The 57,671-nt window shown below is 44.3% G+C and carries 46 protein-coding genes (1 of these 46 running past the window's edge); 15 read left to right on the top strand and 31 right to left on the bottom strand.

Going from position 1 to position 57,671, the window contains the following annotated elements:
• Window positions 1-66 carry the 3' end of a sigma 54-interacting transcriptional regulator gene (locus NT178_07620; GenBank protein MCX5812398.1) on the top strand. It extends 1,452 nt beyond the left edge of the window, so only the last 66 of its 1,518 coding nucleotides appear in the window; its start codon lies beyond the left edge, outside the window; it ends in the stop codon at window positions 64-66.
• A 26-nt stretch (window positions 67-92) separates the two neighbouring features.
• On the opposite strand, the gene NT178_07615 is transcribed toward NT178_07620, so the two are convergent.
• The 11 genes from NT178_07615 to NT178_07565 form a co-directional block, all read right to left on the bottom strand.
• On the bottom strand, window positions 93-2,678 hold the full coding sequence (locus NT178_07615) for a PEP/pyruvate-binding domain-containing protein (protein MCX5812397.1): 2,586 nt from the start codon (window positions 2,676-2,678) through the stop codon (window positions 93-95).
• A gap of 22 nt (window positions 2,679-2,700) precedes the next feature.
• Window positions 2,701-5,319: a glutamate synthase gene (locus NT178_07610; GenBank protein ID MCX5812396.1), complete on the bottom strand. Its 2,619-nt coding sequence runs from the start codon at window positions 5,317-5,319 to the stop codon at window positions 2,701-2,703.
• Between the two features lie 15 nt (window positions 5,320-5,334).
• The gene (locus tag NT178_07605; protein MCX5812395.1) at window positions 5,335-6,816 is read right to left on the bottom strand and encodes a glutamate synthase-related protein; all 1,482 of its coding nucleotides are present in this window, start codon (window positions 6,814-6,816) and stop codon (window positions 5,335-5,337) included.
• Window positions 6,813-8,222: a glutamate synthase-related protein gene (locus NT178_07600; GenBank protein ID MCX5812394.1), complete on the bottom strand. Its 1,410-nt coding sequence runs from the start codon at window positions 8,220-8,222 to the stop codon at window positions 6,813-6,815. The genes NT178_07605 and NT178_07600 overlap by 4 nt, the downstream gene beginning before the upstream one ends.
• Window positions 8,223-8,252: 30 nt before the next feature.
• Complete coding sequence (locus tag NT178_07595; protein ID MCX5812393.1) at window positions 8,253-10,103, bottom strand: FAD-binding protein; 1,851 nt, start codon at window positions 10,101-10,103, stop codon at window positions 8,253-8,255.
• A 719-nt stretch (window positions 10,104-10,822) separates the two neighbouring features.
• Complete coding sequence (locus tag NT178_07590; GenBank protein ID MCX5812392.1) at window positions 10,823-11,167, bottom strand: hypothetical protein; 345 nt, start codon at window positions 11,165-11,167, stop codon at window positions 10,823-10,825.
• Window positions 11,168-11,221: 54 nt separating this feature from the next.
• Window positions 11,222-12,151, bottom strand: coding sequence for a hypothetical protein (locus NT178_07585; GenBank protein MCX5812391.1), 930 nt, complete (start codon window positions 12,149-12,151; stop codon window positions 11,222-11,224).
• Between the two features lie 9 nt (window positions 12,152-12,160).
• Window positions 12,161-12,751 carry a hypothetical protein gene (locus NT178_07580; protein ID MCX5812390.1) on the bottom strand — a complete coding sequence of 197 codons (591 nt, stop codon included), beginning with the start codon at window positions 12,749-12,751 and terminating at the stop codon, window positions 12,161-12,163.
• A gap of 545 nt (window positions 12,752-13,296) precedes the next feature.
• Window positions 13,297-13,599, bottom strand: a complete 303-nt coding sequence (locus NT178_07575; GenBank protein MCX5812389.1) for a DNA-binding transcriptional regulator — start codon at window positions 13,597-13,599, stop codon at window positions 13,297-13,299.
• 136 nt (window positions 13,600-13,735) lie between these two features.
• Window positions 13,736-14,062 (bottom strand): type II toxin-antitoxin system PemK/MazF family toxin, encoded by a 327-nt coding sequence (locus NT178_07570; protein ID MCX5812388.1) that lies wholly within the window; start codon window positions 14,060-14,062, stop codon window positions 13,736-13,738.
• Window positions 14,050-14,304, bottom strand: a complete 255-nt coding sequence (locus tag NT178_07565; GenBank protein ID MCX5812387.1) for an AbrB/MazE/SpoVT family DNA-binding domain-containing protein — start codon at window positions 14,302-14,304, stop codon at window positions 14,050-14,052. Before NT178_07565 ends, NT178_07570 begins: the two co-directional genes overlap by 13 nt.
• Window positions 14,305-14,497: 193 nt before the next feature.
• Between NT178_07565 and NT178_07560 the strand changes: the two genes are divergently transcribed.
• Both NT178_07560 and NT178_07555 read left to right on the top strand, forming a co-directional pair.
• Window positions 14,498-17,089 (top strand): PEP/pyruvate-binding domain-containing protein, encoded by a 2,592-nt coding sequence (locus NT178_07560; GenBank protein ID MCX5812386.1) that lies wholly within the window; start codon window positions 14,498-14,500, stop codon window positions 17,087-17,089.
• A 993-nt stretch (window positions 17,090-18,082) separates the two neighbouring features.
• Entirely contained in the window at window positions 18,083-20,017 is a 1,935-nt protein-coding gene (locus tag NT178_07555) for an ATP-binding cassette domain-containing protein (GenBank protein MCX5812385.1), read from the top strand.
• Between the two features lie 6 nt (window positions 20,018-20,023).
• On the opposite strand, the gene NT178_07550 is transcribed toward NT178_07555, so the two are convergent.
• The 5 genes from NT178_07550 to NT178_07530 form a co-directional block, all read right to left on the bottom strand.
• Window positions 20,024-20,314, bottom strand: coding sequence for a hypothetical protein (locus NT178_07550; GenBank protein ID MCX5812384.1), 291 nt, complete (start codon window positions 20,312-20,314; stop codon window positions 20,024-20,026).
• Window positions 20,315-20,352: 38 nt separating this feature from the next.
• Window positions 20,353-23,487: an efflux RND transporter permease subunit gene (locus NT178_07545; GenBank protein ID MCX5812383.1), complete on the bottom strand. Its 3,135-nt coding sequence runs from the start codon at window positions 23,485-23,487 to the stop codon at window positions 20,353-20,355.
• Window positions 23,488-23,607: 120 nt separating this feature from the next.
• On the bottom strand, window positions 23,608-24,798 hold the full coding sequence (locus NT178_07540; GenBank protein MCX5812382.1) for an efflux RND transporter periplasmic adaptor subunit: 1,191 nt from the start codon (window positions 24,796-24,798) through the stop codon (window positions 23,608-23,610).
• Window positions 24,795-26,210 (bottom strand): TolC family protein, encoded by a 1,416-nt coding sequence (locus NT178_07535; GenBank protein MCX5812381.1) that lies wholly within the window; start codon window positions 26,208-26,210, stop codon window positions 24,795-24,797. The genes NT178_07540 and NT178_07535 overlap by 4 nt, the downstream gene beginning before the upstream one ends.
• Window positions 26,211-26,240: 30 nt before the next feature.
• The gene (locus NT178_07530; GenBank protein ID MCX5812380.1) at window positions 26,241-26,840 is read right to left on the bottom strand and encodes a TetR/AcrR family transcriptional regulator; all 600 of its coding nucleotides are present in this window, start codon (window positions 26,838-26,840) and stop codon (window positions 26,241-26,243) included.
• Between the two features lie 90 nt (window positions 26,841-26,930).
• Here NT178_07530 and NT178_07525 point away from each other — a divergent pair, with 90 nt between their 5' ends.
• The 3 genes from NT178_07525 (at window position 26,931) to NT178_07515 (ending at window position 29,945) form a co-directional block, all read left to right on the top strand.
• The gene (locus NT178_07525; GenBank protein ID MCX5812379.1) at window positions 26,931-28,151 is read left to right on the top strand and encodes a DUF1015 domain-containing protein; all 1,221 of its coding nucleotides are present in this window, start codon (window positions 26,931-26,933) and stop codon (window positions 28,149-28,151) included.
• Window positions 28,152-28,240: 89 nt separating this feature from the next.
• On the top strand, window positions 28,241-28,972 hold the full coding sequence (locus NT178_07520) for a methyltransferase (GenBank protein ID MCX5812378.1): 732 nt from the start codon (window positions 28,241-28,243) through the stop codon (window positions 28,970-28,972).
• Window positions 28,973-28,976: 4 nt separating this feature from the next.
• Window positions 28,977-29,945, top strand: coding sequence for a polyprenyl synthetase family protein (locus tag NT178_07515; GenBank protein ID MCX5812377.1), 969 nt, complete (start codon window positions 28,977-28,979; stop codon window positions 29,943-29,945).
• A 119-nt stretch (window positions 29,946-30,064) separates the two neighbouring features.
• Here the strand turns inward: NT178_07515 and carB are convergent, their stop codons facing one another.
• A complete protein-coding gene (gene carB, locus NT178_07510; protein MCX5812376.1) occupies window positions 30,065-33,274 on the bottom strand; it encodes a carbamoyl-phosphate synthase large subunit in 3,210 nt (1,069 codons plus the stop codon).
• Between the two features lie 317 nt (window positions 33,275-33,591).
• On the opposite strand from carB, the gene NT178_07505 reads away from it, so the two are divergent.
• The 7 genes from NT178_07505 to NT178_07475 are packed head-to-tail and all read left to right on the top strand — an operon-like array spanning window position 33,592 to window position 40,356.
• A complete protein-coding gene (locus NT178_07505; protein MCX5812375.1) occupies window positions 33,592-34,158 on the top strand; it encodes a 4Fe-4S dicluster domain-containing protein in 567 nt (188 codons plus the stop codon).
• Window positions 34,151-35,131, top strand: a complete 981-nt coding sequence (locus tag NT178_07500) for a CoB--CoM heterodisulfide reductase iron-sulfur subunit B family protein (protein ID MCX5812374.1) — start codon at window positions 34,151-34,153, stop codon at window positions 35,129-35,131. Before NT178_07505 ends, NT178_07500 begins: the two co-directional genes overlap by 8 nt.
• Entirely contained in the window at window positions 35,132-37,093 is a 1,962-nt protein-coding gene (locus NT178_07495; GenBank protein ID MCX5812373.1) for a CoB--CoM heterodisulfide reductase iron-sulfur subunit A family protein, read from the top strand.
• Window positions 37,081-37,512: a hydrogenase iron-sulfur subunit gene (locus tag NT178_07490; GenBank protein ID MCX5812372.1), complete on the top strand. Its 432-nt coding sequence runs from the start codon at window positions 37,081-37,083 to the stop codon at window positions 37,510-37,512. Before NT178_07495 ends, NT178_07490 begins: the two co-directional genes overlap by 13 nt.
• A complete protein-coding gene (locus NT178_07485) occupies window positions 37,509-38,471 on the top strand; it encodes a 4Fe-4S dicluster domain-containing protein (GenBank protein MCX5812371.1) in 963 nt (320 codons plus the stop codon). Before NT178_07490 ends, NT178_07485 begins: the two co-directional genes overlap by 4 nt.
• The gene (locus NT178_07480) at window positions 38,471-39,514 is read left to right on the top strand and encodes a 4Fe-4S dicluster domain-containing protein (GenBank protein MCX5812370.1); all 1,044 of its coding nucleotides are present in this window, start codon (window positions 38,471-38,473) and stop codon (window positions 39,512-39,514) included. Before NT178_07485 ends, NT178_07480 begins: the two co-directional genes overlap by 1 nt.
• 5 nt (window positions 39,515-39,519) lie before the next feature.
• Window positions 39,520-40,356, top strand: a complete 837-nt coding sequence (locus NT178_07475; protein MCX5812369.1) for an FAD/NAD(P)-binding protein — start codon at window positions 39,520-39,522, stop codon at window positions 40,354-40,356.
• 190 nt (window positions 40,357-40,546) lie between these two features.
• Here NT178_07475 and NT178_07470 read toward each other — a convergent pair whose 3' ends face one another.
• The 13 genes from NT178_07470 to NT178_07410 form a co-directional block, all read right to left on the bottom strand.
• Complete coding sequence (locus NT178_07470; GenBank protein ID MCX5812368.1) at window positions 40,547-41,122, bottom strand: amino acid synthesis family protein; 576 nt, start codon at window positions 41,120-41,122, stop codon at window positions 40,547-40,549.
• Window positions 41,112-41,939, bottom strand: a complete 828-nt coding sequence (locus NT178_07465; protein MCX5812367.1) for a hypothetical protein — start codon at window positions 41,937-41,939, stop codon at window positions 41,112-41,114. The genes NT178_07470 and NT178_07465 overlap by 11 nt, the downstream gene beginning before the upstream one ends.
• Window positions 41,940-41,962: 23 nt before the next feature.
• Entirely contained in the window at window positions 41,963-43,480 is a 1,518-nt protein-coding gene (locus tag NT178_07460) for a 4Fe-4S binding protein (GenBank protein MCX5812366.1), read from the bottom strand.
• A gap of 46 nt (window positions 43,481-43,526) precedes the next feature.
• Window positions 43,527-44,672 (bottom strand): amidohydrolase family protein, encoded by a 1,146-nt coding sequence (locus NT178_07455; protein ID MCX5812365.1) that lies wholly within the window; start codon window positions 44,670-44,672, stop codon window positions 43,527-43,529.
• Window positions 44,673-44,737: 65 nt separating this feature from the next.
• Window positions 44,738-46,891: a xanthine dehydrogenase family protein molybdopterin-binding subunit gene (locus tag NT178_07450; protein ID MCX5812364.1), complete on the bottom strand. Its 2,154-nt coding sequence runs from the start codon at window positions 46,889-46,891 to the stop codon at window positions 44,738-44,740.
• 6 nt (window positions 46,892-46,897) lie between these two features.
• Entirely contained in the window at window positions 46,898-48,280 is a 1,383-nt protein-coding gene (locus NT178_07445; protein MCX5812363.1) for an FAD binding domain-containing protein, read from the bottom strand.
• Between the two features lie 38 nt (window positions 48,281-48,318).
• Complete coding sequence (locus NT178_07440) at window positions 48,319-49,626, bottom strand: TRAP transporter large permease (protein MCX5812362.1); 1,308 nt, start codon at window positions 49,624-49,626, stop codon at window positions 48,319-48,321.
• Entirely contained in the window at window positions 49,614-50,117 is a 504-nt protein-coding gene (locus tag NT178_07435) for a TRAP transporter small permease (protein ID MCX5812361.1), read from the bottom strand. Before NT178_07435 ends, NT178_07440 begins: the two co-directional genes overlap by 13 nt.
• A gap of 15 nt (window positions 50,118-50,132) precedes the next feature.
• Complete coding sequence (gene dctP / locus NT178_07430; protein MCX5812360.1) at window positions 50,133-51,215, bottom strand: TRAP transporter substrate-binding protein DctP; 1,083 nt, start codon at window positions 51,213-51,215, stop codon at window positions 50,133-50,135.
• A 213-nt stretch (window positions 51,216-51,428) separates the two neighbouring features.
• A complete protein-coding gene (locus NT178_07425) occupies window positions 51,429-51,800 on the bottom strand; it encodes a hypothetical protein (protein ID MCX5812359.1) in 372 nt (123 codons plus the stop codon).
• A gap of 176 nt (window positions 51,801-51,976) precedes the next feature.
• On the bottom strand, window positions 51,977-52,696 hold the full coding sequence (gene pncA, locus NT178_07420) for a bifunctional nicotinamidase/pyrazinamidase (GenBank protein ID MCX5812358.1): 720 nt from the start codon (window positions 52,694-52,696) through the stop codon (window positions 51,977-51,979).
• Window positions 52,697-52,716: 20 nt separating this feature from the next.
• Window positions 52,717-54,207: an aldehyde dehydrogenase family protein gene (locus NT178_07415; protein MCX5812357.1), complete on the bottom strand. Its 1,491-nt coding sequence runs from the start codon at window positions 54,205-54,207 to the stop codon at window positions 52,717-52,719.
• A gap of 44 nt (window positions 54,208-54,251) precedes the next feature.
• Complete coding sequence (locus NT178_07410) at window positions 54,252-54,794, bottom strand: cupin domain-containing protein (protein MCX5812356.1); 543 nt, start codon at window positions 54,792-54,794, stop codon at window positions 54,252-54,254.
• A 789-nt stretch (window positions 54,795-55,583) separates the two neighbouring features.
• Between NT178_07410 and NT178_07405 the strand changes: the two genes are divergently transcribed.
• Together NT178_07405 and NT178_07400 are read left to right on the top strand one after the other, a co-directional pair.
• Complete coding sequence (locus NT178_07405; GenBank protein ID MCX5812355.1) at window positions 55,584-56,159, top strand: hypothetical protein; 576 nt, start codon at window positions 55,584-55,586, stop codon at window positions 56,157-56,159.
• Between the two features lie 36 nt (window positions 56,160-56,195).
• Window positions 56,196-56,390 (top strand): DUF2284 domain-containing protein, encoded by a 195-nt coding sequence (locus tag NT178_07400; protein ID MCX5812354.1) that lies wholly within the window; start codon window positions 56,196-56,198, stop codon window positions 56,388-56,390.
• A gap of 33 nt (window positions 56,391-56,423) precedes the next feature.
• Here NT178_07400 and NT178_07395 read toward each other — a convergent pair.
• Window positions 56,424-57,671 (bottom strand): methyl-accepting chemotaxis protein (locus tag NT178_07395; protein ID MCX5812353.1); only part of this gene is annotated, 1,248 nt, incomplete at its 5' end.

Below are 57,671 nucleotides of genomic sequence, written 5' to 3'. Positions count from 1 at the left end.
AGAATCGTTCAATATAAAATTGCTAAACTGGGAATTGATCCAAAATTATTCCGCAAAAAAGAATAAAGACGTCAAAAAAGCTGATTAAATTTTTATTCGAAGAAGCAGACCATCTCCTGCGCTACAATATCGGAAAGCAATATTAATTTCTTTTCCCGGACATCATAGAAGCGAACGACATGGGCGTATTGGCGGTCCTCAGGAGCAATTTCTTCCATCATATTGTGCATCGATTCCATTATGGACGTATTGAAAATAACTTTTTCCTGTTCCGGATAAATAGCCATATAAAAGATATTCATCTCCACCATATCCTGAAAAAAATGGGTGCCGAAAGACAGATCGGGGATCAAGCTTCCTTCCTTGTATGCTATTTCCGCGATAGCCGCGATATTGTTGATTTCGGAAAAAGTAACCGGCACGCCCATTGCCGGCGTTGTTGTGCCCCAGCGGCCCGGTCCGAAAAGAATCGTCGGTGTCTCATCCCGATTATCAATAGTCTTATTTATTTTACCCACCAATCTGGCAACATTATATTTTCCAGAAAGCGGGAGATCAGAGTATCCTTTGGGATCGATGTAAATGATCTGCGAAATATTTTCATAAACACTGCCACCCATGAAATTGCCTTCCTGCTTCAGCAATATTTTATTTTTCTTGATCTTATGGGGAATTTTCACGCGGCTATGGTGACCTTTCGTCTGAAAAGGCCGGCATTGCAGCAGATTGATTTGAATTTTCCCATCCGTGTTGAAGTTCGCTGTAAATTCAATATCCACCGGATAGTTATAGATTGATTCCAACCGTTTGAGCATCCTGGACATAAGATCGGGGAATTCCGTTCTGGAAAGCAGTTCGTCAAAGGTAAGTATCCACACATCCGTGTTTTTGCCTAAAGCTTTCATCCGCTCAGTAGCATCAATATCGCGGGTACCTATAAGGTCCAAGCGCCCTTCCAGATCTTTATTGAGCACCTCAACAAATGATAAGGATTGAAAAAGATTTTCCTCCAGATTTAAAGCATCAACAGAATGCTGGGAAAAACGTCCCGCATCTTCCGGTTTGGCGTAGGGTTTAACCAGGGGATTATCCAGAGCGACAATGCGCGGATAGTCATTTCCCATGCGGTTTACAGCCCTTGTTCCCAGTCCGAAAACAAGCCTGAGCATGCCCGCCTTGGGATCCATGCCTTTTTTCCAGACAAAGGCGTTATAAGACAGACCGACGCCGGCCAACTCGGGGAAAAAATAATATTTGCGGTAAGAACCGGACACTCTTTGCACCAGCAGAGCCATCTGTTCATCCTGCTGGTCCAGTCCTCTTTTCAGACGGTAAGCGAGGGCTTCTATATTCATCGTGCTTGCGAAGATTTTCCTTACTGCCTCCACAAACTTCTCATAACGTTCCTCCGGTGTTCCCTGATTGGCGCAAAAATAACTTTCGTATTTTCCGGCAAAGGCATTGCCGAAAGCGTCTTCCAGAAGACTGCTGGAGCGTACGATGATAGGCGACTGTCCGTAATATTCCAGCATTAGCTGAAATTGTTCACGGATTTCTTCCGGAAATATTCCTTTCAACATTTTGTTTTTTAATTCCAGGGCGCTTTCAAAATAGTTTTCTTTTGTTTTGTGGGACATTAGTGTTCTCCACAAGCCGTTTTGAACGATGAAGGAATAAAAGATATCAGAACCTATATAAAAAGAGTCGTGCATCTCTAAGTGTTCCGACCATTTTACAGAAGGGTCTTTGCGTAAAATGCTGCGCGCCAACAACATGCCTGTGGATTTCCCGCCGATGAAACCGGTTCCGATAAGCCGTTCTTTAATTTCAATAAGATCTTCAAGGGTAAAATATTCTTTTATCAAGGAGAGCATTCTTTTTTCCCTGCCGATCAAAACACGGGAAAGCTGTTCCACCATTTTCTGTTTTTCCGGCACGCCCTCTGTGTTTTCCAGCATATCCTTTGCTTGTATGAATATGCGATCCCAATAGTCCAGATTTCTTTCTGCGCCGGATGCGCTTGCCTGATTAAGACAGGAAAATAAATTTGAGGCATCAACGCTGTTCAGGATAGGGATAAATTCGTCTTTCTCCATAATGTGCGGAAGAAACATTGTCGGGGAATAGCGCTGCCAGGCTTTAATGGGGTGCACGCAAAATTTACCCTGATAATTATAAACATCCAGCAGTACCTGAGTGGTTTCTCTGATGCGGGCAATAGTTTTATATGAATGCCGGTTGCGCAGGATTGCAAAATAAGCGACAGTATTTAACTCGAAAAGATAGGGGCAGGTAATCACAAAAAAGTTGCCGATCATCAGATCGGTAGCCCAGGTAAGAAGCAGATCCGACAGGCAATCGAACACATAAAAAACATCACGTCCTTCCTGCCGGATGATATAATGAACCTGCGTTGAGAAGGATTCAAAGCCTATATCGGCGTTAAGTTTATAAATCGTGACTTTGCCGGTGGATTCTATAATAGGCGGGTGTTTAGCAAAGCGCATGTAAACAATGCGCCGCCCTTTTTCCAAGGCGTTTTCTATGTAAGGATTGACGAATTTTTTGTAATCTTCAATGTCTTCGACCTGAAAGACTACATTATCGCCCATTTGCAGGTAATTAAGAGTTTTGTCCAATCCTTTAATGCCGGTGCTGACACTGGATATGGAAATCATAAAAGCACCTTTTGTATTAGATTTACTCTTCTAGGCCATCATCATCTTTTTTAACAGCAGCAGCAAGAGGTCTGATCTTTCTATATACTTCCTCCGGCGTTTTCTTATTTCCGTCAACGGTTAGAAGTCTTTCTATGGTAATATCAAAAAGTTTTTCATTCTCCTCAAGATATGGCTCGATCAGATTCCAGTCTGCATCAATAATCTCAACAAACTCTCCACCGTTGAGCTGCTCATCAACCAGTTTCTTGTGTGGATCCCGGATGTAAATCGCACCACCGGAAGCCAGAGAAAAAATATTCGAACCGGGATATGGTGAATCGTACTCGTAAATCGACCCGTCTGCATCGTCAAAGCCAATACCATTCAAAATGACAAAACCGCCGCCCTTGAGCGGATCACCGGCCATGAAAGATTCGGCAAGATAATCCAGCGCTGTTCCGTTAATAACGACCCGCGGCTTGCCGACGGCATTGATCAAAGGCCTTCCCGCTGCGTTGCCCATGATATAAGCACTGCCGCCTTTGGCGCCGTACATGAATGTCTGGCCAACATCGCCGTATACCACTAATTTGCCTTCTTTTATAACCTGGCAGAGTTGATCCTGAGCATTACCATGAACATAAATTTCCATGCCGTCAATGCCTGATGCCAGATAATCGCCGGAAGCCCCGTAAACGTCAATCCTCACATCTTTTGTGGCTGGACCGAAGCCGCAACCGGTAAATCGCTGACCACGATATTTGTAAACAATGAAATTCTTCCAGCCGAGCTTAAATGCCTTCACAATCATTACCGCATCGCATTTATCTCCTTCCGGTTCAAAATGTTCGGCATCAATAATCAGAATTTTTTCATTGTTTTTTGGCGCGCGTAGTTGCTCATGTGTTGCAAAATTAATCCGGCTGAACCGTGAATTGGTCATTTCCGTGATCGCGGGAGATTGGTCCAGAATCTCATCTATATTGATTTTCAGAACATGCTGCAGCGAGCTTCTCTTTATGAAGCCGGTATTGTATCGACGGTCATTTAAAAGCGTCAAGGCATTGATAACTGCCTGCTTACAGTCATCATTTATATTGGCATAACTTTTAATTGTCTCTATGCAGAAGCGGAATTTATCCGGACTGAAACCAATGATGCTGCCCTTTACATAGGCATATAATTTATCGGCAGTGGCTGAATAATCATTCTCAACAAACAAAGCGGCAAGTTTTTCTTCAATGGGCTTGAATTCCGGTGTAACCGTTATCTTTTTTGCAATATCACAGGCAACCTTGTCTTTGGGAGTTTTGATCACATTCCCGAATTTGTCCGTACAGATAAGATCTTTACCATCCACAGTATTTTTCAGGCTGAAGATAAAGGAGCCGCCATCGGTATAACTGCCGCCGCGCGCATTCCAGTATTTGTCGGCGATGGGGCCGAAACGCGGATCTTCCCGCTCCAGAGAGATCAGAGTTGCATCAATAGCCTGCTTTTCCGAACAAATTAACCCGACTTGAACTTCCCCATCCTGTAGAGCAAAAACCTGCGGGCGGAGCATGGCGGTATCCGTAATACCGATAAGTTGGAATTGATCATTTTTGACATCATTTCGGGCAATAATAAAGAACCACGGCCCGTCAGGAGATGCATTCACGTGATGGGTTTGAATTATTTTGTACAATTCCTGCTTTTCAACAGGCAGCATGTCAAAATCCATTTCCGAGGTAGGCGCCATGGCCTCAATGAGGTACTCCAGCGGGTATTTATATACTCTGCTCCAGAGATCGAGCAAAAGCGCCGCTTCTTCCGTATCCGTCAAAAATAGAGGAAAATAGTTACGCTGTTTCAAATATTCATTTACAGCCTGATAATTCGCAAAGTCACCGTTATGAACCAGCGCTTCATTGAGCGCGCTAAAGGGATGGCAACCACCCGGATGCCAGACACGTCCCCGGGTCGGATAACGCTGATGTGCCAGCCAGGCATGGGCCTTGAAATCATCCAGTTTGTAGTATTTGACAACATTTTCCGCATAACCCACGATTTTCAGGATCATCATATTCCTGCCGTGAGACATGACAAAAGCCTTTTTATCACCAAGGGACGCATAATAGTGCGTATTAATCCTGAAGCTGTTCTGATAAACAAACTCATCTTCGGCATCCCGTCTATCCATGGATGTGAATTGATTATCCGCAATGAATTTATCCAGGACGTCATCCCTGACGCGGACAAAATAACGCATGACATCCGGAGGCCGGACATCAAGACCGATACTGCGATAATCATCAATCGTGGCCAGTTTTTCCGATTTATCAATTTTAAAGAACGGTTTGATGAATGTATCTTCAATTTCCGTACAAACGCTCGCATCCAGGAGGGCAATGTGCAGCATGTAATCATCCTGCAACACCTCTTTAGAAACACCCATTGCCTCGGGAATGAATCCTACTGCGCCGATTCCGCCGCCTTTGCCATTGCCTCTGTTATGCATCTGGACGGAGGGTTCAAAGATGTTTTTTCCGGTTACAGGAATCGAGCAGATAAAACCGGTTACACCGCAGCCGCCTTCTTCTTCCGTGTTCGGACTTAAAACCGGGACCCGGCTGCAAATTTCATTTCGTGACTGTGTTATTTTTTCAACATTATCCATATAACAGACTCCGTTTTATTTACTGTAATCTATGTGTTCAAGCAAATCCGTACGGCCTACAAGCTCCTGCACACTCCTCATGCCGAACTTTTGCAATATTTCGATCAGTTGGACATTCCAGGCATGGTACATATTTGTCAGGCGTTGTGTTGCCCATTCTTCATTAAACAAATCGGCAAGTTCCGAATCGGTGGAAGCTATGCCCCGGGCACAACCGCGCCCTGATTCACAGTTTCCGCATCTGACACATTCCAGGGAAACCATTTCCGCTGTACCGATGACCGCGCCGTCTGCACCCAGGCAAATGGCTTTAACCAGATCGTGAGCCGTCCTGATACCACCTGAGGCAATGAGCGTTACGGCATCCCGTGCTCCCTCATCTTTTAAAAAATTATGTACTTTCGTTATGGCATATTCTATCGGCATTGCGATGTTCTTTTTTGCAATATCAGGTGCAGCGCCGGTACCGCCATATCCGCCGTCGATATGAATGATATGAGCGCCGGCATAATACGAACCGACGGCAACCATATCAACATCATTGGGTGTTGATACTTTAACCGAAACTAAGGCATCAGGATTGATTGCTTTAATCCAGTCAATGTGTTTCTTATGATCTTCAATGGAGTAAACCGAGTGAAACGGAAAAGGTGAAAACAAAGACGATCCTTTAACAGCTTCCCTCATACGGGCAACGCTTTCCGTGTTTTTTTCTCCAAGGAGATGTCCGCCCAGACCGGGCTTTGCCCCCTGCGCGTATTTGAATTCTATTATTTTTACCCGCTGAATTGTTTCTTCACGTACTCCAAACAAACCGGTCGCCACCTGAGTAATGACGTGATCATCATAGGGTATAAGGAGTTCCGGATATCCGCCTTCTCCGGTACAGGTAAAAGTATTCCATATGGTTGCGTTGCGAGCCTTGGAAACCATAGTAGGCAGACTGACCGATCCAAAGGACATGCCTCCGCCATAGACAGGCGTGGAAATTACAACATTGGCCCGGCCGTCATTTCTCCGGTTCAGAGGAATTTCAGTAGATATCTCAAACTTATCAATTTTTGGGCGCCCTGAAGGGAACTTTAAGCGCAACTTGTCGAAGCCGCCTCCGGAATTGCCCGTATTATATTCAAGATCTTTTCGCTCAGGCGGGTAACCGGTTTCGGCCATGATCCAGGTACCGGTAATCATATCGGCTGTCCATCGATAGTCACCCAACGTTTCATACATCGGATTGAGCGATAAGCTCAGTGCGCTACGCGGACATTTGTTAACGCAATAAAAATCGTTATTTTCGCATTCAAAGCCGATACACTTATAGTCTATGGGCACGCTCATTTTATTGTGCCCTTCCTGCCTTTCATGAACTCCGTAGGGGCATGATTTGGCGCAAGTTCCACAATTGATGCATGCGTTTGACCTTGTGACCTTATACTTAGGCACCTGGTGTCTGAATCGCGACGGCATTTTTTTAATTTGTACGGTTGATGGTTTCATATGGTTGCTTTTTCTCTTTCTTTAAATATTTTTCCAAAAGTTTCATTATCAATTTCTTCAAAAAATATAGCTCTTCCGGTTTCACCGCGCAGACGTCGTGCTTCCCGGATTCCCATGGCGCCCATGACTTCCAGAAGCTGCGAGTGCCATGCACCCATAAGGTTGATTATCCTCTGCATTATTGTTCGAGTTGAAATTTTCTCCAGTCCTTCGGGAAAAACAATGATCTTCTCCGGGTTTTCATACAATCTGACGCCAAAAGCAATCAGTAGCGGCAGATCAACTGCCGTTAAATCCGCACCGCAAAGCATGGCCTTGGGAACATGCTCGGCCATAGCGATACCGCCGGAAAAAATAATTGTAACTTCATCACGGATCCTGTCCTCCACCAGTTTCAGATGGACAGCACGGATAATATCCTTGCCCAGACGTTTATTTTCATTAACTGATCCATTTAACTCCATGCTACGGTAATCTGCAACGACATGGATAATTTCCGCGCCATTGTGGGCCAGTTTCGAAACGATGGTTTCCACAGACTTCGTTGCCGGAACACGGACGATCGTAAGGGCATTACTTATCTTTTTAATTTTTTCTTTCAGCGCAGGGAAAGTGCTTATCATGTCTTCGGCATACTCAAAAGCCACAATTCTTGCGTTTTTAATCAAGCCTTGATATTTATCAATTTCCTCAGAAGAAATTAAGGGAATGATGTTTTTGATGTATTTTTTGATATCTGCTGCAATGTTATTGGCCGGTAATACTATGCATGTGTTGAGCTGCGCAGCCGCTCTGATTAAAGCAATCTCAATATTCGGGCTTAAATTATCTACCGGAACATCAAAAATGATGGGAATCGGAATATCAACAGTATCATGTATTTTCGACAATAGTTTGCCATTTTCATCAAATGTCAGGTGATTGAGTTTCCGGCCCAGTTCGACAGAAGTACTGATGTATTCGCGGCCGTGGATCCCGTCGCGTGTCGGACGAACGATTTCCGACATGTCTGTCCACATACTGTCAAACCCCTGTCCGGTAAAGGGCCCCCGATACCCGGCGCCTGTAACCGGCACCTTGCCGTCCTCGGCCTGCTTCCATAAAGTTATAAAAATATCGGGCTTCCAGTACGATCCGCCAATATTTAAAAAATCTTTATCCAGAGATTTTTCGAGAGCTCCCCGTGGGCATTCCTGAATACAACGAAAACAGTTTCTGCAAACAACTGTGTTCGGGTCAGCCATTTTTCGAGGATCACCCTTTCCACGTTTATGCGCCTCATAAATGCACACCTTGGTGCATCGACCGCAATTGATGCAGTTTTCTCCCCGTTCAATCCTGAATTTATACACATAATCCAGATTAAGCGGCGTTACCTTTGTGTGAATATGATATTTCTTTGGCATAGTCTTTAATTCATCCTCTCAATAAGTTGTTCAGTTATTCCGATCCACCATTTCCCAGTATTCCTTGCTGTCGTCAACCTTTTTAAGAAATTCACTGATTTTATCCTCGGGTCGGCCAAAATTATTTTCCACCCTCTTTTCCAGTGCATCCCAGAGCCTCATCAGCTCCAGATTGGTTTGGCATATTTCTTCACAGGACTTGCAATGCATACACATAAACACGTTTTCAGCTTCTTTTTTGGTAACCGGGCGGCCTTGAATGAGTTTTTTCGCCAGAGCAATTTTACCTTTTGCCGTGACTTCTTCATTTTTTGTGACAAGGTATGAGGGACACACTGCAATACAGTTACCACATTTTGCACAGGCGTGAGTGGTCAACTCAAAATCAAGACTATCAATTTTCTCGTCCTTGCCCATCAGCAGTGTCGCAATTCTCCCAATAATGGGTGATAGCAAAATCAGCATCTTTATGGAAAAGCTGAAAATACCCGGTCGAAAGATGAGCGCCGGAATATTGCAGAATTTTGATTGAATTCCGAAAAACTTCCCTGGATTCATGATATTGTTCTGGTCAACCTTTGCTTTGTAATTCAGCAGGTCCTGTTTCTTTTCGGTGTTGTATAGATTATCTATGAAGGCTGCATTCCAGATACCCAACCCATAAGGCTCAGCTCCCATGGAAATTGCTGTTTGGGTAAGCATTGTCTGCAGCGGTAAGTCGATGTAATATCTCTTCTTTCTGGAATCACAGAGAAAATTGGTCATGATGAGGGCCATCTTTTCATCAATAATATAAGAATCAATAAATATTTCCACGCCAAAATTCGCACCCAATTTCTTTGCTTTTTCAATAAAGCCTGCCGCTGAAGCTATTGGAATAATACTTTCACTGGCCAGGATTGTCGGGCCAAGGCGCTTTGTTTTCATACCGAACAGACGTTCATTCCATAAATAACTCGCCACATAGCGAGGCGCCTCATCAAGATTACCCATTTGGGCAATAGCCTTTAAAAATATTTCATCATCCTCAGAGCTGCTTAACTCTACCAGCACTCCTGCGCTTTTTTTAAATACGCTGGAATGCATGAGTTCGTTGACGTCACTTAAGTGATTTTCATCCAGAAAGCGGATTACATCAGGATTAGCGCTTTGCGCATCTTTGTTTTTAACAAATTTTTCAATAAATTCGAAAGCAGCGTTGTCACCGGGAAAATAAAACAGATGCGGGTATGAGGCCTGGGGAACGTCGCGTAATTTAAGGTTTACCTCAACAATGATTCCAAACTCCCCTTCAGTGGAAACAAAGTACATAAAATCAGGATCATTAGGTGTAATTTTTCTGGTTTCACCAGACGCTGTTACAACTGTCATGGACACGATCTGCTGGATTAAATGACCATATCTAAAACTGTTAATGCCATAGCCACCTGTCGAAATCCAACCGGCAACCGTGGAAAATTTGCTCGACGGATAGGTCATCAGACATAAGCCCTCTTTTTTGGCCAAAATGTCAATATCGCTCCATCTGGCTCCTGCTTCAACAGTTATAGTCTTTTGCGCCTTATTCAAATAAATTATATTTCTAAAAGGAGATAGATCAATGACAATGCCTGCTTTGGTCGGAATTACTCCGCCAAATCCCCATGATGCAGCGCCTCTCGGTATTACCGGCACTTTTCTGGCATTGGCGAATGCCAGAACCTGCTTGATCTCGTCAACGCTTTTAGGCTGAACTACAAAATCCGGTTGTATTTCAAAAAAAGTTCCAGTCATGATTGTGGGAACATCCCCTATGTCATGGCTGTATATTTCTTTTTCCTCGTCCATATCGATAATTTTAATATCGCCTGCAATTTTTTTAAATTCTTCTGCCAGTTTCATGTTTTATTTATCTCTTCCTCATGTAATGTATTATATTGAAAATTACTATATGTATTATATTGCAAATTACTATTTAAAGCAAAATTAATGCCAGCTTATTAAAGCAAAATTAATGCCAACGACCGATTTATAATAAAGTTGAGTCTAAATATTGAACAACAAAGGGGATAATATTATATATAAATTAAGATCCGGTGGGAGAATCCAAAACCCATTATTACAATAAGGTTGCATATTGTTGTTTTGCAGACATTGATGATACAAAATTGTTCCATTTAGCGAGACACACCCCTTTGGGGCGATTTGTTTCAACTTGCCCCTTATAAAAATTATTAATCAACATAAGGCGTGAGCTTCGCAGTTTCCCAAAGGCAAAGACTATCAATAGAAATATGTCTGTTACATCATTGCAGGTATGGTTTTTCTTTCACAAGGTCGCGCACTTCGTGGTTTCGCAGAGGCAAGGGTTACAGTGAGAAACGTGCCTCTTTTGTTATTGCCGGGACGATTTTTCTTTTACCTACAAAGCAAGTATAGGGCCTTTTGACCTTGATCGTGGATTACGGAGTGAAATGTTGGTTTTATAAAAAGTGCCGTTGGTGCAAAAAACAAGACCTGACCCCCAGCCTTTCTCCTAAGTCGCAGGGTGCTGTCAAGCAGGCTGCATGATGTATGGACGTGAAGGTGGACAAAATCGGCCTTTGGACTCGTCATAATTACTATCTCCCCGAATAAGCGTGATTTTTTATCTGCCCCGTATTCGTACCTGTAGAAACGCAGCGATCGTCCCACAATTCTATCATACCGGCGTCTTTGACATTGGTGACTTCGAGTTTTGGGAGCCCTTGTTTTTCGAGCCATGTATGAATGAATTCTATTGCCGCCGGTCCTTCAGAAGCCCGTGCGGTAAAAATCTTGACTGTCTTTCCTTCGCCTATCCAGCGCTGAACACGTTCAATCATCGGCGTAATTGCCTTACCGATGTGATCGATTCCTATCCAGCCGTGATATTCGGCCAGAGTGCCGTCAAGGTCAACACCTGTCCAGATTCCGGTCTCGCTCATAAAATATTGTCTCCGCTATCAGCCTCGAATAGAAACTTAAAAGAATGGCCACCTTTACAGAAATATTTCTTTGTTTTTCTGTTTACGCTTCTGTATATTCAGGTCCACGTCTTTTCCGAAAAAGTATAATCCTGAAAGATACTTGGTGGTACTAAACTTATTAAGATTACAGCTAATATTATTACTTAGTCCATCTATGACATTTTGATTGAATCCTGCAACGACAAGAATCGGGCGCGGCTCTATTGCCTCTATTTTGACATCAGCAAGGAATGAAGCATCCCTTATAATGCCGAGCTTCTTTTTGGTGTTTATGGCATCATTGTATGCCTTGATGATCTGGCTCCCGTTTTTCAAAGCGAATTCGTAGTATTTTTTTATCTGGTCGTTAATCTCTTTGCTGTACAGTCTTGCATCAAAAGCTTGTTTCAACTCTACGAAAACAAGCTTCCGGAGGTTTTTATCAAAATTGACAAAATCGATGCGAGCATTGTCTTCCTCGGCATCAATCGGCCCGGACTTTCCTGAAAATGCTACCTCAACATCGACGATTGTCTCTTTGTTTTTCTCGACTAACCGGGATTGGATCGCTTTTTCTTCTCCGGCGTAGATGGCGATGTTCTGCTTGATTGTCTTGAAGTTTTTTGTATCAAAAATGTCTTGGATATTGGGGCATACATTGCCAGATACCACCAAGCGTTGTCCGTCCGATGAGATTATCGGCACATAAGGAGATTTCTCCTCGGCAATTAGGTATTTATAATGAATCTGGCAAAAGACTTTATTCCCGTGCAAGCTTATCCTCAATAGATTTCCCATTTTCGAGTAAACATTAATAGAATCCGACCGGAGTTGTATGTTGATATCTGGATCGACATGAGAAAGTCTTACGATCTCATGCCACCATACCTCAGATATCAGCCTGTCAACGAGTGGGTGGTTCTTCTTGAGCCTGGTGAAATCTTTATCTCTGTTTTTTCCCATTCTTCCCTCCTATAGGTTTAATGTCTGGCCATCAACCAGATTGATTACATTCTGGAAATACTTCTGAAAATCATTTGGGGCCATCGTATGCACGGGCACCAGCATTTTCGGCTTCAGCGCCCCGGCAAACGTCCGTAAATCTCCAACCGCCGCGTGCCCGCTGGTATGGGCATAGACGAAGTTGACCTGTGGATCGTTCCGGTAGCCGGCTATGGCTTCAGCGCCAGAATAATCTTTGTTTGAATACGAAAGATAGCCGAGCCACTGGGAGTAAATGACATTAACCGGCTTTATGGCTTTGTACAAGTCAATGATCGGGAAATGGGACATCTTGCCCAAAAACAGATAATCGTTCGAGTTGGCATGAAGCTCTTCTTTATGGACCCGATGCTTGTAGAGCCGCTTGCGGAAATCGCCGAAAAAGTCGGGATGTTCTTTCAGCGTATTGTCTTGGCTATAGGAGGCATAAACCTTCACCGGTTCCCATTCCATATTCGGCACACTGTTGGATACGAGCTTGAGCTGCTCAAGTACCCAAGCCGTGTAGATGTCGATAACCAAAGTCTTGTGCGCCTGCTTGCAGGCCCGGTAAGCCGACACGATCCGATCAATGTTCTGGGAAGATGAAATGAGAAACGTAATATTTTCCTGTGCTTTAATGGTTGCAAAAGCTTTATAGGGTCAGGTCTTGTTTTTTGCAGGCACCTCAAACCTAAGCGCGTGTTCATCGCCTCCATATAAAATCAATTGCGTTCCAATTCCCTTAAAGCTTCAAGCAAAAACTTTTCGGTGGTGCCATTGAATACCGCTAAAACATAGTATGCTACTGATGATGGCCGAAGGCGCGATTTCAGGAAGCTATACGTGCCTCAGGAAAAAACCACGCAGTGTGCATTTCGGGAAGAAAGCAGTGCTTTTGGCAAAAGCCACGCAGTATCAACTTCAGGCAACAACCACGAAGTGTGTTAGGAGGAAGACGGCCTTATTTTGCAGGAACAGAGAGCAAGCTGCAAAGTATTTGCACGTTTCATCCGGCATTCAATAAGCCCTCTCAATTGTACTTATTGCAGCATTATGTTTGACCTTGTTACTTTGCGCTCCCTTGCTCCAATTAGTCTTTTATGGTGAAACTTACAGTATTTATTTTACCCAAGCACTTCCAACCCCTTACGGTCAATAAGATCGAGAAGTCGTTGTGCTGTCCCGCTCGGTTTTTTTTGACCCTGTTCCCACTGTTGCACCGTAGTTTTGCCAATACCAAGAATTGCGGCAAATACGGCTTGGCTAACGTGGTTTGTCATCCTGATGCGCCTTATGTCCTCAGGATTGAATGGCCGTTTTTTTGGCAGACAAAGGGCCTCAATCCGGCGCATGGTGATCTCGTCCATGGCGCCGACCTTAAACAGATCGTGGGCCATCTCGTGTGCTATGTCAAGAATTTCACTCATTGGTACACCTCCCATATGGATCTTTCGGCTAATAGTTTTCTTAATGTTGTACTCAAAACTATTGCTTATAGAAGGCAGTGCTGCCGGTGTGAAACACTGCAAAACAACGGTCAGAAAACTGGCAGACCGGGCAATTTCAAAATGCAAACAGCCTCTGCAAAATGGAAATAACCTTTAACTGTGTTTCTGTATCAAGAGTGCCAAGATTTTTTATAAGTCGCGTTTTGTCTATTGTTCGTATTTGATCTAAAACGATATGCGCCTTTTTCTTCTTAAATTGGCATGCTATTCGTGTAGGATAGTCTTTCCCTGCTGTAGTCATCGGGGCAACTATTACTGTGCGGATGTGTCTGTTCATTTCGTCCGGTGAAATAATCAAACAAGGTCTTGTTTTCTGAATTTCAGAACCAACTGTGGGATCAAGATTTGTCAGATACACATCGAATCGGTTTACCATTGCCATTCCTCTTCATCCCAGGAATGGGAAATATTTTCATTTCCATCTATCAATATGTCATGGCCGTTTTGGGCCATTGTTCTGAATGCGTTATCCCAACCAGTCCTTGGACTCGAGATCGGGCGAATGATGATCTGGGTTTTCTCCACCTCAAGCTCAACATCATCCACAATACCAGTTTGGTCAAGTAATGGTTTCGGAATACGAATTCCTTGAGAATTGCCTATTTTTACAATGTGTGCCCTCATTATTTTACCTCCTCGACTGAATGGTGTTCACATTGTAATTACATTCATCTTAAAAGTCAAGAGTTTGTATAAATCAAACAATATAATTGTTATAAGCCATAATTCCACCAATATTAATTGGACTAATAAACGTGAATTGTTATAATGTCACAACAATTTGCATTAGTGGGTGAATATGGGAGATGACAACAGCATGAATACATCTGTCCGGGCAAGCACAGGCTTAAACAGTCTCGATGAAGTATTAGGCGGGCTGCAAATGGGCGACAATGTCGTCTGGCAGATTGACGATATAAAGGAATATGAACATTATGTAACTCCCTACGTTGACAGGATGTTGCAGGACGGCAACAAGGTCATTTACATGAGATTTGCCGAACATGAGCCACTTGTAAAACAGACTGGCAATATCAAAATATATAATCTGGATGCCAAAAGCGGTTTTGAATCTTTCACGACTCAGGTATACAACATCGCCTCCACAGAAGGGAGGGACGTTTTTTATGTATTTGACTGTCTTTCCTATCTTTTGTCAGCCTGGGCAACTGATCTAATGATCGGGAACTTTTTTGTTATTACCTGCCCCTACCTTTTTGAACTGAACACCGTTGCATATTTCTCTATCCTGCGCTACAGCCATTCATTCAAGACAGTGGCCCGTATCCGTGAAACCACACAGATACTGCTTGAAGCCTATCATCATGAAGGGAATTATTGCATTCATCCTTTAAAGGTATGGAACCGGTATTCCCCGACAATGTTTCTCCCTCATACTGAAGAAGAGGAAGGATTTGCGCCTGTTGTCGACAGTTTTGATGCCGCGAAAATGTTTTCAGATATCTCAAGACGGGAGCAGAGCAGTGCGCGCCGTCAACTGGACTACTGGGACAGACTCTTTTTAAAGGCAGAAGGGATACTCAATAAACCGGGTAATTCTGAGGAAAGACAGGAGATGGTTGATGAACTCTGCCGGATCATGATAGGCAGGGAAGAAAGAATTCTCGCGCTTGCAAAGGAGGTTTTTTCTCTGGAAGACCTCCTCAACATAAAGTCACGCATGGTAGGGACCGGTTTTATCGGCGGTAAAACCGTGGGGATGCTTATTGCGAGAAAAATTCTCGATAAAGAGGAATTGATAAGCTGGGAGGATTATCTTGAACAGCACGATTCCTTTTATATCGGTTCAGACATTTATTATACCTACATCGTTCAGAACGGATTATGGAAATTGCGGATGGAGCAGAAGACAGCAGAAGGATATTTCGAGGCAGGAGACAAGCTCCGCGAAAAGATGTTAAAGGGTGTTTTCCCTGATGAAATTAAAGAGCAGTTCCAGCGGGTTATAGAATATTACGGCCAGTCTCCCATCATCATCCGTTCAAGCAGCCTTCTGGAGGACGCTTTCGGAAATGCCTTTGCCGGTAAATATGAGAGCGTTTTCTCCGTCAATCAGGGTTCTCCTGAAAAACGTTACGCCGACTTTGTCGAGTCTGTGAGAGAGGTATTTGCCAGCACCATGAATGAAGATGCCCTGACTTACCGTTTGCAGCGAGGGCTTGACCAACACGATGAACAGATGGCCTTGCTTGTTCAGAGGGTGTCCGGTTCACACCGGAAACAGTACTTTTTCCCGGATCTTGCCGGTGTGGGTGTCTCCTATAATGCCTTTGCATGGAAAGAAGGCGTGGACCCCAAGGCAGGAATGCTCCGGCTTGTCCTCGGTCTCGGGACACGGGCTGTCAACCGTGTTGAAAACGACTATCCCCGCATTGTTGCCCTTGACAGTCCTCTATTCCGTCCCCATGCAGGCATGGAGGATACAAGGAGATTTTCGCAGCACGATATGGATGTCCTCGATACCAACAGCAATACCCTGGAAACAGTCTCTTTCATGGATAAGATAAACGAGGGGCTTAATATCAAACTTGATCTTGTCGGCACGAGGGATCATGAAACCACCCAGCGGATGAGCGAACTTGGCATAAAAGACCGGGAAGCATGGATACTCACCTTTGATAATTTCCTTTCTAAGACATCTTTCGCAGGTGTTATGCACAGGATGCTCAAAAAACTGGAAAGTATTTACGATTATCCTGTAGAGATAGAATTTACCGTTAATTTTACCCAATACAATGATTACAGGATCAATCTCTTACAGTGCAGGCCTGTTCAGGCAAAAGGGCAGATGGGAAAAATAAAGATTCCTGCCGGTCTGCCGGAAAACAAAGTTCTCCTGCGGACAGAGGGAAACTTTATGGGCGGCAGTGTTTCAAAGCAGGTGAAAAGAATTATTTATGTTGATCCTGCAGGATACAGCGCTCTGACACAGTCTGAAAAATACGATATAGCCCGTCTTACCGGGAAATTCAATAAAACGATCAAAAACAGGGACGAAATGCCGACACTGCTTCTCGGCCCCGGCAGGTGGGGTACCACAACGCCTTCGCTTGGCGTACCCGTACGGTTCTCGGAGATCAATAACATTACGTTTATGGGTGAGATCGCTTATTACGACGGCAACCTCATGCCTGAACTTTCCTATGGAAGTCACTTTTTTCAGGACCTTATTGAAACGGATATCTTTTACATCGCCATATTCCCCGACAATCCCGGCGTGATATTCAACAGGGAGATATTCGGTTTATTCAGTGATGTCACGGAGACACTGATCCCCGAGAGTAGTAAATACCATGAAATCACAAAGGTGTATGACGTTACGGGGAATATCAATTTGCATATTATGTCAGATATGTTGTCACAGAAGCTGGTCTGTTTTGTTAATTAGAATTTGTTGCCGGCATGAATTCGGATTGGTATCATTTCCCCTCGAACACCTCACGCAAGACCGTCTGGATCAGTTCTTCGGCATGCCTTTTCTGCGCGCGAGATGGCATTATTCCCGCCTCCTGCTCGTGTGAGTCAAACTGATCTTTAACGGTAGCCAATAGTTTAGCTATTTCGGTCAGATAGGTATACTGAAAAAGTTCTTGGCGCCACAAATCCCCTAATAGATGGTAAATATGATCGCCTGGTAACTGACTATACGAGGCATAGTGCTCGGCCGGTAGGGAAAAAGGCTAAGCAGTGAACATAAATATGTGTAGGAAAATCTGCTAAGGGCAGGGTAAAGTCAGCGGGTTAACGATTTGGGCCTGAACAGTGTATCAGGCTTCTCTGTCAAATGGTTTTTTTCGGTTGTTTCTCCAGTTTCTTTTTTGCCTTTTGCTGTTGTTTTTCGTTGTTCTGTTTCTGACCCTTATTCTTATCTTTCTTGCTCTTGTCTCTCATTGAATGCTCCTTTTTTCTCTATAGAAACAACAACCATACCGCAACCAATCTTATCCCCGTAGGTATTTTTTGTCAATAAGTAATTAATGCCTTCCCTATTTTTGCCGGGATCGTGTTGCCAACACAGCGCATTGCACAGCAGCAAATGATATAAACCCTCTCCGATGGAATAAATTATTTATATAATATCTACGAGTCAAGCATATAGCCTTTTCTGTGAATCTGATAATTATTTTATTCACTTGAGATTTGCAGCAGATGAGCCTTTGTGAATCCTTCCGATTTTTTGGCTTCAGGGTATTACGGCCAAAGATTTGAAGTAGCTTTTGTGCCTCAATCCCGGGCAGGCCGTCGAATAACTTCTCAAAAATGCAAACATTGTCTAATCGCCACGCCCAGCGAGACACACAGGCCACAAATCCTGAAACCAATAAAGAGCAGGGGTGGTAAATTCCGGTTTTGTCGGTTATACTAAGACCCGTGAGATGATATGGGACTTCTACTCATCAATGATGTTTCGCTGAATTTCGGCGGTCCACAACTGTTGGATGGTGTTACGCTTCAGATCGAGGTCGGCGAACGGATCGGCCTGCTGGGCCGTAACGGCTCGGGCAAATCCACCCTCATGAAGTTGCTGGCCGGTCATATAACCCCGGATTCAGGCGGGATTATTCGAAACAGCAATGTAAAGATTGCCCTGCTGGCACAGGACGTCCCCGATGACTTGCCGGGAACGGTTTATGACGTGGTAGCGGCTGGTGGACAGGAACACGTGGAGCTCCTCAGGGAATACCACGACCTTACCATGCAGATTGCGGGAAGCAGTCATGATGGCCTCATCAGAAAGCTCGAAGGTATCCAGCACAGGATAGAGGCGTCCGGTGCATGGCACTATCATCAGCGGGTTGAAGGTGTGATAGCAAGGGCTGAACTGGATGAAAATGCCCGATTCCGGGTTTTGTCTGCGGGCATGAAACGACGGGTTTTTCTGGCCAGGGCACTGGTAAATGATCCGGATCTCCTGCTTCTCGACGAGCCTACAAACCATCTTGATGTCAGCACCATCCTCTGGCTTGAGGACTTCCTGCTGAAATATGAAAAGACGCTCATGTTCGTGACCCATGACCGGGCATTTCTCCAACGTTTGGCAACACGGATAGTGGAAATAGACAGGGGTCATCTGATATCTTTCGCCTCCAACTACAGGACCTACCTTGAACAACGACAGGCTTTGCTGGACGCAGAAGAAAGGCAGTGGCATGAATTTGATAGAAAATTGTCCAAAGAGGAGACCTGGATCAGGCAGGGGGTCAAGGCGCGTCGCACCCGTAATGAAGGCAGGGTACGGGCGTTGATGCAGATGCGCCAGGAGCGAGCTCGCAGACAGGAACAGGCGGGTGTCTCCCGACTGGTGATCCAGGAAGCGGAGCGGAGCGGGCGGATAGTTGTGGATGCAAAGGCAATTTCATTTGCCTGGGGTGATACAAAAATCGTCGATGAATTCTCCACCACTGTCATCCGGGGTGATAAAGTGGGTGTTATCGGACCGAACGGTTCCGGCAAAACCACTCTTCTCAAGATACTCCTCAATGACCTCACACCGCAACAGGGAACGGTTCGACTGGGTACCGGTGTCAGTGTTGCTTACTTTGATCAGCTCCGTGCACAACTCGATGAAAATAAGACCCTCAGGGAGAATATCGGTGACGGCAACGACACGGTCATTATCGGCGGCATTCCGCGGCATGTGGTAGGGTATCTTCAGGATTTTCTTTTTTCGCCTGAGCGGATTATGTCGCCCGTCAGCTCTCTGTCCGGCGGTGAGCGCAACCGCTTACTTCTGGCGAAACTCTTCGTCATTCCATCTAATGTGCTTGTCCTTGATGAGCCCACAAATGACCTTGATGCGGAAACACTGGAATTGCTCGAAGACAGGCTCCTTGATTATAATGGTACGATTATGCTGGTCAGTCACGATCGCGAGTTTCTCAACAATGTGGTGACCTCGACAATTGTCCTTGAGGGTGATGGACGGTTAGTGGAGTATGTCGGTGGTTACGACGATTGGCTGAGGCAGAGGAATGTAACAACAGAGCAATTGAAATCGACAGCCCCAAAGGAACAGAAACAAAAGAGGGAAAAGGCCCAGACTGAGAAGGGTAAACTCTCTTTTAAAGAGACACGGGAGCTTGAATCACTGCCACAGATCATCGAAACCTTAGAGGAAGAAAAAAAGCGCCTCACAGCAACCCTTAATTCCGCTGAATTCTATGCAAACCGCGATTTGGGCAAAATATACGAGGCTAACGATAGGTTGGGTGCAGTGGAAAAAGAACTTGATGAAGCCTATCACCGCTGGGATGAGCTTGAAAACATGGCCGACAAATTCAGGGGCAAAAATCCGGTGTTTCCGGATAAATATTGACAAGCGTTATATAATATCTTCTACCTGCAAAATAAATGTTTTTAATCCGGCTTTCGGATGTTCCTGCTTTAATTGTTTAATCATATCAGATAATACGGGTATCATTTCGTCCTCAACCACCACGGCGAGCACATAGTTCTTGCCAGGCCAGCAGTGCGTGCCAAGCTTCGGCTCAGTTTCTGTACCCTCTCCGTATGTCTGTTTCCATTTGGTGTAGCCCTTAATATTATGTTTTTTCAAAGCAGCGATCACAACCTCATCAATTACATCGTTGTATACCGTAATAAGCATTTTCATATCAAATGCCTCCTGAAATTCGAAAATCCATTTTCAAATTAATTATTCTTAATTCGTTTTATGAAAACCTTATCCTTCAACTCATCGAAAAGATCATATGCTGCCGGCACTACAATAAGTGTAAGGAGTAAAGAAGTCAGTAAGCCACCGATTGTTGCAAGCGCCATAGGGGAACGTGTTTCAGCGCCCTCGCCGATTCCTATCGCGATTGGCATCATGCCGAATATCATGGCAAATGTTGTCATAAGAATCGGGCGGAGTCTTACAGGCCCTGCCTGCAGCAATGCATCCCTCCTTGAGAAACCCCTTTCTCTCAGAACATTTGTATAATCAACAAGTAAAATAGCATTCTTCTTCACAAGCCCCATGAGTAGAATAAGCCCGATAAAACTGAAAATATTCAGCGTTTTGTCGAAGATCAGGAGGGCGCCGAAGGCGCCGATAAAAGAAAAAGGCATGGAAAGCAATACCGTAAAGGGGTGGACAAAACTTTCAAACTGAGCAGCGAGTACCATATATGCCATGACAATACCAAGCATCATGGCGAACATCAAATAACCGAAGGATTCTGACATTATATCAGCCTCCCCTTTATATTTCCCTGAATATTCAGTTGTAAGCACCTTTGCAGATATACTGTCAAGTTCTTTAACAGCCTGACCGAGAGGTTTTGTTTCAAGGTTTGCGAAGATCGTAATAGCCCTCTGTCTATCAACCCTGTTGATAACACTCGAACCGCCTGCTTCCTGGAACATGGCAATATTTGAGAGTTGCACAAGGCGCCCGTCTTTTGCCCTGACATACATTTTCCCTATGTCATCAGGGTTTTCCCTGTCTTTCTGTAACAATCTTGCCCTTACATCATAGCGTCTTCCCTTGGCTTCATCCTTAAATTTCGTAATATCTACCTCCCCACTGATAAGGAAATTAATTGCCTCCGCCACAGTCGCAACATCGATACCAAGATCGGCTGCCTTATCCCTGTCAATGATCACCCGAATCTCCGGCTTCCCGGTTTCAAGGGATGAATCGGCATCAACGATACCAGGGAGTTTGGAAAACTGACCCAGAATATCTTTTGTATATGTCTGAAGGTTTTCAAGGTCTCTGCCTCTTATACTATACTGAATCGCTACCTGCCTCTGTCCTCCACCAATCATCGATACGTCTTCAACAGAAGCCCTGAGTCCCGGTACGGCTTTAAAGGCCTTCCTAACTTCTGCCTTGATCTGGTTCTGGCTTTTCTTTCTCTGAGATTTTGGCTTCAGGTTGATCATCATATTGGCCTTATTTGCTTCCCTGGTTAAGCCTCCACCCTGCGAATACAGGATTGCACTTACTTCAGGAAATTGTTTTACGATATTTTCGGCATGTTTTGCCATATGGTCAACCTCATCAACAGAATAATCAACGGGCATCTGTAACCTGATAATAAATCTGCTCTGGTCTTCTGAAGGGATCATCTCTTTGCCTATAAATTTTGTGAAAAAAAGGCTTCCGAAAAATATGGCAATTGCAATAATTAAAACTATCTTCCTTCGGCCCAGTGCAACGGCAAGGAGCTTTTTGTATTGCTCCTCAAGCTTTTTATATGCCTTCTCGAGCTGATCGGAAATATGCCTGAAAACATGCCCATTAAGTATCCTGCCGTATAATGATCCACGAGTGCCCTCCCTTAGGGGCTGCTGTGAATGTTTTTTGCTGTGTTTTAAGAATAATGAAGCCATCATCGGCGTAAGAGTGAAGGAAATAAACCATGAAACTATAACGGCAAATACAACGGTCATACCGAACTGAAAAAAAAATCTTCCGATTATCCCTTTCATAAAGGCCACAGGGATAAAGATGACGATAATTGCCAGTGTTGTTGCAGATACGGCAAGCCCTATCTCCGATGTAGCAAAAAATGAGGCTTCCCGGGGCGACATGCCTTCTTCTATATGCCTCTGTATATTTTCTATAACAATGATTGCATCATCGATGAGGATGCCTATGGACAGGGAAAGGGCAAGCATCGACATATTGTTGAAGGTAAAGTCAAAGGCGTTCATAAAAGCAAATGTCGAGATTACAGATGCAGGTATAGCCAGGGCGCTGATAATGGTTGTTCTTATGTTACGTAGAAACAAAAGAACTGCCAGAACTGCGAAAAAACCTCCGTATATGAGATGGTGTTGCACTTCATTAATAGAACGTTTGATGAAATCAGACTGATCAAACCCTATGTTAAGGTTCATCCCTGCAGGTAGCGTTTTTTTTATAACCTTTAATTCTTTTTTTACTCTTTCTACAACCTCAACCGTATTGGTTCCAGACTGTTTCTGAATGCCTAAATTTACGGAATTTATGCCGTTAAACCGGGCAAAACTTCTTTTTTCCTCCATGCCGTCTTCTGCATGCCCCACATCCTTGATCTTAACAGCCACCCCCTTGGAATAGCCCACTACAAGATCATTGAACTGTTGTATCGTCGGGAACTCGCCTTTTATCTTTATCGTATACTCTTTTGTATTGCTTTCAATCCTTCCGCCAGGCAACTCGACATTTTCCCTCTTTAATGCCCCCATTATATCCTGCGCGGTGATTCCATAGGACCGGAGCTTATCATTGTCAAGCCATACCCTGGCCTGTCTGAGACGTAAACCATACATCCTGATAGCCCCGACACCGTTGATTCTCTGAAGCTGTTCCTTCAACACTTCGTCTGCATAAGTGGAGAGTTCCCGCGGTGACTTTTCGCCGGACAAGGCAAACCACAAAACAGGCGTGGCATCGGGGTCAACTTTTTCTATTACCGGTTCTTCAATGTCCGTGGGGAGTTTTTTTCTGATAATCGATACCTTCTCACGTACATCCTGGACAGCAAGGTCAATATTCCTTTCCAGAACAAACTCCACAGTTACAACAGACATACCTTCTGTGCTTGTAGATGTAATTGTTTTAACGCCATTTATAGTATTAATCGATTCTTCGATTTTGTCCGTGACGTCAATGTCCATGATCTCGGAGCTTGCCCCTTTGAGCTCTGTTCTCACGTTCACAATAGGCAAATCAATCTTCGGGAAGAGGTCAACGCCGATACTCGGATAACTCACAATGCCGAACACCACAAGAGCCATAACGAGCATTGTTGCAAAAACCGGGCGTTTTACGGATGTATCGGCTAACCACATATCAGCCCCCTGCTGATAATTTTGAATGTTGAATGTTGAGTTTTGAGTTTGGAACTACATGAAACTCGAAGCATGGGGACACAACACAACAGATATATCTTTATTCTCATCAGTTGTGCCTCACTTTCTGCCGCCGGTCGGGTTGTCCTTGCTCTTCGTTTCTATCTGCTGATTCCTGTCTTTTGTCACAGACGGAATAGGGGCAGATTCTGAACTTGCAGGCGCAGCCAACACGGCAACCCTTGCGCCTTCTGATAAGGCCTGCTGCCCTGCAACGACAACACTTTCTCCTTCTTTCACCCCCTCAATGATTTCCATGGTTTCTCCGTATTTACTGCCGATCTTTACTAATCTTTCTTTTGCCCTGTCATCACCTTCAACTACAAATACCCTTACCTTTTCCGCTTCATACAACAAAGAGGTCACCGGGACAACGACCGTAGCCTTTTCTCCTCCGGTGTACAGTATAACCTTTGCAAAAAAACCCGGCTTCAAGATTCCATCAGAGTTCGGAACCAATGCCTCTATCTGGAGCGTTCTTGTTTTTTCCTCGAGGCTCGGATAAACAATATTCACCTTTCCTTTGAAATCCCTATCAGGAAAGGCGTCTACCTTTAGCATTACATCCTGACCTGTCTTGAGCCTGCTCACATCCTTCTCAGGCACTGCAAAGTGTAATTTTAAGGGATTTGACTGGATAATTACAAAAAGCTGGGTGCCGTTCTTAACAAAATCGCCCACTGAGACCTTTTTCTCTTTTACTACACACGCCAGCGGGGAATATATTTTCGTTTTATTGAGCTTCTGCCTTGCAAGGGATAAAGACGCCTTTGCCCTGTCAATCTCTGCATCTGCGAGGGAAAGCCTCGTAGATACGTCGTCAAACTGCTGCTGTGTAACAAGCTCTTCTTTAAAGAGGGCTTCTTTTCGCTTAAACTCGAGTTTTGTATTGGCAAGGGTTGCTTCAACCTGTTTCAGTAGCGCTTCATCCTTTTTCACTTCATGGCTATAATCTGTATCGTCAATTACCGCAAGAAGCATGCCTTTTGAAACTGCCGTACCTTCATCAACCTTCACACTCTTCAAAACCCCTTCGACTTCTGCACTGATAAACACTTCTTCAAAAGGGGTCAATGTGCCGGTTGCCTCGATAAATGGCCTGAGTTGCCTTTTTTCTACAGTCTGAATCTGTACATTAAACGTTTTCTCCGTTGTCTTTGTTTCCTTTTTACTGCACCCGGTTAATGACAACACGGAGTAAACGGTAAGCCACAAGCAGCCAAGTATGACAATAAATTTTAATTTTTTCATTTATCAACTGCTCCTATAAGTTTATTAGATATCGAAGTTTTTTCGGTTTTACTGCAAATGCCCTGTTGGTCAAGCAAACCGGCAGGTTCCGAATCCATCACCGACTTCAAAAGCACACCTGTTGTACGTTTTATCATCAGAATGGATAGCCGGTAATTATAGGTTGCATCCGCAAGCTGTCTTTCTGCAGTAACAAGCAAGGTGTTGGCATCCATAACATCTATGCTGTTGGCAAGCCCGTATTCAAATTGTCTTGCAACAGCGTTATAATTGTCTTTTGCAAATGCATACTGATCTTCGAGAGATTGTAATACCCCTTTTTGTGTGATAAAATCGAGGTAAGCGCTCTCAACCTCAATGCCGACACTTTTTTTAAGATCTTCATAGGCAAGTGCTGTTTGTCTCTTTTTTGCACCCGCTTCTTTTACCTGAGCATCCCGTAACCCACCCTCAAAAAAAGGGAAATTGAATTTTAACCCGCCATAAATGTTATCCCGAACAATGCTCGTTGTTTCAGGGGTCTCTTTCCTTTTTTGATACACCCCTTCAACGGAGACTGTCGGCCAGTAGGTCCCATGGACAACCCTGACAGTATCATCGGCTATCTTTTTTTGAAGGCTGGCTGACTTCAGCTCAGCGCGCTCGCTATCAGCCTTCTCTTTTAAACATTCAACAGCCAAAAGTTGGCATCCTTCAATGATTTCTTCCGAACTATTACCTGCGTTCCCTGACTCGCTGTCCTCTTTCACTTCAAAATCCTCATTTATTCCTACAATCCTTGCAATAACAGCCTTTCTCAGCTTCATAAAATTGCCTGTTTTTATCAAATCCGATTGCGCCCCGGATAATTCCGCCTCTGCCCTCAACAGGGCTGTTTTTGTAACCTCTCCAACCTTAAGCCTTGTCGCGGCAGCATTTTTATGCTTAGTCAATCTTTCCACATTAGCCTTTGAAATATCAACGATCTTCTTTGTCTTCAGATAGTCGTAATAAGCATTTGAGACAATAAACATATATGCTTCTTTAACTGCAAACAGGTCGAATTTACTCTTTTCGATATTATCCTTTGAGATTTTAAAAGCGGTAATTTCCCTGCCAGACAACGACATTGACTGGTCAAGTCTTAGCCCATAGGATGCTGCTTCATCCGGCTGAATCAGCATGCCCGAATCTGATGTTTTGGAATCTCTGTACCTTGTATATCCTCCAACCGCTGAGAGCTGAGGCAGCAAAAACGACATGGCCTTCTCTTTACCTGTTATTGCTATATAAAGATCTTCAGCGGAGATTTTTATCTTTTCCGACCTTTCAAGGGCTATCCTGTAAAGAGCATCAAGGGTATATTCTGTTGCTGCACCTGCCCGGGAGCACAAACACAATGCAATCAGACATATAAAAAAATATTTCTTCATTTCAGCCTCTTTTGGTTGCTATGTTCAACTTTAATTATTTATTATTCCGTTTTTTTGACCCCTTCGCAACAAACCTGAAAGTATAAATTTGCTGCATTCTTCAGGCGAAAAGAGGTTATCCGGATCTACAACTATGGAAAGAAAAAAACCTCTTATTGTTCCGATAATTATTCTTGCCGTTTCCTGTGCATTACATTGATCAAAACTACCGGAATCTATGCCTTTATGGATTATATGCTCGAGAATGCTTCTCTGCTCTTCAAAAAATTTCCTCTTCATCTCAATGCCGAAGGTGAATCCATGCTCCCTGCCATGGGTAATTATTAACTCTTTATGGCTCTTTACATATTCAAGATGCACCTTTATAAATGTTGTGATTGCTTCCACCGGGTCATTGATATCCTGGATTGCCTCTCTTATCATATCCACAAGATACTTAAACCTTTTCTTCATAAGCGTCATGTATAAGTCTTCTTTATTCCTGAAATAAAGATAAAGCCCACCTATACTGATTTGGGCATTATTGGCTATCATTCTGATGCTTGCGCCTTTGTACCCGTATTCAGAGAATACTTTTAAAGCAGCGTCGAGTATTTTTTCCTTTGAATCTTTTCCTGAACGTCTGTTCATGTGAACACATGTTCAGTTTATAGAAACGGGTATATTGTGTCAAGCTAAAACCTTTTGACATTATGCCTTGCCTGTGTTAACAAATTCAGCATGTCGGAAACAAACATAAAACCCTTTAAAGGGATGCTTTTTAACAAGAAAAAAACCGGCGATATAGCCTCTTGCGTCTGCCCGCCCTACGATGTTATCTCAAATGCCGGGACATATTATGAAAGAAACAGGTTCAACGCAATCAGACTGGAATTACCTGAACAACATCCCCCTCTGGACAAATACAATACTGCAAAAGAAACACTCGAAAATTGGCTGCAACAGGGTATACTGACCTTCGATAACAAAGATACTGTCTACATATATGAACAAGAATTCGAAGTCGAGCATAAATCCTTTCTCAGAAGAGGTTTTATTGCCCTCAACAAGATTGAAAAAAACCGCATGCTCACGCACGAAGAAACACGGAAAAAGGCAAAAGAAGACAGGGAAAGGTTGATCTCATCTTTGAAAACCTGCACAAGCTTTGTTTTCGGTCTTTATGAAGACAATATGCAGGATATTGAAAACATTCTTACAGCAGCCGCAAAAGAGATCGTCTACGACTTTATTGACGAACAGTCTGTTACAAACAGATTCTATAAGATGACAGACAGGGATGCAATAAATGTCCTCTCTAAGGAAATGGATAAAAAAAGCATATATATTGCCGATGGTCATCACAGGCTGGATGTTTCATACAGGCTGGGACTTTCGTATATACCAATCTATTTAACGAATATGTATTCTGATGGTGTTGTGATCCTCCCTTACCACCGGTTGGTAAAATACAAACATATCAAAAACATTAATCAAATTTTGGATTCCGTAAAACAATATGCTGAGATTGAAAAAATCCCGCTGGAAAACGACAGTTCACTCAGCATCGCACTGGAGTATATTGCTCACTCTGTCGGGCCGGCCTATCTTTTATACTCGAAAGATGCACCCAATGCTCTTTATATGCTTAGAATAAGCAATTCCATTCCAATGGACGATAAAATGCATGATAGCCTGAAAAGACTGAAGGTAAACATATTGCATAATGGCATACTAAAGGGGCTCCTGAATATATCTGACGATGAGATTTCCTTTACACAAGAATCATATGAATCGATAAGCATTGTAAAAAAAGGCGATTTTGACCTGGCACTTTTCCTCCCCCCTACAACGGTTGAGGAAGTAAAGGATATTGCCGATCATAGTCTATATATGCCGCCAAAATCAACTTTCTTTTATCCTAAAATACTCACAGGTTTGATTTTCTACAAGTATGAATAAATGCCGCCGGCATGAAGATTCCTATGGGCAAGCCCGTGGCAGACCTTCTTGCAACCGATGGTTGAAACCATGATTGGAAAATCATAAAAATGTATATAGCGGATGATGAAACACTTGATATTCTGTGTGATGATGAAATAAAAATAATCCAGAAAAAGGATGGCTACAGGTTCTCTATTGACGCCATTCTCCTGTCAAACTTTATAACCTTGAAAAAGCATGAAAGATTATTGGATATTGGTACCGGCTGTGGCATTATACCTGTCTACATGTCAAAGAAAGGCAATAAGAACTTTATGACGGGCATAGAGATACAGGAAGAATTATTCCATGCGGCCCAAAAGAATAAAGACCTCAACAATTGTGAAAACATACAGTTTATCCACGGCGATATTAAACTTTTTGTTGAAAGCTTAAAAAAGACACCTTTTCATGTAATCGTGTCCAACCCTCCCTATACAAAAGAACATACGGGAAGAAAGAGTCCAAAACATTCAAGGTTTATAGCAAGATATGAATCGTATATTGATCTTTCAATATTACTTTCAGCTTCAGCGGCTTTATTGAACAAAAAAGGACGTTTTTATATTATTTATCCTTCAAAAAGACTGGGCGAACTCATATACACTGCCAAAGCCAATAAGCTTGAACCGAAAAGGCTCAGATTAATTTATCCGAAAAAAGAGAAGAGCGCCAACCTTTTTCTTGCTGAATTTACAAAAGAAGGCGGCATGGAAGTAACTATTGAAAAACCTCTTTATATATACGATAATGAGCAATATACGGAAGAAATTGAAAGTTATTACTGTCTGAAGGGGTAGGGAGATGGAACAGATTTTAAAGCTGATAGAAAATGACCTGAAAAAACTCGAAATATCGATAGAACAATTAGTTTCAACAAAAGTCGGTTTCATAAGAGAGATTGTAAATTATATAGTAAAATCAGGCGGAAAAAGAATCAGGCCGATCCTCGTTATGCTCAGCTCAAAACTCTGCGGATATAACGGAGAAAAACATATAACATACTCGGCAATTATTGAGTTCATTCATACATCAACGCTTTTACATGATGACGTGGTAGATAATGCAAAAACAAGAAGGGGTGCTTCAACAGCAAATACAATATGGGGGAATGAAGCAAGTGTCCTTGTCGGTGATTTTCTATATACAAAGTCTTTTGAGCTTATGGCAGACGGAGACAACCTTGAAATTATAAAAACCATGGCGCATACAACAAAACAGTTGTCTGAAGGTGAAATATTAGAGCTTTTGAAGACATCGGATATTAATACCAGTGAAGAAGACTATTTTGAAATCATCAGGAATAAAACGGCGGTTCTTTTTTCAGTAGCATGCGAAATAGGTGCGATACTGGGGAATGTTGATGAAGAGAAAAGATTTTCATTAAAAGAATATGGAAAAAATCTCGGCATGGCCTTTCAATTGACTGATGATATGCTTGACTACAACTCATACGATGAGGTTCTTGGAAAAAAAGTAGGGACAGATCTTAAAGAAGGAAAAATAACACTTCCCCTTATCAGTGCCATAATAGCTGCAACAGAGAAAGAAAAAACCGTTGTCAGGAAAGTGGTTGATAAATCGAGCATTACATTGAGAGATTTTGAAAGGGTAAGTGCTATTATTAAAAAATATGACGGAATAAAGTATACATCCGATAAGGCAATGGAATACACAAATGCAGCAAAAGACTGTTTGAAGGTCTTCGAACCTTCACCTTTTAAAGATGCGCTTCTTTGGCTTCCTGAGTATATGCACAAGAGAAAAACATAACCGATTTGCCTTCATTCATATAACTTCGTTAACTCGTTGTTACATTCCTCGACGTACTAAACTTGGAGCTGATGACAAAGCCAACGATGATAGCGTTTTGATTTGAAATTGGAATAAATCTATTCTATATCCGCGTGGTAAGCCTGGAGCGACTTGATAACCGTCCCTTCCTTTTTTTCTATATATGCCCTGATACCCTCTGCTGCCGCCTTGGCTGCCGCTGTTGTTGTAATATAAGGTATTTTGTATTTTATAGCCGTTTTCCTTATATAAGAATCGTCATGCATACTGTTCTTACCTATCGGCGTATTGATAATGAGCTGAATCTCCTTATTGTGCAGCGCATCGAGAATATTGGGTCTTCCCTCATGAACCTTTTTTATCTGTGTTGATGCTATATCATTTATTGCAAGGAATTTATGTGTTCCTTCCGTAGCAAGAATGTTGAAACCTGCCTCTTTCAGATATTTTGCCGCCCCGAGGATATCGTTCCTGTCCTTCGGTGATATTGTTATAAGCACAGTACCCTTTTCGGGCAATTTTTGTCCTGCTGCCTCCTGAGACTTGAAAAAGGCAAGACCAAATGAGTCAGCCATACCAAGAACTTCCCCTGTTGATCTCATTTCCGGTCCTAAGGTCGGGTCAACCTCGGGGAACATATTGAAGGGAAACACAGCCTCTTTTACGCCTACGTGTGAATATTTTTTGTGTTTCAGGTTCATATTTTTCAATTTTTTACCAAGCATAAACTGTGTGGCAATACGCGCCATCTGAACCCCCGTTACCTTTGATACAAGAGGCACAGTCCTGCTTGCTCTGGGGTTTGCTTCGAGGATATAGACTATGTCATTAGCGATTGCATACTGGATGTTCATGAGTCCCACAACATTCAGCTCTATGGCAATCCTCTTCGTATATTCATTTATAGTCTTGATATGCTGTTCCGATAGAGTCCGGGGTGGGATTGCACAGGCGCTGTCGCCGGAATGGATGCCGGCAAGCTCAATATGTTCCATGATGGAGGGCACAAAGGCATCTTCGCCATCTGCCATGGCATCCGCCTCCACTTCAATTGCATTTTCGAGAAACTTATCAATCAGGATGGGTCTGCCTGGAGTTATATCAACGGCTGCACTAACATAGGATGTGAGGGTTGCATCGTCATAGACAATTTCCATCCCGCGTCCGCCAAGTACATAAGATGGTCTTACCATAAGGGGATAACCTATTTCGCCTGCCACCTTCATTGCCTCAACAAGCGTTGTTGCGGTTCCGCTCTCAGGTTGCGGTATCTCAAGCTTGTGCATTACCTGTTTAAAGCGTTTTCTGTCCTCTGCAAGATCTATGCTTTCAGGGGATGTCCCCAGTATTTTTACACCTGCCTCTTCAAGTTCCTTTGCAATATTAAGCGGCGTCTGTCCACCAAACTGGACTATTGCACCGATCGGTTTTTCCTTGTTGTATATACTTAGAACATCCTCAACAGTAAGCGGCTCGAAATAAAGCTTATCGGAGGTGTCATAATCGGTAGAAACCGTCTCCGGGTTACAATTGACCATTATTGATTCATAACCTTCGTCGCGTAATGTAAATGCAGCATGTACACATGTGTAATCAAATTCTATACCCTGGCCGATCCTGTTCGGACCGCCGCCGAGGATCATCACCTTGGGCCTGTCACTTATTTTGACTTCATTAGGGGCATTGTATGTAGAGTAATAATACGCAGCATCAGCACCGCTTACCGGGACCGTACACCATGCTTCAACTTTACCCAGCGCAATCCTTCTGTTCCTGATATCTTCTTCTTTCAGATCAAGGATTTTGGCAAGGTATTTATCTGAGAAACCATCTTCCTTGGCTTTAATAAGGAGCCTGTCGGGAAGGACCTTGCCTTTATATTGCAGGATTTCTTCTTCAAGCTCGACCAACTCCTTCATTTGCCCGATAAACCAGTGTTTTATCTTTGTCTTTTCAAATAGTTCATCTACTGTTGCCCCTTTCCTTATTGCTTCATACATAATAAATTGTCTTTCTGACGACGGTTCATTAAGCAGCCTCAACAGATCGTCAAGGGGTAGGTCATTAAAATTGCTCGCAAAACCCAAACCATACCGTTTAATCTCAAGAGAACGGATAGCTTTCTGGAATGCTTCTTTGTAATTCTTGCCGATGCTCATTGTTTCGCCAACTGCTTTCATCTGAGTACCCAGCTTGTCTTCTGCCTCCCTGAACTTTTCAAATGCCCACCGGGCAAACTTTATAACAACATACTCCCCGGAAGGCACATATTTATCAAGAGTCCCGCTTCTATAATAGGGTATATCCTTCAATGTATATCCACCTGCAAGTTTGGCAGAAACAAGGGCTATGGGAAAGCCGGTGGCTTTGGAAGCAAGGGCGGATGAACGCGACGTCCTCGGGTTGATCTCAATAACCACAATCCTCCCGTCATCCGGGTTATGGGCAAACTGGATATTTGTGCCGCCGATGACCTGAATGGCTTCGACAATCCGGTACGAATATACTTGCAGTTTTTGCTGGACATCTTCCGAAATGGTTAACATGGGAGCAGAACAGAAGGAATCTCCTGTGTGGACGCCCATGGGGTCTATATTTTCAATAAAACAAACGGTGATCATATTGTTTTCGGCATCCCTTACAACTTCAAGCTCCAGTTCTTCCCAACCGATAACTGCCTCTTCTATGAGTATCTGACCGATAAGGCTTGCTGAAATACCCCTGCTTGCAATAGTCTTGAGCTCTTCTTTATTATATGCAATGCCGCCGCCTGTACCGCCCATGGTATAGGCCGGCCGTATAACAACCGGATAACCGAGTTTGTCCGCAATTTCCAGCGCCTCTTCAATAGAGTATGCAAGAGCGGACTCGGGCATGGGGATATTGAGTTTGTTCATTGTCTTTTTGAATTCGTTCCTGTCTTCCCCTCTCTCAATCGCATCTACCTGGACGCCTATGATTTGCACGCTATGTTTCTGGAGTATGCCCTTTCTCGAGAGTTCTGCGGCGAGATTCAGGCCTGTCTGACCCCCAAGGTTAGGCAGCAATCCTTGAGGTTTTTCTTTTTCAATTATCTTTTCGAGTACCTCAACTGTGAGCGGCTCAATGTATGTCGCATCAGCCATACCAGGGTCTGTCATAATAGTTGCAGGGTTTGAATTAACAAGGACAATTTTGTATCCCGCAGCTCTCAATGCTTTGCATGCCTGTGTACCTGAGTAATCGAATTCACAGGCCTGACCGATGATAATAGGGCCGGAACCTATAATTAGAACCTTGTTTATACCTTCTATTTTTGATATTTTCATGTTTTGAGTATTCCTTTCGATTGGAATTTATTAGCATCCTAACAGAGCCGCAATAAGGAGTCAAGAAGTTTAGAATCACAACAATATCAATTAGTTCTTCTCTTTCTCCAGGGCCTGCCCCGGTTGGTTTTGATAAGGTTTGTCTTAGCTTTGATTGCCAGATTGAGGATAAAAGCAGGACAACCTTTTAAAATTGCTTGGTTATCGACTATGTGTTCACCGATAATTGCTGAAAAATTACTCAACTTGTTGACAATTTTTTTTATAATATGCTATATTAAAAATCATTTAGCATCCTGGTTATAGGTAACAAACTTATGGAAACTATTAATCTCAGCAATGATGTCGATTTAGATTTTATCAAACAGGTTTTCAAAGAAAGCGGAGAAAACCCCTCACTTTGTTATCAATGCGGTAACTGTACCGCAGGATGCCCTTATTCACATTATTTTGACTACCCTGTAAGCCAGGTCATGAGGCTTCTTCAGACAGGTCAGAAAGACACGATCCTCAACTCGAAAGCCATATGGCTCTGCGCTTCCTGCGAAACATGTACGACAAGGTGCCCTTGCGAAATAGATGTTGCCGGGATTATGGATACCCTCCGGATTATTGCACGTCGTGAGAACAGGGTATCCGAGAAAGATATAAAACTATTTTACGACACGTTCCTTAGCTCAATGAAACAATTCGGCAGGATATATGAAGTGGGAATTCTCCTTTTGTATAACCTTAAATCAGGTCATTTATTGGCCGATGCAGAGCTGGGACCAAAGGTTATGGGACACGGAAAGATCCATTTTTTGCCCAGGAAGATTAAGGGCGCCGATAAGGTAGCTCAAATTTTCAATAGATTCCAGGAAAAGGCAAAGAAACATGGTTGAAACAACATACGGTTACTATGCCGGCTGTTCACTTGAAGGCACGGCAAGCGAATACGATACATCCCTGAAAGTTGTGCTGAAAGCGCTTGATGTGGATTTCAGAGAACCTGATGACTGGAGTTGCTGCGGCTCAACACCGGCACATACGGTAGATCATGTTTTTGCCGCTGCCCTGGCAGCCAGAAATCTTGCAATTGTTGAAAAAACAGGTTTGAAGACGCTTATTACTCCTTGTCCGTCCTGTATGACAGCCTTTAAAAAGGCGCAGCACGGGATGACGAAAAGCGATTCATTTAAACAAGAGGTCAATGAGCTTCTTGATGAACCCTATGAATGCGGAGTATTTGCTAAATCTGCCTTACAGGTAATTTATGAAGATGTCGGGCTTGATGCAATAGCCTCAAAGGTCACCCACGTAATGCCCGATTTGAAGGTTGCATCATATTACGGGTGCATACTCAATAGACCGCCGGAGATTGCACAATTTGATGACCCGGAAAATCCTGTGTCAATGGATAGAATCCTTGCTGCTGCCGGGGTTGATGTTTGTGATTTTGCATTTAAAGTGGAGTGCTGCGGTGCAGCATTCGGGGTACCTAAAAGAGACATGGTAAACCGGCTCACTTATAAAGTGCTTTCCATGGCTATTGATGCAGGTGCCAACTGTATTGCCGTTGCATGTCCTCTGTGCCAGCAGAACCTTGATTTACGCCAGGGACAGGTAAATAGCGTGATGGGTTCTTCATTTGACATACCCATTCTCTATTTTTCTCAGATTATGGGTCTTGCCTATGGCTACAGCCCTGAAGCACTTGCCCTGGATAAGCTGATTGTAAGTGCAGAACGCTTTGTATGTTCCCGTATAACTGCCGGGGAGGCGAGGGAGAACCTGGAAAAACAGGCAAAGGCTAAAGTAAAAAGCACAAAGGCAGCAGAAAGCAAAGAAGAAACTAAACCAGAGGAGATAGAATAAATGCGGGTTGGCGTATTTATCTGCCACTGCGGGAATAATATTGCCGGCACAATAGATGTGGCCAAGGTAGCGGAAGAAACACGAAAGATTCCAGGTGTTGCCTATGCAACGACCTATATGTATACCTGCTCTGAACCGGGCCAGAATGAAATAAAAGAAGCTATAGAGAGAGAGGGCCTTGATAGGGTTGTTGTTGCGGCATGCTCCCCGAGAATGCATGAGCTGACCTTCAGGCGTACCGTAGAAAAGGCCGGGCTTAACCGCTACTTCTTTGAGATGGCAAATATCAGAGAGCACATATCATGGATTGGCGAAAACAAAGACCTGAATACCGGAAAAGCTGTAGAGGCAGTAAGGATGGCAGTGGCAAAGGTCATGCAGGACAAACCGCTCTATTCAACATCCTTTAAAGTAAATAAGAGAGTGCTGGTCATCGGCGGCGGAGTTGCCGGTATGCAGGCAGCCCTTGATTGTGCCGACGGCGGCCTGGAAGTACTGCTCGTCGAAAAAAGCCCGAGTGTAGGCGGCATGATGGCCCGCCTCGATAAGACATTTCCAACAATAGATTGCTCTATTTGTATATTGGGTCCTAAAATGGTGGATGTGGCCCAGCACGATAAGATAACGCTCCATGCTTATTCCGAGGTCGAAGAGATCAAGGGATATGTTGGAAACTACCAGATTAAGATTAGAAAAAAGGCCACATACGTTGACTGGTCAAAATGTACGGGCTGCGGTACCTGTATGGAGAAATGTCCTTCCAGGAATGCCTATGATACATTTAATTATGGAGTTGCGCCGACAAGGGCAATCAATATTCCCTTTCCTCAGGCCATACCGAAAAAGGCAAAGATTGATCCGAAATTCTGCCGTCAGTTTGTAAAAGGAAAATGCGGTGTATGCGCCAAGATATGCCCGACAAAGGCTATTGATTATGAAATGCAGGACGAGATCATAACAGAGGACATAGGCGCGATTATTGTGGCCACCGGATACAGCCTAATAGATGTGGATAAGCTTCCGGAGTATGGCGGCGGCCGTTATCCAGATGTGATATCGGGTATTCAATATGAGAGATTGCTCAATGCATCGGGCCCCACGTCAGGCCATATTGTGAGGCCTTCTGACCATGAGGAACCGAAGACGATAGTCTTTGTCTCCTGTGCCGGCTCACGTGACAAATCCATTGGTATACCTTATTGCTCAAACTTCTGTTGTATGTATATTGCAAAGCAGGCAATTCTTACAAAGGACCATATTCCTGATTCTCAATCATATGTATTCTACATGGACATCCGTTCCCCCGGGAAGGGCTATGATGAGTTTACCAGACGGGCTCAGGAAGAGTATGGGGCAAAATATATAAGGGGACGCGTATCGAAGATTTACCCGAAAGGGAACAAAATAGTTGTAAGAGGCGCAGATACATTGCTCGGGGCTCAGGTAGAGGTTGAAGCAGACCTTGTTGTCCTCGCCACTGCGGTAATTTCTACACCTGATGCAGCGCACATGGCGGAGAAACTCCATATCTCTTATGATACCTTCGGGTTTTATGTAGAAAGCCATCCTAAATTAAGGCCTGTTGAGACAAATACATCGGGTGTATTCCTTGCAGGGGCGTGTCAGGGACCAAAGGACATACCAGCTTCCGTTGGTCAGGGAAGTGCTGCTGCCAGTAAGGTGCAGGCACTCTTCTCAAAGGATATGCTTGAATCCGACCCTGCTGTTGCGAAGGTCAATATGAATACCTGTGTCGGGTGTCTTAAATGCTTGAAAACATGCCCCTTTGGCGCTATCAAAGAAAAGGAGCTTCGCGACGGGAATGTTGTGGCTGAGGTTATTGAGACTGTCTGTGCCGGTTGCGGGGTCTGTACTGCCACCTGTCCATGCGGCGCCATACAATTACAACATTTTACAGATAATCAGCTCTTAGCGGAGGTTAATGCCATATGCCTGAAGTAGCCACTCAGGAACTCAGGGTTGTCGGCTTCTTATGTAACTGGTGCTCCTATGGCGGCGCTGATACTGCCGGTGTGAGTCGTTTTAAACAGCCTACAGACCTCAGGATTATCAGAGTGCCATGTTCAGGAAGGGTTGACCCGCTTTTTGTAGTAAAGGCCCTTCTTAACGGAGCAGATGGGGTACTCGTCTCGGGCTGCCATCCAAGGGACTGCCATTATTCAGACGGGAATTTCTATGCAAGAAGAAGGCTTGAAATGTTGAGGAAGCTGCTCCCGTTTCTGGGCATTGATGAAAGAAGATTTTACTATACCTGGGTCTCAGCTTCAGAAGGGGCAAGATGGCAGCAAACGGTAACTGAGTTTACAAATAGAATTCATGAATTGGGTCCTCTCCATATTAAAAAGGAGGAAACCCCTTGACAGATAAGGTTAAAGAACTTAAAGAGGTTGTTGCAAAAGTATTAAGCGATGTTGATCTGGTGATCGGCTATAAACAGGGTTTTGATGCAATACATGCAACACCGCATTTTATTACTTCAGCCCAGCAGATTGATGAACTAATCTGGAATCCTCTTTGCGTTCATAATTTGACAACATACCTCCCGACTCTGAAAAAGAAAAAGATAGGTGTTATTGTTAAGGGGTGCGACAGTCGTACTATAGTTCAATTTATTCAGGAAGGGTTGATAACACGGGAGAATCTGGTTATTATCGGTATACCCTGTGCAGGTGTAATAAGTGTAAAAAGGATATTAAGAGAAACAAACCGGGAGTCTATAGAAGAAGTTGTCTTTGATAATAACGGAAATGTTGTAGTAAAAACCGGAAAAGGCCAAAAGACATTACCTGTAGCCGATTTCTCTTCTGATAAGTGCAGGACATGTCAATATCCCACACCTCTTGTATATGACCATTTGGTTGGAGACCCCATTAAATCGGATAAAGCGCCTGAGGGTGTTTATGCGGATATAAAAGAGTTTGAAAGCAAAACACTTGAAGAGCGTATGCAATACTGGGAGCAGGAGTTCGACCACTGCATCAGATGTTATGCATGCCGGAATGCATGTCCCATGTGTATCTGCCAGGACAATTGTATTGCAGAAAGCCGTGATCCTCACTGGATGACGCAAAAAATTACGCTCACCGAGAAATTTATGTTCCATATGATCCATGCCCTGCATCTGGCAGGCAGATGTGTTGAATGTGGAGAGTGCGAGCGTGCCTGCCCGATGGGTATACCGGTAAACAAGCTGAAAAGAAAAATTAACCGGGACATGAAAGAACTCTTCGATTATGAACCTGGAGTCAGTCTTGACGACAAACCACCTATGTTTATGTTTAACGTGGATGAGTTAAAGATAAAGGAGCACAAAATTTAATGGCGGAAACAGGTTTTCTTCCAAAGGAAAAAATTGATGGATTTTTAGAGGCACTCAGTAAAGATGCCCTTGTGTATATGCCTGTCCTTGAAGGTGATGTAATAATATTTAGGCCTTTTAAACCTGGAAATACACTCTGTCTGGACAGACCTGCCAACAGCCCGCCAAAATCTGTTATCTACCCGCAGAGCGATGTTTTGTTTTCATATAACTATAAAAAAGAAACCGATGACCCGAAAAAGGTTTCAATTGAGATTGAAACTCATATGGATTACCCGAAGGCAATAATCTTTGGTTGCCGCCCCTGCGATGCAATGGGGTTTACGGTGTATGACCGGGTCTTTATAGAATCAAACGGTCCTGATACATACTATCAGGGACGCCGCGACGAGACAATAATAATAACGCTCAGTTGTCCTGCCCCCTCTGCAGGTTGTTTCTGCACTGCCTTGGGTAGCGGTCCTGCAAACAAGGAAGGGTCCGATGTACTGATGACCGGCCTTGAAAATGGATTTCTCTTCGAACCTGTCAGCGAAAAGGGCAAGGCTATCCTTGCAATGCCGGGGATAGAAGGCGGAAGCCAACACCTGCAGGAAGCCCAAAAGAAACAACAGGATGCATATAATGCAGTAAAAAAACCATTTCCGTCCATCAGCCATACCGAAATATCGCGAAAACGTTTTGACCTTGATGAATTCTGGCACAAGGCAGTAAGCAAGTGTGTAAGTTGCGGCGCCTGCACATTCCTTTGCCCCACATGTTACTGTTTTAATTTTACCGACGAACAGACATTGGAAAGCGGGGAAAGAATCCGCAGTTGGGATGCATGCATGTTCTATCATTTTACCCTCGAGGCAAGCGGGCATAACCCAAGGGCGACAAGGTTCCTGAGGTATAGAAACAGGGTAGGGCACAAGTTCCTCTTTTATCCTGAAAAATATAACGGAGTAATAGCCTGTTGCGGTTGTGGAAGATGCATCAGGTATTGTCCCGTTTCCGTAGATATCAGTGAAATTGTTTCCCAACTTAGAAGCCCGGAGTGAAAGACATGGAGCAAAGCTTTAACCCTTACCTTCCTGAACTGGCCACTGTTATCAAAATAATTGATGAGACGCCTAACATAAAATCCTACCGGGTGGTCTTTGATGATCCCGAAAAGATGAAAACATTTTCCTTTGAACCCGGTCAGGTGGGACAACTATATGTTTTTGGAGTTGGCGAAGCAACCTTTGTAATCAATTCACCACCTACAAGAATGGAATATCTCCAGTTCAGCGTTATGAAGGCAGGTGAAATAACCAATGCAATACATGATCTGCATGAAGGCGATCAGATCGGTGTAAGGGCGCCTCTTGGCAACAGTTTCCCTTACGATGATATGAAGGGGAAGAAGATACTCTTTATCGGTGGAGGAATCGGCCTTGCACCGCTTCGGACGTTGATACTCTTCATGCTGGATAACCGAAAAGATTATGACGATATTACTATTATCTACGGCTCAAGAACCCCTCTTGATCTATGTTATAAGGATGAATTAAGGGAATGGGAATCCCGTTCGGATGTGAATTTAATCCTCACAGTGGACAACGAATATCCGGGCTGGCACAAGAGGACAGGATTTGTCCCTACCGTCTTGAATGAAGTTGCCCCATCCCCGGATAATACAGTCGCGATTACATGCGGGCCGCCCATTATGATAAAGTTTGTCCTTCAGAATCTTGCCAAATTGAATTTTAAGGATGATCATGTGATTACAACGCTGGAAGCAAGGATGAAATGCGGTATCGGCATCTGCGGGCGGTGTAATATCGGCTCGAAATACATATGCAAGGACGGCCCAATATTTTCCCTTGTCCAGTTAAAAGAGTCAGGCGCAGAAATCTAATAATAATTCCATCCATGACCCCCGCCCCCGGAGATTTTTCTCCTTACTTTGTCAGAATCAAATAGAGACCCAGGAAGACAATGAGCATCCCGGCTATGTAACGGACTGTCAGCCCCTCACGGAAAATCAAAAAGCCAACTACATTGGCAATTATGCCATTTTGCTATTCACAAACGCCCCCTTGTTCTCTCTACCGCAAACCGTCCTCACATTTTGCTTCTTCCTTCTTCAGCCCGCCCACTCGCGGATGAGGCCTGCCTCCGTCTGTCACGGCAATGGCCACCAGGATTTCGTCAGATTTCGGAGCATCGTTGACGGAAACAGTCATCCCGTCAAAGTGGGACCTTACAAATGCAGCATCCTTAAAATGCAGTGGAATGTCGATTTCATCACCCATTCTACCGAGTTTTTTTACGGATGGGATGATTGCCTTGCCACCACCCACAGCATTTCTTAGCGGAGTGCCGAGTTTGGGGTGTAAGATTGCTGCTGCATGTTCGAGCTCACCCTTTTCCCCAACAATAGCGGCCTTACCGTAACTCTCGACCGCACTCTCCTTCCCCAACGCCCCTACCGCCTTTTCACTAAGTATTTTTCCCAACTCATCCCCAATATCGACTAATGAATCGAGAGATTCCTGGTATTCCCCGGCAAAAGGGTTTTTTATAACAGCTATTGCTGCCACTTTTTTTATCGGTTTTTCCACTCTTTTTTCGCCGTCAGCGAATATCTCCTCCGATACAACAACAATCTTCCTAATTTCCATTTTGCACCTCCAGCGTAATATGCTTATCACCATTAATCGTGGTGACAACTTCCCCTCTGAGTATTATGACAGCATCGTAAATAATGTTCGATTTTTTCAGTTGATTGGATGTACGTAACCCATTTTCTAATGCCTTTGCTATAACTCCTTTATTTATTTCACCTATACTCACAGTAACGAGTTCATAAGGTATATCCGTCAATGGATCGATCTCGGAAGCCGCTCTTCTCGTTACTTTGTCGGTTTCAGCATCAGTATGATTGCAGATAAATGTGGCAGCGGCATCTGCCAAAGCCCCTGTACTGCTTATAACGGTTACAATATCGGCCAGACCCAGTGTAAAGCTCCGTCCGCCAAAGCCACTTGATGCCACTCCGTGATTCTTTAATCCTTCAATCCGTATAGTATAGGGCGTGGTCCGATTCCTACTAATGTCTCCGAGACCTATTTTGAGGAGTCTTCCATACCTGTTAAATATCGAAATGTCCCCACCGTTATTGATTGAAATAAAATCAAGACCCATGTCTTTAAAGTGCTCCCTCACTGCATCCGCCACCGCTCCTGCAACAGCTGCCATGGGTGTCAACGTGGCCTCGTCAACCATTTTTACGGCATGTATCATATTTTTTGCAACGTCTGGAAGATGTGCTGTTCTTTTAATTTTATAAGCTTTTTGCTTCAGCACCGGCAGGCACTCTTTGATACCATCAAGGATATCTTTTACAGTCTCCTCCAGTTTCTCTTTTTCAAACTTATAGGGCAGCCCATCCTTTTCGCCGCTCACTGTAATTCCAGCAGGACCAATTTCTATGTACATAATTCTTCAATCTTCAATCTTAATTACTCATTCTTAATGGCTTTTAGCACTTCCTTCACCGGTTTAATCGCCTCTATATGCCCGCCGATCTCTTTAAATGTTTCAAATGTCATCGTATATTCAACAGGTATGACGAATGACGGGGTCGGAGAAAAATATATGCTTCCATACTTTATCTTTGCCACATCTACCATAAAATTAATACCGCCGCCGGGAAATATAAAAGGCTTTGCACCGCCGATCGTTATCGTGACCTTGCCTTCATGGACCGCCCTCGTAAGCTTTATCGGGTTCTTTGTAACCCCCGCTCTCGCCGATCCGCCCACACCGGCAGCAAATACGGCGCTTACACTGGATGGTTGACATGAATCCTTTAACACCTCTATAAATCTCCTCGCCTCGGGTGCGAGATCTCCCTCCACAAATTTGCCTTTTTTCACCGTGTAAAAGGCAACCCTTTGCCCTGTAGTTTCGGTTATCAGGAGTGTCATTCCATCGAAACATTTACTCTTATCTATCTCCTTTATTACATCGAGGGGATTTTCAATATCCGTTCCTCCCCATCCACTTCCCTTATCCAGAAAATATCTACCGTCAGTGCTTTTTATCCCCTTGACCGAGATGCAGGAGCGAGTCTTTTTCAAATATTTTCCTGATGGATGCTCACTGAAAAGGGCTGTTATATGGCCGTCTAAAACAATCACTTCGTCTGCTGCGTCAGACATATATGGGGCAAACAGACCGGATGTAGCGCTTCCGCAACCCACCCTCATCCTTTCTTCCGATACTCCGTTTACCTTTGGTGCTTTTCCAAGCGCAATCTCGACAACAGCGCCGTCTTCTATTTCGAATTTGACCTTCTTGCCCTTCAATAACTCAAATATCACTTTTGCGGCAAACAAACCGTCCTTTGATGTCAGAATATTCACTCCACCGAGCGAAAGCATCTTTGAGCCATATTCCTCGGTGCACAGGTGACCCACGTGTCTCTTCCCTTTTCTCTTGACGTATATCTTCCCGGCTTCCTGGCCCATAAAGAGGTCTGTATCGGCTTTCAGCTTCATACCGCTGTAACTTAACGGAGCTTCGGTGACTACCGTTATGATGTCTATACCTTCCCTGATACCGCTCACAATGAACGGTGACGGTCTGAAATCAGGATAAGTGGTGCCTGATCCGATACCTGTTATCAGGGGTTTATTGATAATTAAATCATCTGTCGACCCTACCAACAACTCCACTTCTTCGTAGGTATGCACCCTTCCTTTCCTTATGATGGCGCCTTTTTCATTGAAGTACCTCATGCATGCACCAAAAGCTCCTTCCGGAATCCTACACATGATCGGACAGGCGCTACATACCGGTTTATCATCGGCCATCTCAGGCGATAAGACATTCTGCGGACAGACTTTCATACATGTCTTGCATTCGACGCAATCGTTCCCGATATGCACCTTCCTGCCTTCTATCGTTATGATACCGAGAGGACAAACCTCCTCACATATTCCACAACCCTTGCACTTATCTAAATCAATCTTCATAACGAATGTCCTTCTCTTCGCCCGTTACGCTTTACGCGTCACGACTTTAAGCTGTCTTTCTCACCGGAGGCGGTGTATTCCTGCTCACCTGCGTCTTTACTATACCATCAATAATCACCATTGCTATACCCGGTATGTCTCCTGCCTCGATTGCCTCTTTCGCATCTCTGCCTGCCGAGCCCATAGGGGCATCAATGATCTGTAAATCGGCGTCATCTCCTATCTTTATCGTACCATGAGGGAGGGAAAAGACGTGCTGAGTGTTTCCCGTGGCACAGCAAACCGCCACCTCAGCGGGGATATTGCAAAGCGCGGAGATAAAATTTACCATTCTCCACATACCGAGAGGAATGACACCCGTGCCCGAGGGCGCATCATTTCCAATGATGAGCCTGTTCAATATCCCCTTCTCCTTCATATAATTTCCTATCTCAAGGGCAGAAAGTGGATTCCCGCAATGCACTAGCTCGATTGCACAGGCTGTCTTGTCGATGACCTTCTTTGCCTCTCCCACGGTTATGCTTGTTGGGCCGCCGTTGAGATGACATGCTACCGTAGGCTGTGCAATCAGTACATCATCGCATGTCACCGTTGAGCTCCCGGGAACAGATGTGCCTCCCACATGCATAAGCACCTTCATGCCATATTTCTTTGCCCACTCTACCATAGTTTTTGCATCGTTCGCTGCTTTCACGCTCCCCAGGCCGATTTCCCCCACGAGCCATACCCCATCCTCGGAAAGTTCCTTAAAATCATCCTCTACGAGTCCTTTTTCGAGTATCAGCGCCCCTCCATACACTTTGACTCCTGACGGTCTCGCTTTTGCAAAGGACCTTTGTGCAAGAAGCGCAAGGGCCTTCGTGCCTTTAGGGTCTGTAGGTCTGCCCGGCAGATGAACCTCGCCGGCGGAGATCATGCTTGTTACACCGCCGTGGAGGCTACTGTCAATAAAATTGAGTTGGCTTTGTCTGGGGGTAAAATCACCAAACACCGGATGCGAGTGGGAATCAATAAAACCTGGGCAGACAGTCATCCCATTCGCATCGATCGTTATCCCCTCAAGGGTGCTACCCTTTTCAATAGCTTTAATCTTCCCCCCTTCTATAAATATCGAAACCGGCCCGTTGATAAGAGGATTGGAAATGTCGCCAGTAAATATTGCACCAATGTTCCTAATAATCAGATTGCTCATCAAGTCCTCCCTTCCTAAAGCGATAATATAAGAAGATGAGAGGCTCAGGAGTTAAAAATTTACTCCTATCTTCTTAGTTTCTCATCTTCTATAAGTTTTTTCAGCCTCTCTATATGACATGGCAGCTCATATATCTGTATGCCTGTTGCATCATTGATGGCATTTGCGATACTTGCTGCCTGAGGAATAAGCGCGGGCTCGCCCACGCCCTTTGCCCCGAAGGGGCCAGTAGGCTCCTCATCTTCCACAAAAAATACCTCAATTTCCGGTATATCCATCGATGTGGGGATATAGTATGAGTCAAATGAATCAGTCTTCGAGGGTATAAACTCCTCCATAAGGGCAAAACCAATACCCATTGCGACACCACCGTATACCTGACCCTTCAGGTTTTTCGGGTTTATTGCCTTACCCACATCATGGGCAGCATAAACTTTCAAAACTCTACAAAAACCCGTAGTTTTGTCCACCTCCACTTCCGTCATATGGGTCGCAAAGGCATAAGTCGCATAAGGGCTGCCTTGAGACGTTTCAATATTAAGGGGGGTATTCGGAGGGTCAAAAAATCCCTCAAAGGTGAGCAACCCTTTATCTTTTGATGCACTGTAAACATCTTTGAGCGTCCTCCCGTTGTAATATCCGGAGTTTTCAAGAAATTCTCTCAATTTCAATGCAGCGTTATAGACTGCTTTCCCGGTGATATAGGTTTGGCGGCTCGCAGAGGTCGATCCTGTATCGAGGGATGTATCGGTATCCCCCCTTAAAAGAATAACATCTGTGCCCTTTACGCCCAGCACTTCCTGAAGGATTTGTAAATGAACCGTATCGGAACCCTGCCCTATTTCACAGGCACCAGAATGCAAGACAATCTTCCCGACCTCACTAATGGCGAAGTAAGCATTTCCCGGGTTCGATACCCCCGTGTTTCCAATTCCATAATACATGCAACCTAGGCCGAAGCCTGTATTATCATGTCTTTTTTTGCGTTCTCTCCAGAAAGGTTCGACTTTTTTCAACGTTTCTATAAAGCCGGCGCTATGGTCAAGAACCTGAGATGTTGACGTAAGAGAGCCCTTTTTCAGGCCGTTCTTTATCCGTATATCGAGAGGGTCTATGGAAAGCCTGAGTGCCACTTCATTCAATTGCGACTCATGGGCAAAGGCTAACTGGGGGATACCGAAGCCCCTCATGGCGCCTGAAACAGGGTTATTCGTGTAGAACATCCTGCTGTCTGTCTGGATATGGGGAATCTCATAAGGGCCTGCGGCATGGACTGCAGCCCTTAAACATACGGTCTCACCATAGGAAATATAAGGCCCGGTATCACCGATAATATTCACCTTGATGGCTGTGATCCTCCCGTCCTTGTTTGCGCCTGTTTTATACTCAATGTAAAGGGGATGTCTCTTTGTCTGTGCAAGAAAACTTTCCTCCCTTGTGTAACGTATCAAAACAGGCCGCTTTGTATGATAGACGGAGAGCGCGATATACCCCTCAACAGTGACGTCAAGCTTACCGCCGAACCCTCCCCCTGTTTCCGCCTGTATCACCCTTATCTTCTCTTCAGGCATGGCAAGGAGGCGCGATATCTCTTTCCTTTTATAATGGATATTCTGGGTAGAAGCCACAACTACTATTCTTCCCTCCTTATCCAAATAGCCTATGCCGGCTTCTGTTTCCAGATAGGCATGGTCGATCCATGTTGTCTTGTATGTATGCTCTACAACAACATCGGCATCATTCAAGCCACGGATGATGTCGCCTTTTCTCAGTTTTCTATGGCACAGAAGATTTCCTGCCTCGTGAATTAGCGTAGATGAGTTCATCGAAACGAACGGGTCGAGGATCGCTTCCATTTCTTCATATTCTATCTTAACGAGCTTTGCGGCCTTTCTGGCAATCTCTTCATCTTCTCCAAGGACTATGAGAATCGGCTCACCTACATAACGGACCCTTTCCTTTGCCAGATAAAACTGGTCTTTCTTGATTGCGCCGAAGAGATTTTCGCCAGGTATATCCCGATTGGTCAGGACCTTAACAATACCATTCAAAGAAAGGGCATCCTTCGTCGATATGCTCCGTATCAATGCATGCGGTCTCGTGCTTCTGACTACGCAGCCGAACAACATGTCATCGGTCTTTAAATCATGGGAATAAATCCCCTTTCCCAATACTTTGTCGAGTGCGTCTATCCTTTCAATATCCTGGCCGATAAACATCTTCTATTAACCCCTCAATGCGCTTTCAAGTATCCCTTCTAAAACAGGAATTTTATATGCAAAAGACGGCCTGATGCCTGTTATTTCCTTAATTTCCTGTAGTGTCAGCTCTATCGCCTCGGCTATAATGCCCTTCTCTTTCTTTCTGCCCTCAAGTAACGCTTCCACCTTTGCCGGCCTGAAAGGCATTGGGGTGCATGAGCCGATGGCAATCCTCACATTTTTATATATTCCCTCTTCCTCCAAAATCGCCCATGCAACTGACAGCCTTGCAATAGCCCACGTTGCCCTCTTGGTGACACGCCTGTATCCTTCACGGTAGCCGGATAGATTCTTCAGGCTGATCGAAGTGAGTATCTCATCAGGTCTTATCGATGTCTTATATGGCGCCAGAATAAAATCCTGAAGCCTTGCTTTTCGTTCACCCTGTCTTGACTCAATACTGAGGATCGCATCATGAATCAGTAAAGGGGATATAGAATCGGCAGCAGGAGAGGCATTGACCAGATTTCCTCCTATTGTGCCCATATTCCTTATCTGAGGAGAACCAACTAACCCGCAGGCAATGGCAAGGCTCTGTGCCTTATCTTTCACTACGGTGTTAGCGCTTATTCTTGCATGAGTCTCAGCAGCACCGATTCTCAATAATCCATCACTATCTGATATACCGGATAACTCAGATATACCCGTAATATCCACAAGGGTTTTGACTGAATCGTCTTTTTTTGCCTTGACAAGAAGGTCTGTGCCGCCAGCGATCACCTTTGCATCTTTGTAAACAGAGAGGTAAACAAGGACTTCATCTTTTGATATTGAAGTTGTCATCCCCCGTGACGAGTGACGAGTGATGTGTGACAAACTATCCTCAGGCCCGGCGTGGACAGATGAGCCGTTTGTGCTTTTACCCGAAACTCGAAATTCCGAACTCGAAACTGCGTCTGCCGCGTGTCCGATCGCCTCTTCAATTTGTATATAACCGGTACACCTGCAGAGATTTCCGCTTATTGCCTCTTTTATTGTCTTTCTGTCCGGCTCTCTGTTTTTTAAAAGCAGGCTGTATGCTGAAAGGAGCATCCCGGGCGTACAATAGCCACACTGAACGGCGCCGTACTTGATAAACGCTTCCTGTAAGGGATGGAGCACGCCGGCATCAACGAGAAATTCGACCGTCTTTACGTCACGTCCGTCAACTTTTGATGCGAGGGTGAGACAGGAATAATGGGGTTCATCATCTATGAGAACGGTGCAGGTTCCGCATTCGCCTATCCCGCATCCCTCTTTCACGCTCTTTAACAAAAACCGCTCCCGAAGAGTGCGGAGAAGAAGCTCCGTTTCAACCACTTCACAAGTTACCGTTTTTCCGTTTAATGTAAAATTAATGGCTTTCATCAACCCAGCACTCAAAACTTAAGACTCAACACTCCCCCTTATCCTCCCATTAGGCTCGGCAGATAAAGCGCAATTATGGGGAATATGGTAAGGATGATCGTTGTTATGATGATTGCCAGGAGGAAAGGCATGGAGCCCCTGAAAATATCGGCCATGGGCACATCCTTCGCGATACCGGCAATGGTATATACATTCAGTCCTACGGGAGGGGTAATCAAGCCCGCCTCCATCATAAGCACTGCTACAACGCCGAACCATATAGGATTGAACCCTATTGCCACAATCACCGGGAAGATCACGGGAAGCGTGAGCACCATCATGGAAACGGAATCGAGAAAACAACCCAAAACAAAGTAAATGGCGATGATGATCGTAAGGATAACATATTTGGAAACGCCCAGTCCGGCTATCCAGCTCGAAACAAAGGTCGGTATTGTCGATAAGGCCAGGAAATAACTGAATACCGTGGCCCCAGCCACAAGAAAGAGCACCATTACGGAGATTCTCGCCATTTCGAGAAGTGAATCGAAGAGATTTTTCCAGGTCAGTCTTCTTTTCAGGAGTACGATAATGAGCAGCGCCGAGGCCCCGATTGCCCCGGCTTCGGTAGGGTTAATGAAACCAAGGTATATGCCTCCCATAACGATAAAGAATACAAGCAGGGTCTCCCAGACACCTTTCAGGGCAATCAGCTTTTCCCTGAAGGTCACCTTCTCCGATGAACGCGGCGCAATGGAAGGGTCCATCTTTACGAGGACCACAACTACAGCAATGTAGGCAATTGACAAAAGCAGACCGGGAAAAATGCCGGAAATCAGAAGCTTACCGATCGATTGCTCGGTCAGCATCCCGAATACCACAAATCCCAGGCTGGGCGGTATAAGGAAGCTGAGTGTTCCTCCGGCTGCAACCACACCGCAGGCAAGTTTCGGGGCGTAACCAAACCTCCTCATTTCCGGGAGTGCTACGTTACCCATAGCTGCTGCCGCGGCAACGGATGATCCGCTCACTGCGGCAAAACCGGCACAGGCGGCGATTGTGGCAATCCCCAATCCGCCGGGCATTCTTCTAAACCACTTATCAAAAGTATTGTAAAGCTCCCTTGTTATACCCCCACTCCCGGCGAAACTCCCCATAAGGATAAACAGAGGGATGATTGTGTAAGGGTAATTTGCCGCAACACCATAGATGGTGTCCGCCACTTTCGGCAGGGCGGCATCGAGTGAACTGAGTGACCAGAGACCGAGAAAACCTACGAACATCATGACAAAGGCAATGGGCATGCCGAGAAAAAGCAGCACGATGAGTACCACACTGCCTATGATTCCGGTTGTTATCGGGTCCACTCTTCCCTCCTTGTTAATGCGGCGATAGATGTAAGCAGGTCAAGAAGAATCTCCATCCAGAGCATAAATCCACCTACAGCTACGAGCAGTTTAAACGGCCATTGGGGCACCCTCAACTGGTCGGATACCGTCGTCTCGTGAATTCCTTCGGAGTAACCGTAGATCGTCAGGACGGCAATAATAAAGAGGGACGCAAAATCCGTTATGATCTTGCATATTTTTTGGCCCCTTAAGGAGAATTTGGATGTAAGAAAATCGACCGCCACATGGCCTTGTACCTGCTGGGTGTAAGCGGCACCCAGCAGGATTATAATGGCCAACATATACTCGGAAAGTTCCAGGGTACCGGGGATAGGTTTGTTAAAAAACCCCCTGCTGAGTACGTCAAAAGTCGTGATAAGCATAAGCGGTATCGCAAGAAACATACCGAATATGCAAACTCCATAGGTTACCTTGTGAACTCCTCTCCGAAAACCTTCAAGTAGACTCACGGTCGTCTAACCTCTCTATATTTTTTTAAATTCAGGCGGACAGGCAACGAGGCTGATGTTCCTCTTCTCGCACTCTTCGTTCATGATGGCCACCACCTTCTTTGCAGGCAGGCCTTTCGCCTCCATATCGGCTACCCATTTCCGGGTTACATCCTGAAAGTTTTTATACCATTGTTCGGCTTCTCCCTTGGGCAGATCGATCAGTTTTACGCCTGCCTTCTGGATATCCTGCATAATTACCTGATAATCATCTCTGTTTAAACCACCTGTTGTCTTGAAAGGGTTTGTGCAGACATCCTCGATGATCTTTTTCTGGTCGGCGGGGAGCTTATTCCAGGCATTCATATTCATCACGGTGCCTTCCGATACACAACCGAAGGTAAGCACCGTTGCGTTCTTGGCCACTTCATGGAGCTTGTAGGCAAGTATCAGCGGCGGGCATGTGACGATACCGTCAACAGTTCCGGTTTCCATGGCCATATACACATCGCCCAGAGGCATAAAGACCGGTTCTGCACCGAGGGATTTGATATAATTCGTTTGATGACCTCCCGGTGTTCTCAGCTTCATTCCCTTGAGTTCAGCCATTTTCGACACCGGCTTTTTCGTCCAGATAAAAGACTGGATGCAGCCGTTCAATTCGAGCACCTTTACATTCTTGAATTCACCCTTCAGGGCACGGTTGTAGACGGCATTTCCGATATCAGCGGCAACGTCTTTTCCGTCAACCCACACGGCGAGAGAGAGAACATCGGTCAGAGGGAAACGCCCCGGGGTCCAGGTAGCCGTAAAATAGCCCATGTCGGAGAGCCCCTTTGCCACGATGTCAAAATGCTCCGGTCCCTTTCCAAGAGCAGCGCCGGCATACATCGTGTAGGCCATCTTGCCACCGCTCTTCTTCTTCACCTCTTCGAGCATGGGTGTCCAGACAGTCTTCACTTCCCTGCTCACAGGCGGATGCCATGTACTGAATTTTATGTTTGCACTCTGTGCCATCAGCAAATTATGATCAAAAAGCCCCATTCCAACCGCCGTGCCTCCTATTACCGCCCCTTTCAGAAAATCCCTTCTTGATAATCCCTTGCATTCTTCACACACGACTGTTCCTCCTTTTTTGTTTTCAGTTATGAATAAGCTTTAAACTCGTTAAGACTAATAGAAAGTTTCACAATGTTAATAATTGTACAGTTCGAGTCATCCGATGCATAAACTGGGAAATCCGGGGAAAGCTTAATTGTGTAGTAGATAGTGATCATTTTTAAGTCACTCTTAAATTATTAAATATTACTTAACTTATTGTCAAGAACATTTTCACCATAATACTTGATCCGGAACCCTGCTCTGATAATAGGTCTCCTTCATAAACAACGCCGCGATGAACCCGGCGAAGGCCACACCCAGACAGATAAGCAAGCTACCCGGTACGCCTCTGCCGGGGATATCATGACAGAGTCCAATATCCGCCCATCCCAAAAAAAGAACCTTGCCGAGAACTACCCGGAGCACTGCTGCTCCGAGAAAACCTGTCGTATTTATTGTTCTCATAGTGATACATGCCAGAAAAACGGAAATTGCCTCCTTTGATGACATCAGAGAGAGCCCAAGCGCTATAAGAGCTATGATAATCCCCCATATCAAGCCATTCACAAAGAGAAAGAGAACCGTAGTAAGCCATTCATGCATACCGGGGTGCCTCCAATCTAAAAGGGCGGCTGTTCCTAAAAACCTTCTTTAGAGTAATCAGCCAGCGGTGGATATGCCGTGTCTTCAGCAGGAATTCCTGCCGCCTTTTTCAGATCACCCTTCACAACCTGCTCAACATGCAACCGGGCTGTCCCTCATGATGAAATAAAACCGTCCTAAAGAGCGTTGATCTTTTGCAGGTCGGCCTCTTTCAGAATAAGAATGCCTTTTGTCCTCATATTATCGAGGGCCTTCGCTGTCGTGTCAGGTGCCACGCCCCTGCTCAGGCCTTCGATCACAACGACTTTGTACCCGTTCGCCGCCGCATCGATGGCGGTTGCCATGACGCAGTAATCGGTAGCAAGCCCGTAGACCACAAGCTTCTTAATGCCCGCAGCTTTGAGGATGGCGTCCATCTCGGTCTTAGCACCGCCGTCATCCTGAAAACCCGAGTAGCTGTCGAACTTTGGGTTCTGGCCCTTTTTAACAATTGCCTGAAACATTTTACTCTCAAGAAGGACCTTAGCACCATCAGTCCCCTGGACGCAATGGGCAGGCCACAGCACCTGGGTCCTGCCATCTACCTGGATAACCTCGAAAGGTTTCTTGCCTGCATGGTTAATGGCGAAGGAAATATGGTCGGCTGGGTGCCAGTCCTGGGTGCCGTAGATGGCAAATCCGTTCTTTTTCAAGAGGGTCGTGGTGTCCCCAACCTTCTTTACGTAGGCCTCATCTGCCCCATTGACCGCCAAAGTCCCTTTCTTCCATGTCGTAAAGTCACCTTGCATATCAACGACGATCACGGCTGTTTTCTCCGCGGCGAAAACCGCTGACAAAGAAATCATAACAAAAAACATCAGCGCAAAAACAAATCCCATTTTCATAACTAATTTCATAACTAACCCTCCTTTTTGTGTTACACCCACCTCAGCGTAACGGTTTTCTCGTCCAAAAAGAGCTTTACCGAGTCCATCCTCGATTTCGAGTTTCCATAGAAAGAATTCTTCTTAGAACCAAGCCCGAAGAATGAATATGGTTGAGGGATTCCGGCATTGACTCCCACGTTTCCAACTTCACATTCCCTGATGAACTTCCTGGCAGCTTTTCCACTTTCTGTGACAATACATGCCGAATGGCCATAGTTCGTTCCGTTTATCCATTCGATCGTCTGCTCAAGATCCTTGGCCCTGAGAAGGTTGCATATGGGACCAAAGGCCTCCTCCTGCGCAACATACATATCCATTGTTACGCCCTCTAATATCGTTGGGGCAAGAAAGTATCCCTTCTCATACCCTTTTACTGTCTCCGGCCTCCCATCGAGAAGTAGTTTAGCACCGGCTTTAACGCCGGAATCGATGAATGACAGTACCTGGTTTTTGCCATTTTGTGTTGTTAAGGGACCCAGTTCTGTGCTTTCATCGAGACCGTAACCCATCTTCATAGCTTTCGACGCAACAATCAGTTTTTGCTTCAGTTCCTCATACATCTTTTTGCCCCCGATAACGGCAACATTGTCCGATCCGAGGCATCGCTGACCGCTCATACCGAAGCAACCGCGCAAGATATACTGTACTGCGTTGTCAGGATTTGCATCGGGCATGATAACAATGAAATTCTTTCCGTTCCCGTTGAGCGAGGACCGCTTGCCGTATTTGCCACACAACTCGAACAACTCTTTGCTCACCCTGGAAGACCCTATCAGACCGACCCCCTTTACTCTGGGGTCTGAAATAATCAGCTTATTCAAATCCCGCTCCGGCCCCATATGAAGAAGATTGGCCACGCCAGGCGGAAAGCCTGTCTCGTCAAGCATCTTGAACATGGCGTCAGCCGATACGGGACACTGCCGGCTCGGCTTGACAATCACTGTACAGCCGCACGCCAGCGCGTAGGGCACAAAAGATGACCAAGCGTGCATGGGAATGTTGCCGGGGGTTATGATCATAAAAACGCCCATCGGTTCTCGGAGCAGGTAGCAATCGATGCCCGTGGCAAGCTGGTCCACGTGCTCGCCTTTATACAGGCTATACATGGAGCTTCCTGCAGCTTCGATGTTTTCCATACATCTCGAAATAGTACCCCTGCCTTCGTCGATTGTGCAACCGTGATCCTGCACAAGGATCCTTGCCAACTCCTCATGGTGTTTGCCAAAGGTATCTCTCAGGTCAAAGACGAGCTTTGCCCTGTCCCTGAATGGAACGTTTCTCCATTTTTTGAATGCTTCCTGTGCTGTCGCTATAGCCTGCTCCACCTCTTCTCTCGATGCAACGGGCGCTTCTGCAATCACTTCGCCGGTAGCAGGGTTCGTGGTTTCAAAATATTTGTTCGATCCGGTATCGATCCACTGCCCGTTAATATAAAGTTTTAGTTTTCCGTAATGTTCTGCTACTTCCTGCAAAATAGTCATTTTCCCTCCCTATTCAAAAACCCGTCACGTGTCACGATGCCCTGCTAAAATGTTGGCGGTGTTATCACCCATATTACAATTACATCTTCTTTTCCGGTATTACCCCAATTGTGGGGAATCTTCGAAGAAAAATAGAAACTCTCGTCTTTTTTCACTTTATGTAATTTATCATTCAGTGTCATCTCTAATTCGCCTTGCAGAACATAGCCGAACTCCTCCCCCTCATGAGAATACATGCCATGAGAACCACCACCAGGTTTGATCACCGTATAAAATGGTTGCATCTTTTTGCTGGTTACATTCTTTACGAGTGATTGTATCTTTGCGTCCCACCTTTTTAACTGTATATCCACCCTGCCGTCTTTATGCGTTACCACATCTTCATCATTCATCGATTTCATAAAAAAGTCAATAATGTTGACACCCAGGGCATCGGCGATCCTTTTTAACATGGAAATCGAGGGATCTGTTTTCCCACGCTCAAGCTGTGAGATTAGCGAAGGAGTACATTCCACAAGTCCGGAAAGCTTCTTGATGTTAAAATTTCTGGTTTCTCTCAGTTCTTTTATCTTCTTTCCAATATCCACTGAAAACTCTTGATAATTTATATTTAAGTATTTTTTAAATTATTAAATAAGATTTAATTATTTGTCAAGAATATTTATTGAAATGTCATTCAAGCTAAATGAGGGAGATTATGTAACAAGATCAACCATCTTGATGACCCTCATATCAGCATATAACACCTGCCAAAAGATTAACATCCAAATGTGCTTGCACTTCTTCTGGTCTTGAACGTTACGCTCCATTGCAACTGGTAATCCTTACTTCTTGTAAACCGCGAAGCGTAACAATTTGTACGTTGGATTTACCAACTTTCAATAGAGGATCATTTTGAAAAAATTATTGTAGTAAAATTTGTTTGTTGCTTCATGAAACAAATGCAGACAGCCTTTTAACCTTCATAGTATCTTTCAAGCAATAATGAATGACCTGGAATAGGGAATTTTGTAAACCTCATAAGGATTATTTGTACGATGATAACAATGAGGATTGAAGAAAAGGACAATGCAATTAAAGAGGCTATTTTCGATGGTAGTCACCCACGAATAAAATTATTACTTCATGGAATAACTTGCACCGCGGGTGCCCGGCAAAGACAATTGATACGCAAATGCACCAGCTTGTTCAGTTGCAATCAGCAAGAAAACAGTTGCATTTTTATGCAGTTTAAGGAGAAATATAAATAAAGGGTCGGAATGACGGGAAGAATTTCTTTTCAGCGGGGGAAGGATATTTATAATTTTATGGATATCCCCATCATCACCCCATAGACCCAGAAATTGCCGCCCGGATCTGGAGGAACGTGAGAGATTATGCCACTTCTTTTTAAATCGCTAAACCATGGCGATGTAGCTTTCGGTTTTTTTAATATCGAAACAGACATGATATTGCTGGACAATTACTTTTTCTTTGCCGCTGATGTCTCTAATTACATTGTGGAGATAACCTCGCGGGCACCAGATGAATCCTGCATAATGGAATGGGATGTATATATCCTTGAAGAAAACCGGATCGGCAACCTGATGGGTGCAATAACAGGCGTAGATCTATGGGGATTCATCGGCGAGGTCTATGGGCATTTCCCTTTTCCTTACAAACCGGAGGAATTTAAGCAGCACCCGGAAGGCTATACAAACAGGAAACTTGTGGAAGATATTGTTAAGCGATACGCTCCATCGACAAAGATAAAAGTTGTCACAGATTTAACAGTTCAGACCATTAAGATAGGCGACTACACCTTTGATAAACAGGGATTCAAGGAACTTTTAACATATTTGTGGGTTGGCGGTTATCCTCAATGGATGGATGGGATACGGCCTGACTACATCATAAGGATGAAGGAATGCATTGAAAATTCTACCTACCCGTTACTCGGTTTCAAGTTGTAAAAATCAAACACATATTTTCCATTAAGATAATTATCGGTGTCGGGCTGCCCCTGCACGAGATGCAAAGAATGCAATGTTTCCGGCGCCTGTCTCCATTCCGACAAGGCAAGACCTTCCATGGAGTCATGCGGGATCGATGTATTCAGGACGGCGAAGCAAAATGGGCTTCCCATCAAAGTGGTAAAAGACCATTCACAGGACAGGGATATATACGGATTGATACTGGTGTAATAGCATCTGTTCAGGTAAAAAATAGCAAACCGGTTATACTCTAAACATCCCAATTACATTGTTCAGCTCTTTTACTGATTGCTGTAACTCGCCTGCCAGTTTTACATTATGCTCTGTTGCAGAAGAAGTTAGTATAATAGATTCTTTAATATTATCGACCGATTTGCCGATTTCTTCTGAGACAGTAGACTGCTGGGATGAGGCACTCGCTATTTGTGTAACCATTGCCATTACCAAATCAGCTCCGTTGACAATTTCTGTTAATGCATTTTTTGCTTCATAAATCTTGTTTTTACTTTCCAAAACCTCCTCTTTGCTCTTTTCCATTGAACTTACCGCATTTATGGTACCGTTTTTAATGGAGACGACCGTTTTGCCAATATCTTTTGTTGCTGTTGCTGTCTTTTCGGCAAGCTTTCTGACCTCGTCTGCGACAACAGCAAAACCTCTCCCCGCATCTCCTGCACGGGCTGCCTCAATTGCTGCATTTAAAGCGAGCAGGTTGGTCTGGTCAGCAATGTCTTCTATAACCTTGATTATTTCATCAATTAAATCAGATAGCATTCCTAACTCATTTACTGCGCTTGAAGATGTTTCGACAGTCTTTACAAGACTATCCATGATCTCCATATTCTCAATAGTCTTCTTTTCTCCCATCTTTGCAATATCCGATGATTTACTAGCTTCATCTTTTGTGTTGTTAGCATTTCTCGCAACTTCGAGGATGTTTGAGGTCATTTCTACAACAGCACTTGCAACTTCAATGGTGTGATTCGTTTGCAGGACAATCACATTTTTCATTTCTTCTGTCTTTGCATAGAGCTCATTGGCAGAACGTGATACATTTGAAGTGTTTTGTCCTACCTTCATAATAATTTCATGTATTTTATCAACGAATTTATTGAACTTCTTTGAAAGTACCTCAAATTCATCTTGTGTCTCAACCCTTTCCAGCCTTTTCGTGAGATCCCCATCTCCTTCGGCTATGTCCGTCAGCATGACCGTAATCTTTTTTAGCGGTTTCATTATTCTGTTTGAAACAAGAAGGTAAACCAATGGCAAAATCAGGCAAAGTATAAAAACACTGATCAAGACTCCTCCGAATATAAAGGCGTTTATTTTATTGTTAATGATTTTCTTTTCGATGCCTATATGTAAGATGCCTGCACTATCTCCTCCATCGGGTTTAATGGAGTATGTTTTGTCAATGACATTCTTTGGCTGCTCGAATGTTTTGTTCATATACTGCTTTTCGGTATGGTAATGGATTAGCCCTTTGGT

Source organism: Pseudomonadota bacterium (assembly GCA_026388255.1).
GTDB lineage: Bacteria > Desulfobacterota > Syntrophorhabdia > Syntrophorhabdales > Syntrophorhabdaceae > JAPLKB01.
This window is presented reverse-complemented; position numbering and strand designations above follow the sequence as displayed.

What these genes read in the sequence shown, in the direction of transcription:
- NT178_07615 (MCX5812397.1), bottom strand. Translation starts at nt 2,678, where the DNA reads ATGATTTCCATATCCAGTGTCAGCACCGGCATTAAAGGATTGGACAAA.
- NT178_07610 (MCX5812396.1), bottom strand. Translation starts at nt 5,319, where the DNA reads ATGGATAATGTTGAAAAAATAACACAGTCACGAAATGAAATTTGCAGC.
- NT178_07605 (MCX5812395.1), bottom strand. Translation starts at nt 6,816, where the DNA reads ATGAAACCATCAACCGTACAAATTAAAAAAATGCCGTCGCGATTCAGA.
- NT178_07600 (MCX5812394.1), bottom strand. Translation starts at nt 8,222, where the DNA reads ATGCCAAAGAAATATCATATTCACACAAAGGTAACGCCGCTTAATCTG.
- NT178_07595 (MCX5812393.1), bottom strand. Translation starts at nt 10,103, where the DNA reads ATGAAACTGGCAGAAGAATTTAAAAAAATTGCAGGCGATATTAAAATT.
- NT178_07590 (MCX5812392.1), bottom strand. Translation starts at nt 11,167, where the DNA reads ATGAGCGAGACCGGAATCTGGACAGGTGTTGACCTTGACGGCACTCTG.
- NT178_07585 (MCX5812391.1), bottom strand. Translation starts at nt 12,151, where the DNA reads ATGGGAAAAAACAGAGATAAAGATTTCACCAGGCTCAAGAAGAACCAC.
- NT178_07575 (MCX5812389.1), bottom strand. Translation starts at nt 13,599, where the DNA reads ATGAGTGAAATTCTTGACATAGCACACGAGATGGCCCACGATCTGTTT.
- NT178_07570 (MCX5812388.1), bottom strand. Translation starts at nt 14,062, where the DNA reads ATGGCAATGGTAAACCGATTCGATGTGTATCTGACAAATCTTGATCCC.
- NT178_07565 (MCX5812387.1), bottom strand. Translation starts at nt 14,304, where the DNA reads ATGAGGGCACACATTGTAAAAATAGGCAATTCTCAAGGAATTCGTATT.
- NT178_07560 (MCX5812386.1), top strand. Translation starts at nt 14,498, where the DNA reads ATGAATACATCTGTCCGGGCAAGCACAGGCTTAAACAGTCTCGATGAA.
- NT178_07555 (MCX5812385.1), top strand. Translation starts at nt 18,083, where the DNA reads ATGGGACTTCTACTCATCAATGATGTTTCGCTGAATTTCGGCGGTCCA.
- NT178_07550 (MCX5812384.1), bottom strand. Translation starts at nt 20,314, where the DNA reads ATGAAAATGCTTATTACGGTATACAACGATGTAATTGATGAGGTTGTG.
- NT178_07545 (MCX5812383.1), bottom strand. Translation starts at nt 23,487, where the DNA reads ATGTGGTTAGCCGATACATCCGTAAAACGCCCGGTTTTTGCAACAATG.
- NT178_07540 (MCX5812382.1), bottom strand. Translation starts at nt 24,798, where the DNA reads ATGAAAAAATTAAAATTTATTGTCATACTTGGCTGCTTGTGGCTTACC.
- NT178_07535 (MCX5812381.1), bottom strand. Translation starts at nt 26,210, where the DNA reads ATGAAGAAATATTTTTTTATATGTCTGATTGCATTGTGTTTGTGCTCC.
- NT178_07530 (MCX5812380.1), bottom strand. Translation starts at nt 26,840, where the DNA reads ATGAACAGACGTTCAGGAAAAGATTCAAAGGAAAAAATACTCGACGCT.
- NT178_07525 (MCX5812379.1), top strand. Translation starts at nt 26,931, where the DNA reads ATGTCGGAAACAAACATAAAACCCTTTAAAGGGATGCTTTTTAACAAG.
- NT178_07520 (MCX5812378.1), top strand. Translation starts at nt 28,241, where the DNA reads ATGTATATAGCGGATGATGAAACACTTGATATTCTGTGTGATGATGAA.
- NT178_07515 (MCX5812377.1), top strand. Translation starts at nt 28,977, where the DNA reads ATGGAACAGATTTTAAAGCTGATAGAAAATGACCTGAAAAAACTCGAA.
- carB (MCX5812376.1), bottom strand. Translation starts at nt 33,274, where the DNA reads ATGAAAATATCAAAAATAGAAGGTATAAACAAGGTTCTAATTATAGGT.
- NT178_07505 (MCX5812375.1), top strand. Translation starts at nt 33,592, where the DNA reads ATGGAAACTATTAATCTCAGCAATGATGTCGATTTAGATTTTATCAAA.
- NT178_07500 (MCX5812374.1), top strand. Translation starts at nt 34,151, where the DNA reads ATGGTTGAAACAACATACGGTTACTATGCCGGCTGTTCACTTGAAGGC.
- NT178_07495 (MCX5812373.1), top strand. Translation starts at nt 35,132, where the DNA reads ATGCGGGTTGGCGTATTTATCTGCCACTGCGGGAATAATATTGCCGGC.
- NT178_07490 (MCX5812372.1), top strand. Translation starts at nt 37,081, where the DNA reads ATGCCTGAAGTAGCCACTCAGGAACTCAGGGTTGTCGGCTTCTTATGT.
- NT178_07480 (MCX5812370.1), top strand. Translation starts at nt 38,471, where the DNA reads ATGGCGGAAACAGGTTTTCTTCCAAAGGAAAAAATTGATGGATTTTTA.
- NT178_07475 (MCX5812369.1), top strand. Translation starts at nt 39,520, where the DNA reads ATGGAGCAAAGCTTTAACCCTTACCTTCCTGAACTGGCCACTGTTATC.
- NT178_07470 (MCX5812368.1), bottom strand. Translation starts at nt 41,122, where the DNA reads ATGGAAATTAGGAAGATTGTTGTTGTATCGGAGGAGATATTCGCTGAC.
- NT178_07465 (MCX5812367.1), bottom strand. Translation starts at nt 41,939, where the DNA reads ATGTACATAGAAATTGGTCCTGCTGGAATTACAGTGAGCGGCGAAAAG.
- NT178_07460 (MCX5812366.1), bottom strand. Translation starts at nt 43,480, where the DNA reads ATGAAGATTGATTTAGATAAGTGCAAGGGTTGTGGAATATGTGAGGAG.
- NT178_07455 (MCX5812365.1), bottom strand. Translation starts at nt 44,672, where the DNA reads ATGAGCAATCTGATTATTAGGAACATTGGTGCAATATTTACTGGCGAC.
- NT178_07450 (MCX5812364.1), bottom strand. Translation starts at nt 46,891, where the DNA reads ATGTTTATCGGCCAGGATATTGAAAGGATAGACGCACTCGACAAAGTA.
- NT178_07445 (MCX5812363.1), bottom strand. Translation starts at nt 48,280, where the DNA reads ATGAAAGCCATTAATTTTACATTAAACGGAAAAACGGTAACTTGTGAA.
- NT178_07425 (MCX5812359.1), bottom strand. Translation starts at nt 51,800, where the DNA reads ATGCATGAATGGCTTACTACGGTTCTCTTTCTCTTTGTGAATGGCTTG.
- pncA (MCX5812358.1), bottom strand. Translation starts at nt 52,696, where the DNA reads ATGAAATTAGTTATGAAAATGGGATTTGTTTTTGCGCTGATGTTTTTT.
- NT178_07415 (MCX5812357.1), bottom strand. Translation starts at nt 54,207, where the DNA reads ATGACTATTTTGCAGGAAGTAGCAGAACATTACGGAAAACTAAAACTT.
- NT178_07405 (MCX5812355.1), top strand. Translation starts at nt 55,584, where the DNA reads ATGCCACTTCTTTTTAAATCGCTAAACCATGGCGATGTAGCTTTCGGT.